Origin of the sequence: Shimia sp. (genome assembly GCF_039969785.1) — a bacterium.
Lineage (GTDB): Bacteria > Pseudomonadota > Alphaproteobacteria > Rhodobacterales > Rhodobacteraceae > Shimia.
In genome coordinates this window covers 1-56,394 of the sequence record NZ_JBDVNC010000036.1, presented here as the reverse complement: position 1 = coordinate 56,394, position 56,394 = coordinate 1, and the positions used below count along the sequence as shown (strand labels likewise).

Below are 56,394 nucleotides of genomic sequence, written 5' to 3'. Positions count from 1 at the left end.
CATCTTCGTCGGCGCGATCTTCGCGACGTTTGTTGCGACGTTCAAACAGCATATCCAGCGCCGTGAGAAACAGCAAAGCACCGCCGGAAATGCGAAAAGCGGGCATGGAAATGCCGATGAAACCCAGCACGGCCTCGCCAAAGAAGGCAAACAGCGCCAAGAGACCAAAAGAGATAAAGCAAGCCCGTATCGCAATTTTGCGCCGCGTGTCTGCCGGAACCCCCTGGGTCAGCGCGACAAACATCGGCATCAACCCAATTGGGTCGATAATCACAAATAACGTGACAAACGCAGTGATGAGGGCGGAGGTTTCCATCTGAATAACCTAGCGGTCAGGCTTGCGCCTTTTCAAGTTTTTCCAGCGCGCGCATCCACAATTCCTCGGCACGATCCTGAGCGTCGCGTACTTCGGCGTATTTGCGTTGCCAGACTTCCATTTCGCCCAGCTTGCCGTCTTCGTAGATATTTGGGTCGGCCAGCTTTTTCGCTAGCTTTTCGTTCATATCGTTCAGTTTTTCAACGCGTTGTTCGCATTTTCGCACGTCGGACTTGAGCGCCAGAATGTCGTCGCGCGTTGCTTTTTTAGGCGCGGCTTTCTGTTTGCCTTTACCCGCAGGCTTGTCGGCACTGAGCAACAGTTTGCGATAGGCAGGCAAGTCGTCTTCATACGGTCTGACGGTGCCGTCCTGCACAAGCCACAGCCGGTCCGCGACAAGGGTCAGCAAGTGCATGTCGTGGCTGACCAGAATGACGGCGCCTGAATAGGCGGTCAGCGCTTCGACCAACGCTTCGCGGCTTTCGATATCAAGGTGGTTTGTTGGCTCATCGAGGATCAGCAGATGCGGGGCATCCAGTGTGGCCAACAGCAGGGACAGGCGTGCTTTTTGCCCGCCCGACAGGCGGCCCACTTCGGTTTCAGCTTGCGCAGCCCCAAGGCCAAAACCCGCCAGACGGGCGCGCAAGCGGGCCTGACCTTCCGCCGGGCGCTCGCGCATCAGGTGTTGGATTGGGGTCTCGTCGACATACAGTTCATTGACCTGATGCTGAGCGAAGAAACCGATGCGCAGTTTGCTGGACTTGGTGAACTTGCCGCTCATCGGATCCAGCCGGCTGGACAACAATTTGGCCAGCGTAGATTTACCCTGACCGTTTTTACCAAGCAGCGCGATCCGGTCGTCCTGGTCAATGCGCAGGTTCAGATTTTTCAGAACAACGGTTTCGCCATATCCGGTTGAGCCACCTTCAATGGCGATGATCGGGGGGGACAGCTCTTCGGGTTTTGGAAAGGTGAACACCACGCGCGCGGCGTCTTCGGGTGCCGTGATCGGGGTCATTTTTTCCAGCATTTTCACGCGGGACTGGGCCTGTTTGGCTTTGCTGGCCTTGGCCTTGAAACGATCCACAAAGGCCTGAAGATGTTCACGCTGCGCCTGTTGTTTCTTGGCGGCGGCGGTTTGAACTGCGCGCTGTTCGGCGCGTTGGCGGGCAAACTGGTCGTATGGGCCGGTGTAATAGGTGAGTTTGCGTTCATCCAGATGCAGGATGGCACCAACAGACCGGTTCAGCAATTCTCGGTCGTGGCTGATGATCAGGACGGTGTGGGGATATTTGACCAGATAGTTTTCCAGCCACAGCGCGCCTTCGAGGTCGAGATAGTTGGTCGGTTCGTCCAACAACAGATAGTCAGGCTGCGAAAACAGCACTGCCGCCAGGGCGACACGCATGCGCCAGCCACCCGAAAAGGCAGAGCAGGGCATTTGCTGTTCGGTGTGATCAAATCCCAGACCTTTGAGGATAGACCCGGCGCGGGCTTCGGCGCTCCAGGCATTGATGTCCGCCAGACGGGTCTGAATATCAGCGATGCGGGTCGCATCTGTAGCGGTTTCGGCCTCGGCCATCAGTTCGGCGCGTTCGGTGTCTGCGGCCAGCACCGTGTTGAGCAACGACACTTCGTTGCCCGGCACCTCTTGGGACACGCCGCCAATGCGGGCGCGCCGGGGCAGGGAGATTGTCCCGCCCTCAAGGGCCAGTTCGCCGCGGATCAGGCGGAACAGCGTGGTCTTACCGGCGCCGTTGCGTCCGATCAGACCGACTTTGTGACCCGGTGGAATGGTGGCGGAGGCGTCCTGAAACAGGGGGCGGCCTTCGACGGAATAGCTGATGTCTGAAATCTTGAGCATGTGGGACCGTTTGACGGAACATGAGAGCCGCGTCAATCACCGCTTTTCAAGGCTGTGATCTCATGGTATCGGAGCGCAAATTTGAACGCGGCGCGGGTATTTCGCCCGTCCCGGATAATGGAGATACTCACATGGCGCTGGAACGCACCTTTTCAATCATCAAACCCGATGCCACCCGCCGCAACCTGACGGGTGCGATCAATGCAAAATTCGAGGAAGCCGGTCTGCGCATTGTTGCTCAGAAGCGCATTCACCTGACCAAAGCGCAAGCTGGTGTTTTCTACGCCGTACACGCCGAGCGTCCTTTTTATGACGAATTGTGCGAATTCATGGCATCTGCCCCGATTGTTTGCCAGGTTCTGGAAGGCGAAGGCGCCATTGCGAAAAACCGTGAAGTCATGGGCGCAACCAACCCGGCAGACGCAGCAGCTGGCACCATCCGCGCTGAATTTGCTGAATCAGTTGGCGAAAACTCGGTTCACGGTTCGGACGCACCGGAAACGGCAGCTGTTGAGATTTCGTATTTCTTCTCAGGTCTGGAACTGGTGGGTTGATCGGATCGGGTCGCTCACGCGGTCCGGATCAATGACACATCAATGACCATTGTCGGAATATTTTCGGCACATCAGAGTTCAGCGGCGTTTTTCGATAACGCCGATTCTATTGAGGGCCGCTTCGAGATCGGAGCGGCCTTTGTCGTGCGATTTAGCTTTGATTGCATCAAAGCGCTTGCGCAGTGCTTCTTTTTCTTTGCCCTTGCAGTCATTCCATGGGCGGCCCTGAAGCCCCATAACCAGCACGTAATAGCCAATGAAATGCGGCTTGGTTCCGGCTTGCAGAAGTTTTGCATAGGTTTCATCCGGGCCAAGATCGCGCAGTTGCTGAGCCGAGGTGATGCCGACGCGCGCGCAGGCTTCCTCGTAAGCGGGGCCAAGGTTTCGAATGGAAGATACCGGTTCGGACATACCGTGAACATACCGGGATGATAAGCGGATTCAACCGACAAAAATCAGATCATGGCCCAATCAGTGAAAATCGGTTTTTTGGGATCGGGTTGTTGCGGTCTGTCTTTTCCGGGGCCGCCCTTGCGTGGAGATTGCTGGGAAGGAATGGATTGTGATGGGCTTACATATGGCACGGCACTGCTCCTTTTGGGGTGCAGGTCGGGTCAACGTATGCTGACAGTCTGCACGGGTTTACAGACAGCAGCGTGGCAGGGCCGTGCGGCGTCGTTATGCCGGGTGAGGGGTGTTTTCTTGCCGAAAACGTGCCGATGGTTGTCTTGCCCGTGCCATTTTTGAGGCGGCAGGTTTGCTCGTTTTTCGTGTTGGCGGACGTCAGTTTGAAGATTGTGGCGGGGTGGACAGAGCAGTACTTGTATCGCCGTTCAAGTCAGTCAAACCTACCTGTGCCATGGCGATACTTAGTTCCTGACTGATGACGTCCCAAAGGCGGTTAAGACCTTCTTCGCCTCCTGCGGCGATGGCAAATTGCAGGATGCGGCCCAGAAACACGAATTGCGCTCCGGTGCCCAGCGCCTTGAGCACGTCTTCGCCAGAGCGTACCCCGCTGTCAAAGAAAAGCGGCATGTCGGGGGATACCGCTTCGCGAATACTGCGCAGGGCATCGATGGGCGCGGGCGCGCCTTCGAGCTGACGGGCGCCGTGGCTTGAGACCTGAATGGCATCCACGCCATAGTTTTGCAGTTGCGTGGCATCCTGAGCATCCAGAACACCCTTGACGACCAGCTTACCCGGCCATTTATCGCGCAGACGTTTTAGCGTATCCCAATTTGCCTTGGCGCGGCTTTCGGTGCGATCAAAGGAAAACCCGTCTGCCAGAAAATTGGCCATTTGCGGGCGCCCGGAAGCAAGTGTCTTCAGCGACCATTGTGGGTGCAGGGCAAAGTCGAGAAACTGGCGCGGACCAATGCGGAACGGCATGGTGAACCCGTGACGCAGTTCTCTTGGACGACGGCCAACTTCGGGTACATCTACCGTCAGAACCAGAGTTTCATAGCCAGCCTGTTGGGCGCGGTCGACCAGCTTGAACGTGCCTGTTCCGTCGCCGCTGAAATAAAGCTGGAACCATGCGTGGCCTTCGGCGGTTTCTATCAGGTGTTCCATCGGGGTCGAGGCAACGGTTGAAACGCCAAGGGGAACTTTGTGGCGGGCTGCAAGCCGGGCCAGCATCAAATCTGCGCCCGGCCCGGAAAGATTGCACATGCCCATGGGTGCGATCCCAAACGGTCTTTGCGCGGGGGCGCCAAAAACTGTGCTAGTTAGCGACCGGTCTGCCACGTCCCGTAAGATGCGGGGACGCAGGCAGAGAGCATCCAGGGCGGCGCGGCCCCGGGATGCGCCGGAACCCGCGCCTGCGGTGCCATCAATATAGTCAAACACCATCCATGGCAGGCGGCGTCGTGCGAGACGCCGCGCATCTTCGCTGGAATGAATATGCGCGGCGCGTGTCATGGATCAGGCCTGAACCGCTTTCATAAACCGATCACGGATGACCACCGGATCCATAGTGATAACGGGCATCTTGGCATTTCCGCTCTCACATTTGCTGACGATGATGGTCATCTTGCCACCCTCTAACGCATCCTGAACTGCGCGCCCGGTGTCTTCGGCTTTGCATTCAACCACGTTTTCACAACCACACGCCGATGCCACGTCGGCAAGCGAGGTCTTCATGCCTGCATAGGTCGGTTGATCACCAGTGGACCCATAAGAGCCATTATCAACGATCAGCAGGATATAGTTGTTGGCAACGTTGTTGGCGATTGTCGGCAGTGTGCCCAAATTGGTCAGAACGGACCCGTCGCCATCAATAACGATCACCGGCTTAGGTTGGCTCAGCGCAAGTCCCAGTCCGATAGATGAGGCAAGACCCATCGTTCCCAACATGTAAAAGTTGTTGGGTTGGTCATCGATGGCGTGCAGTTCCTGACTGGGAATACCGATGTTACAGACCACAAGATTGTCGCGCAGGATCGGGGCTATCTCTTTGAGAATTTCAGAACGGATCATTGGTCGCCGTAGCCTCCCCAGAAACTGGCATCGGTCAGAATGGCGACCGGTTTATTGCACATAAAAGTGTATTTCAGGATCGCGTCGAGTTCTTCGACGTCTGACTGGTTATGGAAGTGGTAGGTTGGGATGTTCAGCTGTGCCAACAGCGCTTTGGTGTGCACCGCCATTTCGACCTGACAGGCAACAGGTTCGCGCAGCTCTCCGCGATAGCTGATCAGCATGGGCAAGGGCATGCGGTAATACTGGATCAGCGTGGCCAGCGTGTTGATTGTCACGCCAATTGCGGTGTTCTGCATGATGATGGCGGGGCGTTTGCCGCCCATCCAGGCACCTGCACACAGGCCCATGCCTTCGTCTTCTTTGTTGGACGGAATGTGAAAAATGTCGTCACGCTGTTCGAGGTCGTCGATCACACCGGCGAGCTGTTTGCACGGGACGGTCGTGACAAAGGAAATGTCATTTGCGACCAGATCATCCGTGATCTTTTTGGAAATATTCATTGGTTCAGGTGGGTCCTTATCGTGTCTTGAGGAATTTGGGTAAGGGATTAGTGTTGAACTCCTGGAACAGGCGCGGGCAACCTGGCCGGCGGTTGATGATGTGTCAGGCCCAGGGATCGAGGATAATTTTTGGGGCTGCGATTTGGCCCGACCGCAGGGCGGCAAAGGCAGCGGCCCCATCTTTCAAAGCACGGGTTTCGATCCAGTCCAGATCGCCAAGGCTGCCGTCAAAAATGGCTTGTGCCGTGTTGCGGAAATCCTGAGCGGTATAAACGTAGGTTCCAATAAAGGTGATCTCCTGAAGCGTCATGCGGCGGATATCGAGTCCACCCATGTCTTCGCCCAGACCTATATGTGCCATGACGCCGCCGGGGCAGGCCAGCTGAGACGCGGTCGTGCGGGTTGCGGCGTAGCCAACCGCATCAATGACAATAGAATATTGGCCGGTTGCCGATTGAGCGGCTTTTTGAAGGCATATGTCGTTCAGAAAGGCGCGGCGCGCATCATTGGGTTCGACGATTGTAATGTCCTCGACTCCCATGGCGCGCAACGCAAGGGCTGCAGCAAGGCCAATTGCACCGCCGCCAAGAACCAAGGCGCTCTGGTCCATTGCCGGATGTAACGCCTCAAGCGCCAGTTTGACCGCGTGCCAACCAACGGCCAGCGGCTCGGCCAGCGCTGCCTTTTTCAGCGCCACATGGTCCGGCACAGTCACCAGATTTTGCGGCGGCATGGCGACATATTGGGCAAACGCGCCTTCGCGGGGCGGCATAGAGATGATCTGACGTGTCGGGCAGAGGTTTTCGCGCCCGTTTTCGCAGGCATAGCATGAACCGCAGGTCACCAACGGATTAATGGTGACACGTTCGCCATCGCGCGCGCCGCCAACGATGACCCCTGCCGCTTCGTGACCCAGTATCAACGGGGCAGGGCGGCGGTCATCATGCCCCAGATAGGCATGCATGTCAGACCCGCAAATTCCAACGGCGCTGATGCGAATAAGCTGTTCATCCGGGCCCGGTGTCGGGTCGGGCACATCGCGAAACGTCAGCGTTTCGACACCTTCATAAACAAGCGCTTTCATTTGGCGGTAAACCCTCCGTCGACCATAAGTGTCTGGCCGGTTACGTATGCTGATGCGTCAGAGCACAGGAAAATCAGTGGCCCGTCGATGTCTTCCAGCTGCCCGTTGCGACCAATGCAGGTTTGTTCCGCGTTAGACGCGGCGCGTTTTGCATCCGAAAAGACCTTGGCCGTCAGAACTGTCGGAAAGAATCCCGGGCCAATGGCATTGGCCGTAATACCGTGAGGCGACCATGCCTCGGCCATGGCGCGGGTCAGCTGGGCAATCCCGGCTTTTGACGCGCCATAGGCGATCCCACCGGGAAAGGCGCGGCTGGATTGCAGGGAAGCAAAGTTGATGATCCGCCCCCAGCCTTTGGATTTCATCGCAGGTACAAGCGCCTGACTGAGAAAGAAAGGCGCCGACAGATTGAGCGCAAGCGTCGTGTCCCAGCCTTCTGACGTTACGTCGTCGGCGGCTTGGCGGGTGTTGATCCCGGCGGCGTGCACGATGATGTCCGGTGCTCCAAACGGTGCAGATATGGCGTTTCTTAGGTCATCAACAAAGGCGCGGTCTGCCACATCGGCAACAACCACAGCGGCGGCGGGTCCGATTTCTGTCTGCCATTGGGTCAGCGCGTCCTGTCGGCGTGCCACACCGACAACATTTGCGCCTGCAGCGGCCAATGCAGTGGCGGCTTGCTGTCCCAGCCCGGAGCTGGCGCCAGTCACGCAAGCGACCCGACCTGAGAGGTCAAACAGGGTACGCGGATCAACCATTTGCGGTCAGATCAAACTGTTCATCGGGGAAGTATTTGGCCAGACGCACATCGGCGGCACGCGCGTGTCCTTCCATACCTTCGAGCCGGGCAATACGCGCCGTGGCCTCGGCAACGGGTTTGGAACCTTCGCGCGTGGCACGCTGCCAAGTGACGATTTTCATGTATTTGTGAACCGAAAGGCCACCGGTATAATTCGCGGCCCCTGAGGTGGGCAGAACATGGTTGGTGCCTGCAGCCTTGTCCCCATATGAGACCGTGGTTTCCTCGCCCAGAAACAACGAGCCATAGCAGGTCAGGCGGTCAAGCCACCATTCAAGGTCTTTGGCCTGCACAGTCAGGTGCTCCGGGGCATAATCGTCAGAGGTCGCCGCCATTTCTTCGCGATCGGCACAGAGAATAACCTCAGCATAATCGCGCCATGCCGCCGCAGCATTTTCGCGGTTAATCTCGGGCAGATCCGCGATAAGATCCGGCACTATGTCGATGACTTCATTGGCGAGTTTTCGATTGTCTGTTACCAGCCAGACAGGTGAGTTGTAGCCATGTTCCGCCTGACTGACGAGGTCGGTTGCCACGATATGCGCATCAGCGGTTTCGTCAGCAAGGATCAGGCTGTCGGTTGGGCCAGCGATCATGTCGATACCGACACGGCCAAACAAAATGCGTTTGGCTTCGGCGACAAACTGATTGCCAGGACCCACCAGAATGTTGGCCTTGGGCAGGCCGAACAATCCAAACGTCATGGCGGCAACGCCCTGAACACCACCCATGGCGATGATCTTGTCTGCGCCGCAAATATGCGCGGCATAGACAATGGCCGGGGCGATGCCGACGCCCGGGCGCGGCGGCGAACAGGCGGCGATGTGTTTGCAACCTGCAACCTTGGCGGTGGTCACGGTCATTATCGCGCTGGCAACATGGCTGTAGCGTCCACCGGGCGCATAACAGCCCGCCGCATCCACGGGGATCGCCTTTTGCCCTGCTATCAGGCCAGGCACGACCTCATATTCTACATCCGCAACAGTCGATTTCTGCATTTCGGCAAAGCGTTTGACGTTGTCATGGGCGAACAGAATATCTTGTTTGAGCTTTTCGGGGACCAGGGCACAAGCCGCTGCGATTTCTTCCGGGGTCAGCACGATATTGCCGTCGTATTGATCGAACTTCGCGGCATATTCCAGCGCGGCTTCATCGCCTCCAGCCTCGATATCCGACAGAATTTTTACCACCGTGTCATGCACATCTGATGCGTCTGATTTTGAGGTCAGGGAGGCCTTTTTTAGGTATTCTCGAGCCATCTTGGATTGGTCCTATTTGTAGATGTCTGGCAACAAAGTTGTGGAAATCGCTGGCACATAGACATTTGATCGGTCTCCCTCGTCAGGAGTGGTTTGCTGGCCATGTAAGCGCTTACATATGGATAATGCAAGCGTTTACATTTTGAGGCAAGTGATTGCATAATCCACTTAAGTTACAAATTTTAGGCTATAGCCCCACTGAGAATAGGTGAAACTATGTCAGCACCGCTTGCTATTCCGACACTGAATGACGTTGCCAAGGCCGCAGGTGTGTCGACAGCGACGGTTTCACGTTGTCTGAATTCGCCGGACCGTGTGATTGATTCGACGCGTGACAGGGTGATGCAAGCCGTTCACGAGCTTGGTTATTCGCCAAATTTCGGCGCGCGGGCAATGGCGTCCAGGCGTACAAACACGATTGGCGCCATCATCCCAACCATGGAAAACGCAATTTTCGCGCGGGGTATTCAGGCATTTCAGGAAGAACTGCGTCAGAGTGGATATACGCTTCTTGTGGCCAGTTCGTCGTATCGCGAGGACATCGAAGAGGAGCAAATTCGCACGCTGGTGTCACGTGGCGCGGATGGGCTTTTGTTGATTGGTCACAGCCGTGATCCAGAGATCTATAAGTTTTTGGCGACGCAAGGCGTTCAGGCGCTGGTCGCGTGGAGCCATAACGAAGGTGCCAAACTGCATTCGATTGGGTTCGATAATCGTGCGGCAATGCGGACGTTGACCGAAAGCGTGCTGGAAAAAGGGCATCGCCGTATTGCCGTGGTGTCCGCGAAAAGGACGGGCAATGATCGCGCGCAGCAGCGGATATTGGGCGTAATGGATGCTGTGGCGGCGGCTGGAATGGATTCTGAGGCCACAACGATTTTTGAAACGTCGTACGGGATTGAAACCGGCGCACTGGCCTTTGATCAACTAATGGCATTGGCAACGCCCCCAACAGCCGTGATTTGCGGCAATGACGTTCTGGCGGTGGGGGCTATGAAGCGCGCGCGCGAGCTTGGTTTGATTGTTCCCAGTGACGTTTCCATTACGGGATTCGACGATATCGAACTGGCCAGAATTGTTGTGCCAGCTCTGACAACTGTACATGTGCCACATCGTGAGATGGGCACAAAGGCGGCCAGAATTCTTATGGACATGGTCGAAGGGAAAAGCGGCGGACAAACGGAAAAGCTGGATGCGGATGTGCGTTTGCGCGGTTCTTTGGGGCCGCCTGCGGATTTGTCATAGTTTCGAAGTTTTACGGCTCGTCTGGCTGCGGCGGGTAACAACGGTCGATATTTGGTAAAGTACCGAGCAATTGGCAGACCATGGTGCGCTGCAACAATTGTCCCGGGCAAAACACATGATTTTCACGCATCCCAAAGCTTGACCTTAGGCAGCTGAGTTGACCACAGTTAGACCCATAAAACAGGGAGAGCGATATGAATTTCAAAACGTTGACAATTGCGGCGATGATGGCCGGGTTGGCCATAGGCGCGCAGGCTGACGTAAAGGTCGGCATGATCACCACTTTGTCGGGTGGCGGTGCCGGTCTGGGCATTGATGTACGTGACGGGTTTATGCTGGCGGTCAAACAGTCCGGGCGCAGCGATCTGGAGGTTGTCATCGAGGATGATCAGCGCAAACCGGATGTGGCCGTGCAATTGGCGGACAAGATGATCCAATCCGAAAAAGTGGATGTTCTGACCGGGATCATCTGGTCAAACCTGGCCATGGCTGTGGTTCCGGCAACGACCGCGCAGGGAAAATTCTATCTGTCTCCGAATGCCGGACCATCGGCGCTGGCGGGCAAGGGTTGTCATCCGAATTATTTCAACGTCGCATGGCAGAATGACAATTTGCACGAGGCTGCAGGCGCGTATTCCAATGATGCCAGTTTCAAAAACAGCTTTATATTGGCCCCGAATTATCCGGCGGGCAAAGACGCGCTGACCGGGTATAAACGCTTTTTCAAAGGTGATCTGGCCGGCGAAGTTTATACCAAACTGGGACAGACCGATTATGCGGCGGAAATTGCACAAATCAGGGCCAGTGGCGCCGATAGCGTATTTTTCTTTCTACCCGGTGGCATGGGGATTTCGTTCCTCAAGCAATATGCAGATAGCGGCGTCGATCTGCCGGTTGTCGGCCCGGCGTTCAGTTTTGATCAGGGCATTCTGCAGGCCGTTGGTGGCGCAGCGATGGGTGTGAAGAACACCAGTCAGTGGAACAAGGATATCGACAACGCGGCCAATAACGCCTTTGTCGAGAGTTTTCAGGCTGAATACGGGCGCTTGCCGTCGCTCTATGCCAGTCAGGGTTTTGACACAGCCAATTTGTTGATGTCAGCCATGGACAAGGCGGATGTTGGCGATGCGGATGCGTTCCGGGCGGCGCTGAAGGCAGCTGAGTTTGAATCAGTTCGCGGTGATTTTGCCTTTGGGTCCAACCATCACCCAATTCAGGATATCTATGTGCGCGAGGTTATTAAAGAGGGCGATGTTTACACAAACAAGATCATTGCTACAGGTCTGAAAGGTCATTCAGATGCCTATGCGGGCGACTGCAAAATGTAATGAATTAAGGGCGTCGGGGCGTGAAGCTCCGATGCCGGTATCAGCCTTTCAATAACACTGGCGCGGTTTTCTTTTGCGCCAATCCCACGACTTTCATGCCTTCAAGCGGTTTCATGAAAGCCCCTTATAAATAGAGTGGTGTGCAGGCCGAAATAAATTCGGCGGGATGTTCTGTGAGATTGCGAATCCAGTGTGGAGCGCGGCCGTTAAAAAAGAAACGCGTCTCCGGCACGTAAAACACGTGTTTCTGGGCCGGCTGTAACTTCAATTTCGCCGAAAACAACAATGCCACTTTCGCTGATGTCGTGGCTAAGCATGGCGTCACCAGTATCAGAGCCTGGTGCAAGGAAATCGCTAATGCTTAACCCCATGCCGCCAAGGATTTTGCGCAAGCTGGTACACGACGGGCTGGAATGGTTGGCTTGATCATGGAAATCTCTGCTCAAAGGGCACAGTTGTAGTGTCGGCCAACTGCCATTGAAACAAATCATGCAAGTTACGCAGTGTTTTTAACCGATTGCCAACGTCAAACTCTTTTGTCACGCGGAATTATCATCCAAGGTTTTGGCAGGGATGACCGATTCCAATCAGATTCGCATATTTTTCCTATTTATGCTCAATAAATTGAGCGATAGACGAAATTAACGTCATCGGGATCCGGTTTCGGGCTCGTTGATACTTGGATGAGAAGAGGAGGTCTTCATGGCCAAAGATCTGGCACCACAATCACGTCCCGAACTGGGGACGTTCAATTGGGAGGACCCGTTCCTGCTGGAAGCCCAGCTGGAAGAAGATGAGCGTATGATCCGTGACGCGGCGCGGGCTTATTGTGAAGAGAAACTTGCACCGCGCGTAGCGACAGCTTTTGAAGACGAGGCAACCGACCCTGCGATTTTTGCCGAAATGGGCGAGATGGGGCTTTTGGGCACAACCATCCCCGAAGCGTATGGCGGCATCGGAGCGGGATACGTTTCCTATGGCCTTGTCGCCAGAGAGGTCGAGCGTATCGACTCGGGTTATCGGTCGATGATGTCGGTGCAAAGCTCGCTCGTGATGTATCCGATTTACGCCTATGGCAGCGAAGAACAGCGTAAAAAATATTTGCCCAAACTGGCGACCGGGGAATTCATTGGGTGTTTTGGGTTGACGGAACCAGATGCCGGGTCTGATCCGGCAGGCATGAAAACAACTGCACGCAAGAGCGATGGCGGCTACGTTCTGAATGGTTCCAAAATGTGGATTTCCAATTCTCCGATTGCGGATGTGTTTGTTGTCTGGGCCAAATCAGACGCGCATGGCGGCAAAATCCGTGGGTTTGTTCTGGACAAGGGCACCAAGGGCCTGAGCGCGCCCAAAATTCAGCACAAGGCCAGTTTGCGCGCGTCGATCACGGGCGAGATTGTGATGGACAATGTCGAGGTTGGAGAAGAGGCGCTTTTGCCGGATGTTGAAGGGTTGAAAGGGCCGTTCGGGTGTTTGAACCGCGCCCGTTTCGGCATCGCATGGGGTGTCATGGGGGCGGCTGAGTTTTGCTGGCATGCGGCCCGGCAATATGGGCTGGACCGCAGGCAATTCAATCGCCCGCTGGCGCAGACCCAGCTGTTTCAGCTGAAACTGGCGAATATGCAGACGGAAATTACACTGGGGCTGCAAGCCGCGTTGCGGGTCGGGCGGTTGATGGATGATGCCAATGCAGCGCCCGAAATGATTTCCATGATCAAACGGAACAATTGCGGTAAAGCGCTGGATATTGCGCGCATGTCGCGGGATATGCACGGCGGTAATGGCATCAGTCTTGAGTTTAACGTGATCCGACACATGGTGAACCTCGAAACCGTCAACACCTATGAGGGCACGCATGACGTACACGCGCTGATCCTTGGGCGGGCCCAAACCGAGCTTCAGGCGTTTTTCTGAGTCGCTTTCCTGCGGGGCCTAACGCTGGCTCCGCAGAGTTTTGGTTGCGGCGTAATCTACAGTTTCGCGGTCTTACGTCCCCACCACGCCAAACTTGTCACTCACGTCTTCAATTGTGAACCAGCCCGGCCGGACATCGGTCAGACCGTCCTGAACACGGCGATCAAAGGGATTGCTATGGCCACCGCCACGCTGCGTGCGCACATGCACCCGGCTGCGATGTTCAAGCGGAATGTCCTGTTTTTTGGAAGATGTCTGGGTGTGCATGGCGCACCGTTCCGGTGAACGACAATCTTGTTCATTGTGCCATCGTCTCCCCTCCATAAAAACGGCGCCCAGCGCAAATTGCGCCATCATTTCCCGTATAGATGCCGTCAGACTGGGCATTTTCTTCAGCGATGACGGGTGAAATGGTAACGCGGGAAAACTGAGGTCTATCTCGCCACGTTCGAATTCGCGGCTCCCAGAAACCAATGCGTGGTCCATGTTGATATGGGTGTCGAGCCATATTTTGCGCAGTAGGTCCGTCCCGCGCCAGTCATGATCTGGATAGCATAGTTGTGCGGAAAATGGAGCGTCACAGGCTCGCGTCCGCTCTCAATCAAGGCTGTGCCGCCAAGGGTACAGATAGTTCATCCAACGGTTTAACGACAGCACCGTTGCAAACCATGTGCTCGTGCATTTCCAACCGCAGATTGTGGGCGGCAGAGGGAGAACTTGCTGGTCATGCCATTTGGATACGGATATGTTCTGTGACCCTGCTCTAGAATATCGCGAAATTTGTGTGCAGTGATCAGCCCGGTGCGTGAAGTCTTGAGCTCAAGAGACGGAATTTGTGGTTGTGGCTGTGCATTGCACAGTCAGGTGGAGCGTGTTTTGTGGGGGATCGATTTGTCTGATCCGACAAACCGGTTTTTTGCAGACTTCGCGATATTTGCGACTAGTTTTCTGGCCAGTTTGCGGTCGGCGCAATCGTCGTTCGGTCGGGCCTCGATCACCATTCCTGAAAACGAAAAGCGTGCGGGTATGTCGGGACTTGGTGTCTCTGGGCGTAAAATTGGCGCAGTTTTTCTGTCGAAAAAATATTTTATAAATTTTTTATATGGTTACGACTTATTGTTCAGGTTTTTTGGCATCGCGTCGGCATGATGCCAGATCAGATCAACTTGCTCAGCAGCGTCAGGAAAATCGTCTGTTCGCCCTTGCTTAGTGGGGCGAGCGTTGCTTTGGTGATCTGATGGGCCTTGGGGATAAGTGTTTCATAAAGTTCCCACGCTGTCGCGGTTGGTCTGAGCAGGATACGGCGTTGATCATTGGGGTCAGCAGCATTGTGGATGTACCCTTTGCGCCGCAAGCGGTCCACCACGCCTTTGATCGTGGCGGCATCCATGGCTGTGGCTCGTCCAAGCGCATTCTGAGACGTTTCCCGCAATTCACAGAGCTTGAACAGTGCGGCGAACTGGGTGGGGGTGATGTCGTCGATATGATCCGAAAACAATGCCTGATGGCGTTGATTGGCCCGGCGCATCAAAAAGCCAACCTGAGTGTCCAGAACATAGTCTTTTTTGGCGGAGTTTGTCATTTCTTCTTCCAGGTCAGTGCGGCTTTTGTTGACAGATTTTGTACGTTGCCGCAAAATCCATTTGCGTACAAACAATATCGAACGTTCTCGAACAAAGTAAGGAGACGGCAGAATGGGTATTTATCATCGCCCCTGCAACCTGAAAGATGCATTGGCGATCTTGTCCACGGGCAAAGTGACGTTGGCCGCCGGGTGCACCGATCTTCTTCCGGCCACCGAACGTCAGGCATTGGCGGGGTCTGTGTTAGATATCATGGCCATTCAGGATTTGCAGGGTGTGACAAAAACTTCCCAAGGCTGGCGTATCGGTGCCGCGGCCACGTGGCGTGATGTTGTACGCGCAGATTTACCCCCGGCGTTTGACATGCTCAAGGCGGCAGCGCGTCAAGTTGGGTCGCTTCAAATTCAAAATGTCGCAACGGTTGCTGGCAATCTTTGCAATGCATCCCCCGCAGCCGACGGTGTGCCACCCTTGCTGGCGCTGGACAGCAAAATTGAACTGGCGTCTTCAGGGAGCACGCGTTTCGTGCCACTTGCAGAATTTGTGACCGGGGTGCGAAAGACAGCGATGCGGCCAGATGAGATGGTTGTTGCGGTGCATATTCCGGCCGGGTCGGGGGAAGGCATAAGCGCGTTTCGCAAGCTTGGCGCGCGGAAATACCTTGTGATCTCCATTGCCATGGTTGCTGCGCGGCTGGTGGTGCGGGACGGCGTTATTCAAAGCGCTGCCATTGCGGTTGGCGCGTGTAGCCCGGTGGCACAACGGATGGGAGCGCTTGAGGCGGCGTTAGTTGGCAGGACGCTTGCGGGTTGTGACGCGGCGGTTCAACCCGCGCATATCACTGGAGTTTTAACGCCCATTTCGGATGTACGGGGCAGCGAAACCTATCGACTTGATGCAGCGCAGGAACAGATCCGGCGTGTATTGCGTGATCTGGCAGGAGGGGTGTCATGAAGGACGGTGCTAATATCGACATTCTGGTGAACGGAGCGCGACGTGAGGTCAACGCAGCGCCCGGTCGTAGATTGTCTGACGTATTGCGGAACGATCTGGGGCTGACGGGCACTAAAGTAGGGTGCGATGCGGGTGACTGTGGCGCGTGTTCGGTGTTGTTGGACGGTGAAGTGGTCTGTGCCTGCCTGACGCCGGTCGCCCATGTGGGCGCGCGTGCTGTTGAGACCGTTGAAGCCTTGGGTGAGCCCGGTCCGGATGCATTGCAACGGGCCTTTTTGCGCCACGGCGCGGCGCAGTGTGGGATATGCACGCCGGGCATGTTGATGGCGGCGACCGCCCTTATCCGGCGCACACAAACATCGTCACGCAGTGAAGTCGAGGAGGCGTTGGCGGGTGTTTTGTGTCGCTGCACCGGATACACCAAGATTGTCGATGCCGTGATGGACGTGGCGGCGGATAAGGCGGGGCCTTCTCCAAAACGTGGCGCGGCAATCGGGGTCAGCGTTGAGCGGCTGGATGGGCTGCCCAAAGTGGATGGCACTGAGCTTTATGGTGCGGATGAAGGACCTAGAGACGCGCTCTGGGTGCGCGCCATTCGATCACCGCATGCGCGGGCGAGTTTCGCTTTTGGTGATCTGGAAAACTGGGCGTCTGATCGGGAAGTGATTGTGTTCAAGGCGTCGGATATTGAGGGGCAAAACAGTTTTAGCGTAATTCGCGCCTATGCCGACCAACCAGCCCTGGCGGAAAAAGAAGTCCGCATGCGGGGAGAGGCGGTTGCCTTGGTCGCGGGCGAACAAGATGTGATGTCTGATCTTGATCTGGCGGATTTTCCGATCAGTTGGGAAGTTTTGAATGCGCTGACCACTGTGGCTGAGGCGTGCAAGGAAGATGCGCCGCGCGTTTTGGAGGATCGGCCCGACAATTTGCTGATCGCAGGGCATGTGAAACGGGGTGATCCATTGGATGCTCTGGCGGGATCTGCGCATGTGGTTGAGCGCACAATGGACACTGGCTATGTCGAGCACGCCTATATCGAACCCGAGGCCGGGCTTGCATGGATGGACGGTGATGTTTTGAATATTCGGGCCTGTACGCAGGCGCCGGTGATGGATCGTGATGAAACAGCCCTGATTTTGGGGTTGGAGGCACAACAAGTGCGTATCCGGCCTGCGGCAACGGGCGGCGGGTTTGGCTCCAAGCTGGACGTGTCCTTGCAACCGTTGATTGGTCTCGTGACATTAAAGACCGGACGCGCGGCGCGCATGGTTTACACGCGACGCGAAAGTATGATGTCGACCACCAAACGCCATCCCTCGCAAATGTCGGCACGAATTGGCACGGACGCCGAGGGGCGACTGACTGGCATGTGGTTTGACGGGGATTTCAACACTGGTGCCTATTCCAGCTGGGGTCCGACTGTGGCGGTACGGGTTCCTGTGCACGCGTCCGGGCCCTATGCGGTGCCTCACTACCGCGCCAAAGCACGCGCGGTGCACACCAATGGGCCGGTGTCGGGCGCTTTTCGTGGCTTTGGTGTGCCGCAGGCCGCGATCCTTCAGGAAACCCTGTTTGACGAGCTGGCTGAGGCGGCCGGTTTGGACCGGCTGGCGTTTCGGCGCAAAAATGCGCTGATGGACGGGCAGGCCTCGGTTTGTGGGCAGGTGTTGCAGGGCGTTGGCATCGGTGAATGTCTGGATGCGTTGAGTCCTGTTTGGGATGCGGGGTTGGAGGCTGTCGCGCAGCACAATGCGACGCATCGGGATGTTAAACGCGGGCTGGGGGTGGCCAGCTGCTGGTATGGCTGCGGGAATACGGCGCTACCTAACCCATCGACGGTTCGGATTGGCGTGACCTCTGACGGCACAATTGTATTGCATCAAGGCGCGATGGACATTGGTCAGGGTGCCAACACGGTCATTGCGCAGATAGCGGCGGATGCGTTTGGTATACCGGTACATCAGTTGACGTTAGTGGATGGTGATACCGATATAACACCCGATTGCGGAAAAACCTCTGCCAGCCGACAAACCGTGGTGACAGGCAAGGCAGCAATGCTGAGCGGTCAGGCTCTGCGAGCGCAGGTGCTGGCAATGACCAATATGGGCAGCGAGGCTGAGCTGACGTTTGAGGGCACGCAGATTGTGGTTAGGGACGGGGATCACTGCGCCAGGATCGCATTGGAGAGTTTGCCCGAGGGCGCACATGGTTATGTGCTTCAGGCCGAAGAAAGCTATGATCCACCCACCAGCGCGTTGGACGAAAACGGGCAGGGCACACCCTATGCGGTCTATGGCTATGGCGCGCAAATGGCCGAAGTCGAGGTTGATATGAAGCTGGGCACGGTGCGGGTGATCCGTATCATCGCTGCACATGATTTGGGTCGTGTGATCAATCCGCTTTTGGCAGAGGGACAGATCGAGGGCGGTATCGCGCAGGGTCTGGGGCTGGCGTTGATGGAAGAGTACATTCCCGGGCGCACCGAGAATTTGCATGATTACCTAATCCCAACGATTGGAGATATGCCGGAAATTAAGTCGATCCTAATCGAAAAACCTGATCCAGAGGGACCTTACGGGGCCAAGGGGCTGGGCGAACATGTTTTGATCCCAACCGCGCCGGCAATATTGAATGCGATCCGTCACGCCAGCGGTGCGCAGATCACAAAACTGCCTGCCCGACCGGATCGTGTGCTTGCCGCAATAAAAGAAGCAGGAAATGATCATGAGCGGTGACACGGACGGCGCGCGCAGAACTCGCGAAGAAAAAATCCGCTGCGATGCCTGTCCGGTGATGTGCTATATCGCTGAGGGCAAAATCGGGGCCTGCGATCGCTATGCCAACCAAGGCGGGCGGATCATTCGATGTGATCCCCTGACTGTGCTGGACAAGACAATTTCCGACGGTAAGGAAATTCGCCCGTTTTTGAAGTCAGAGTGGGATGGACGCCTGGCGGGCGACGATCTGTTTGTGACTGCCGTTGGTTCTGGCACAACTTATCCTGATTACAAACCGGCGCCGTTTTTGGTTAGCCGCGAAGTGGACGGTGCAGAGTTTGTGACCGTCGTGACCGAAGCGATTTTCAGCTATTGCGGGGTCAAAGTTAAGATCGATACCGACCGGCATCTGGGCCACGAGGGCGCGGTCGTGCGCCATCTGGGTGAAGCCGTAGGGGTGATGATCACAAGTGAGTACGGCTCTCAGATGATGTCTTTGGGTGGGGTGGATCACCTGACTGGAGGATCCAAGACCGAGGGGCGCGTAACATGCGACGTGTTGATGCGCTTGTGCAATTGCGAACTGGTCGAGCTGAGTGTTGAAGATGGTGCGACGGTTGGCGTGCAGGCCGGCCAGCCACCGATCGTGGACGGGCAACGTGAAGAACGGATGCGGGTGGGTTGTGGATCGGCGACCATCGGAATGTTCGCCAGTCAATGGAAGGAGTTGGTCGACGAAGTTGTTGTGGTTGATGATCATATCACGGGTGTTGTCAGCGAACATCAGGCTGGAAAAGTGATCGACTGGCCGTCAACCGGCATTCGTATAAAGGGGCGCAGGTCGACGCCGGGGCGTTATTTTCAGGTGGCCCAGCCCGGACTAGGATGGGGCGGCACAGATGTTCAGGATCCATTGACCATTCTGGGGGAGTGGTTGCCCAAAAAGGGTGCCCATGCAGGGTTGAACATGTTGATGGTGTCCACTACCGGCGAGCAATACGGATATTACGTGTTGAATGAGGAGCTTGTGCCAATTGAGCAGCCCTTGCCCGAGACGCTGAAGGGAGCAGTGGATCTGATTGCGGAAAACTGTGAACCGGCATTGTGTACTGTGATGTTCATGGGTGGCGCCGGTGGGTCATTGCGTTCTGGTGTGACACGCAATCCTGTGCGGTTGACTCGGTCTGTACAGGACCGACGCACGAAGGTGACAATTGGAGGCGCAGAGGCCTTTGTCTGGCCCGGTGGCGGCATTACTTTGATGGCTGATGTGACCCAAATGCCGGACAATGCGTTTGGGTACGTGCCAACACCCGCGATCGTTGCGCCGTTGGAATTCACCACGCTGCGGGCAGAATTTCGATCGCTTGGCGGACATGACGCGTCTGTGCGTGAAATACGCGATGTGTTGGAGAATGGTGGTGAGTATGGCAATCAGGTGCGGGCAGTGCCACCGGTCGGGGACGTTTGAGGAAAGCCGCCCAAGGTTCTCTCAGATTTGATCCGCGACGGCTGCGGATGACGTCGCGCAGATTGTTTGCGCGTTCGGCCCTGTTCGGAGCTTGGCTGCGTTAGGATGACGCGGGCGCTGTCAATCCTTGAGCACAGCGGACGCCATACCGTCGCTCGGCCATTGTTGCCTTGGTAAGACAACCCAATTGCCGGGCGCTATGTTGCCGCTCTTGAAGCTGCGATAGACGACCTCAAGCTGCTGGGCCCGGTGTTGACCGACTGGTTGGTGACGCGATGGGCGGCAGCGAGAGGGTTGAAGGTTATGGTAAGGCCAGGCTGATCGGTGAGGCGAACGAGCTGGAGGATATGGCGCAGTGGTATGTTCAGGGCAAACATGCCATGCGCGAAGGCTGGGCGAGACCAAAGCGATTATGCCGTGTTCGATGGTGTGACCGGCGAAGACGGGTTGCGGTGATTTGTCTGACGTATCGCTGGACCTAAATGCGAAGAGCAGGTTATCGTTGTTTAAACGCGATTAGAGGTAGAGATATTTGGCTGGGTATATTCGAGCATCGGTTATTGAGGGGCTCGACAAAATTGCAGAGCGTGAAGGACAAAGCCTGACCGTCATTCTGGCGCGGTATGGGCTGGATAAATCGATTTTTCGCGCGCACGAAACCGAAATTGATTTTGAGGATATGGGCGCGCTTTTGGAGGATTGCGCGCGGGCTTGGAACATACCAGATATCGGAATCCAATTGGCGCGGTTGCATTCGCTAGAAACGTTGGGCGTCGTCAGCCTTGTGACGCGCATGGAGACTAGCGTACGTGGGGCGGCGCAGGCCATGCTGCGCAATCAGTTTCTGCACACCAACGGGGTTGTCACAGCGTTGCGCGAAATTCCACAGGATGGGTTGGCTGAGGTAACCTATTCTCCGCTGAGCATAACCCGACCCCGGCAAGCGCGCGAATTGTCGATGGTGATGGGCATGAATGTATTGGCGGAACTTGCCGGGCGTCGCCCTGACATATTGTCGGCCGAGGTAATGTTTGCAGCACCATTGGGCAAGGATCATCTGTCGGCTGAACTTGGTTGTCCTGTGCGTTATGGCTGTAACAGCTATTCATTCATGTTTCGCAGCGATGTGTTGGATGTGCGTCTCAAGAAACAGGACGTCGCCTTTCACCCGATCATTCGCCGGTATTTGGCAGAGATTACCGCAGAAAAAGGTGTTGCCTTTGCGGAAACAGTAAGCTTGGAAATCTTTCGGCAATTGTCGCTTGGCGTCTGTTCACAGGACAAGGTCGCAGCCGCTTTGCGTATGCAGCCACGATCTTTGCAACGCAAATTAAAGCAGGAAGACACCAGTTTCAGGGAAATTCTTGATGAACAGCGGCGCCGACGGTCGCTGGCGTTGGTTCAGCAAACCGACCTGCCGTTGGGTGAAGTCGCGCTGGCAGTTGGGTACTCTGACCAGACCGCGTTTAATCAGGCATTTCGGCGCTGGTTTGGGCGCACACCGCTGAAAGTGCGGCGGCACGAAGGTTTGGCGGCCTGAATTCAGCCTGTTCTTCCATAATTGGCGAAGCTTTTGTCTGACGTGACGATCCAATCGCGCCACGCATGTTTCCAAGAACCAGAAAATTCGACAGCAGATTGCAACACTTGAGCCCGATCGGCGCTAATAGTGTCTGACCAGAGATAGCTTTCTGGTCCACGCACAAGGCACAAAGATGGCTCGTGTGGCAGCCGTACTGCGGTGGACAAAAGCTCTTGAAATTGAATCAAGTCATCGGATTCTTCGCCAATCACACACATATCTCGGGGGGCTTGTGTCAAAGAAGTGCGTGGCGTGCGCTCATGAACAGACAAGGATGGCGCTAACAGAGTGAAACTCGCGACCTGTGTCGTGCTTTTGTTTTCACGGGCGCAATACGTGAGCCATTTGAACGCAGGAATGGCACCCGAACCAAGGCTGACCAGATGGATTTTACCTGCATCCGGTGTGGCCGAGCCGATCAGAAGATCAAGATCACGCAATATGGGGTTGAAACGCTCTCCGCCGCCGGCCTGCCATTCGCGGGCCCACTGAATAACATAGAGATCACGCTGGATGTCTGACATCAAAGGGGCGAGATGCATAGGCGCGATTAGTCGCCGTGCGCCGGGTGACTGAGCAAGATCGGAGATCACGATCACAGGTGCCTGGGCCATGCGTGACTGTTTGCCAAGGCGCACAAGGCGGCAGGTTCGGGCGCTGCCTGCGAGTTCGCTGTTCAAATAATCCAATGGTGGTATTGGGGGCATCCCTGAGGTTTCCGTTTCATAGCTTTGACGATCCAAAACGACCGCAACTGGTTTTCGTGACGTCTGCACGAACACCTGTTCCGCTGCCCCAAATCGCAACGTCGCCTGACATTATCGATTTGGGGCAGGGGCAACTGCTCGACACAGAATGAGATTCAATTGCACTGACCAAAGAAATTCGAACAGGTGAAGACATTGACGCCGTGAGTGGTCGATCTGGCGAGAAGAAAAGTGATTTTTTTCATGTAGTTAGTTTAAATTCGTCGGTGCGAAGAGTGTTCCTGTTGTTGCTGTTCAACAAGAAATGGGCATGGGGCGCGGCCATATCTTTGGAAAATACGATCCGTTTTTTGCTCCACATGCCGAATTCGATCTGGTGTCGAATTGCGGTCGCGGCTTGACCGGCGCGAGCGGCTGGGGCCTATATGCGGGACACACGGGTTGGGGCGATTATGAAACTATATTGGGTGACATTCTGGGAGGCGTTGAAACGCTTTGGCGACAAGGGTGGATTTGTGCGGGCCAGTCACATGTCGCTTTCGATAATGTTGGCGGTGTTTCCGTTTTGCATTTTTGCATTGTCGCTGGCCGGAATGCTGAGCGCAGAGACTGATGTCGATGACCTGATTAACTTTGTTCTGGGATCCTGGCCTGAAACGATATCCAGCCCGATCGAACAGGAATTACGCGCGGTTCTACAATATGGCGGCGGCACTGTGACGCTGGGCGCGATATTGTCGATTGTGTTCGCATCCAACGGGGTGGATGCCATTCGGCTGGTGATCACCAGCGCCTATCGCGATGATGATCAGCGCCCGTTTTGGAAGACGCGGTTGTTGTCGATCAGTTTTGTACTTGCCGGAACGATGTTGATCATTGCTGCCGGGATGTTGGCGGTGTTTGTGCCCCTGGTGCTGCATTTCTTCGGCGAATGGGTGCCTTGGCTGGAAAACTCAATTTTGAGCAATGACCAGTTTCGGACAGCCGTGACGGCGATCATTTTGCTGTTTGCGGTTTATGCTTGTCACCGATGGTTGCCGGGGGTGCGCCATTCAGATCGCTCACTGGCACCGGGGATCATACTGACAGTGATTTTCTGGGATTTGGCGTCGCGTGGATTTGCCTTTTACATCGGATCTTTTTCGACGTACTCGGCAACATATGCGGGGTTGGCCGGGATTATGTCAGCTTTGGTCTATCTTTATATGATGGCGGCAATTTTCGTGTTCGGGGCTGAATACAACGGGCGTCTGTTCGATATCCAACGCAAAGCTACAGAAGCGGAGCGAAAAGACGGGCAAGAGGTGCGGTGAACCGTATCCAGTAAGGTTGTTCGGTGATCTTCTTTCGCAACATTGTGGCGCGGGCAAAATCGTCTTCCAGCATGATCTCAAAATCTTCGGCCACGGAAGGCTCAAAGAACATTGCCGTCTCCTCGAAATTCAGTCGGCACGAGCGGCTGTCGAGGTTTAATGTGCCCACGGCGGCAATGGAATCGTCTATCAGCACTACTTTTTGGTGCATAAAGCCAGTGTCATAGAGCCAGAACTGAACGCCTGCGTCGCGCAGTTCATCAAAATAGGCAAAGGCCGCAAGCCACGTGAGCCAGTGATCCTTGTTGGCAGGCACCAAAATACGCACATCCAACCCTTTGAGTGCGGCCAGTTTGAGCGCGGTTGTAATGTCTGGATCTGGAACGAAATAGGGCGACGCAATCCAGACGCGATCGCGCGCCGCCGCAATACAGGCGTTAAAAAAGAGGTTGCCGGTTTCCATCTCGTCGGCTGGCCCGGTGCTGAGCAGCAGCGCATCATGGTTGTCTTCGGCGGGAGCGGAGGGCCAGTCGATCTTGTTGTAAAGATATTCTTGTGTGGCCCAATGCCAGTCTTCGCAAAATGCGAGTTGTAGTTGCAAAACAACCGGCCCGTGCAGGCGGCAATGGGTATCACGCCAAGGCCCGACGTTCGCATCGCGCCCCAGATATTCGTCACCAATATTCAGACCACCGGTGAAGCCGGTTTTTCCATCCACAACAACAGTTTTGCGGTGATTGCGAAAGTTCAGCTGGAACCGCTTGGTCGGCCCGCGCAGGGCGTTGGTATCATAGATGCGAATGCCCAGATCGCGCAGGTCTTGGACATAGCTGTTTGGCAGGCGCGAACATCCAACTGAATCGTACAGAAAACAGACGCTTACACCGCGATTTACGGCTGCGATGAGGTGCGTTTTCAGCGCGCGGCCAATCTGGTCGTCCCGCACAATGTAGGATTGGATCAGGACATATGACCGGGCTGCATCAATGGCCTCAAAAATCGCATCAAATGTTTCTTCACCGTCGATCAAAAGATCCATGGAGTTGCCGGACAGGATTGGGCTGGATGCAATTTTTTCAAACGCGATAAAACCGCGATTTTCCACGTCTTCCTTGGGAGGAAATGCCTTTCTCGCAGTTTCTACACCGGTCAGAATTTCCTGATATTCGCGCCGGGCTACGACATAGCCTTTGATCCGGGAATGGCCCAGAAACAGGTAACTGATAATGGCGATATACGGCGCAGACAGCAGGAAAACGACCCACGCGACGGCACCCTGAGGCGTGCGTGACCATGCAACAGCCCGAAGCGCGAGATAGATGGCAAGGGCTTCGGTTGCGATCAGGAAGAGTACAAAGAAGGACGTCACAGATGGGCTCCTGTTTGGTCCACGCTAGCCCATAGCACGAACACTGAAAAGAGCGCGCGATTGCGTATGCGTCAACGTTCGCTAGGATATCGTCAGTCGGGAAGGATTTTGACATGAGCAATTTTATCGGAACGTTTTTTGCACAAAGCGCTGCACGGGCTGGAGACACCGAGTTTTTGGTTGTGCCACAGGACGAAAACCGGAGTTACCATCCGGACGGCTACGTTATCTCATTCGCACAAGCGACTGAAATTGTTGGTGCTTGGGCGCATGCATTTCGTGAGGCGGGGTATGGGCATGGCCATCGTATTGCTGTCTTGCTTGGCAATCGACCAGAGATGCTGTTGCTGAAATTGGCGCTTGCAGAATGCGGGATCAGCTGGGTGCCGGTGAACCCGGACTATCGCCCCACCGAAATAGCGTATTTGTTGCAGGACAGTCAGGCGGTGTTGGCGATTTCTGCGCCTGAATTGGCTGGCTTAATGCGGGCTGGATTAAAGGAGAGTGAAGGCTCGATTGATCTGATCGAAATGCACTCTGACTTGCCGGATTTACCCAAAGCGCGTGCGATGTCACCGCGAACCGACCCGGTTTCCGGCGAAACCGAGGCTAGTTTAATTTATACGTCGGGCACGACCGGGCGTCCCAAGGGGTGCATTCTGAGCCACGATTACGAAGTTCAAATGGGCAAGTGGTATGCATCCTGTGGTGGAGACATTCGGTTTAAGACCGGTGAAACAAGGGTTTACTGCCCATTGCCCGCGTTTCATGTGAACGCTGCGGTTCTGTTGTTGATGTGTGTGATCGACCAGGGCTGCACCCAGATAATCCCGGAACGATTTCGTGCCAGCGCGTGGTGGCGCGAATTGGTTGAGACAGAGGCCACGGCCGCGCATTATCTGGGGGTCATCATTCCGGCATTGATGAACCGAGACATTGAACCATATGAAACAAAACATAAAATTGAATTTGCGGTTGGGGCGGGTGTAGAACCGACGATACATCAGGCGTTTGAGGACAGGTTTGGCTTTCCGTTGATTGAGGTATGGGGCATGACTGAAATGTGCCGGATATTGGCGGATTGCCATGCGCCACGGTCTGTGCATACGCGCGCCATGGGACGTCCACAGGCTGGGCTTGATGTGCGGGTGGTTGACGAAATGGATACCGAGGTGGCGCGCGGCACGCCCGGAGAAATGGTAATTCGGTATGACGCCAACACACCGCGAAAGGGCGCGTTTTCCGGGTATCTCAACCTGCCCGATGCCACAGAAGACGCATGGCGTGGGGGGTGGTTTCACACTGGCGACACCGTGGTCATGGATGACACTGACCTGATCACGTTTGTAGATCGCAAAAAGAATATCATTCGCCGCTCAGGTGAGAATATTGCCGCCGCAGAGATCGAGGCCTGTCTGCAGGAACACGCCGATGTTGAACGGGTGGCTGTGATCGCGGTGCCGGACAAAATGCGCGATGAAGAGGTGATGGCGTGTGTTCAAGCAACCGCAACCACTTCGCCAGAGTTGGCAGAAGCGCTATTTTCGTGGTGTTTCAAGCGTTTGGCCTATTACAAAGCGCCCGGATGGGTGCGGTTTGTACCGGAAGTTCCTGTAACGGGAACACAGAAAATTCAGAAACACGCGCTGTTTGATGTGGACGAAGATCCTACGGCCGCTGCGTTTGATTTCAGGTCACGCAAGAAACGTGGGGCGCTGTAATCGCGCGTTAAATGGTGATGTCTGCGGACAGTGACGCCGCATTGACCAATCTGGCGTTGGGCAAATCGTTGCCTTCCGCTTTTTGGAGAGCTGTTTCTTTTGAAAGACCAAGGGCTTTCCATCGTGCAATCAAGCGGCCTGTTAGGATTTCTTCGGGTACATTCAGGCGGATGCGAATATCCCAAAGTGCATTCAGATCCCGCCACACGGGCGCGTCGTACAATAGGTAATTGCCCTCGACAATCACTGTGTCACATGTTTCCAAAAGCTCGGCCGCCCCTGCAATCGCAATATCACGTTCGCGGTCAAACTCGGGGTAAATTACAGAAGGTTCGTCTTTCATCCGGCTGATAAGGTGAAGAAATCCGAATGCATCAAACGTTTGGGGCGCGCCTTTGCGATTCAATAAATCCCGTTCTTCTAGCAGGCGATTGTCGAGGTGAAAGCCGTCCATTGGCACTACTTGTGCGACGCGATCACGGTCTGTCAGAACTGTGGCCAGCGCGGCAGCCAGTGTCGATTTTCCGCTGGCTGGCGGGCCGGCCAATGCGATCAGCGTGCGACGCCCTGACGTTGGTGCGGCAAGAATTTGATTGGCGAGGTTTCCTGCAATTTCAGTGATTTCGACCATCTTGCGCAATTTCCATTAGCCCGGATTGGCCAAGTGTGTCCTAAGCTGCGAACGGGATCAACGGTGTTATCAAAGAGTTTATAAGAATGAAAAAGGCAGAAACGCCCGGTTGCGTTTCTGGCTTTGTTTCTTGATGAGCGGGGCGCTCTACTAGGCCCGGCGACGGCGGCGGCCTCCACGGCCTCCTCGGCCACCTTCTTCTCCGGGTTTGGCGGGTGGTTTGTTAAACCGGATCCATGCGCCGCCATGCGGATCATTGTCGGTCAGAAAATTGGCTGCGCGGATGGCTTCCATTTCACTGCCAGCACGCGGTTGGGTCGAGCCAATGCCAAACATCAGGCAAAACGCTTCGTCATCCATGTCTTCGGGCAGGATGATGCCAGCGGCGGCAACTTCGGCCTTTTTCTCGGCCAGCTTTTTTGGACCCACGGGCAGGGCAATCGGGTTCATGATGGCCGACGTCATGCCTGCGCCCATTGCCATTGGCAGGAAGGCGTTGTTGATGCCGTGGCGGTTTGGCAGGCCAAACGAGATGTTGGACGCTCCGCATGTGGTGTTCACGCCCAGCTCTTCGCGAAGGCGGCGCACAAGCGCAAATACCTGCAAACCGGCAGTGCCCATGGCGCCCACGGGCATCACCAGCGGGTCAACCACGATGTCATGCGCAGGAATGCCGAAATCGGCGGCGCGCTGAACGATCTTTTTGGCAACTTCGAACCGAACATCAGGGTCTTCGGAAATGCCGGTGTCGTCGTTGGAAATGGCCACAACCGGCACGTTGTATTTCTTGACCAGTGGCAGGATCTGCTCAAGGCGTTCTTCTTCTCCGGTGACAGAGTTGAGAAGCGGGCGACCTTCGGCAATCTTCAGACCCGCCTCGAGCGCGCCGGGCACGGAGCTGTCGATGCACAAAGGCACGTCCACAAGGCCTTGAACAAGATCGACGATCTTGCTCATCAACGGTGGCTCGGTTTCGTTGGGGTTAGGGTTAGAGTTATAAACCACGCCCGCATTGATATCGAGCACGGTGGCACCGGCGGCGACCTGCGCGACGGCGTCTCTTTCGACGGTCGAAAAATCGCCTGCTTCCAGTTGGGCGGCCAAAATCTTGCGCCCGGTGGGATTGATCCGTTCGCCGATGACGCAGAATGGTTCGTCAAACCCGATGACGGCGGTTTTTGTCTTTGATTCAACGATGGTGCGGGTCATGCGTGCACTCCAGTTTCTTTCTTGAGGATCCGGGCCAGGCCAGGATCGTTAAAGTCTTTTGCAGTTTCGTGGGCACCCGCCTTGCGCAGGGGCATTTCGTCCAGCGAAGAGCGGATACCAATAACAAAGGCGCCTGATGCCACAGCGGATGCGATGCCCGGGGGGCTGTCCTCAAACGCGATGCAGTGCTCAGGAGCCGCTCCGAGGCGAGACATCGCCTCGAGGTAGGGATCAGGGTGTGGTTTGCCGCGAACGCATTCCTCGCCGATGATAAGCGTGTCGAAGAGATCGTGCATTTCGATCGCATCAAGCATAGCTTTGGCATTCGCGCGGGGTGCGTTGGTGACGGCGGCGGTTTTCCAACCCTTGCGGCGGGCCAGAGTCATGACATCGCCAAGACCCGGCATGGACGGATAAGGACGCGGCAGGCGGCGGCGAAACTCGGCTTCTTTGATATCAGCGAGCGCCGCCGGGTCAGGGGCATCCGGCGCGAGGTCGCCAAATATATTGGCGTTGGTCCGACCGAGGATGTTTTTCGCATAAAACGCCTCGTCCACGATATGCCCGTGCGGTGCCAGTAGATCGGCAAAAACCTTGATATGGATCGGATCGCTGTTGATCACAGTCCCATCAAGGTCAAATAGCAGCGCACGGATGTCCATCGTTTAGCCGTTCACCGGGGTGCCAGAGGCGCCACCATTATCGATCGCCCAGCTGGCGTTGGTTTTGATGCCACCCAATGGGAAGAAGTGCACCTTGTCGATGTTGAAATCCGGGTTAACCGCTTTGTGGTTGGCCAGTTCGGTCACAATGTCGTTGGGTTCATACGGCAACAACAGCTTGGTGACATCCATGGCGCGTTTTTGCAGCACCTTGAGCGATGGGCCGACGCCGCAGGCAATGGCGAATTTGATCAGGGTCTGCAGTTTGGCCGGTCCCGCGATACCAATGTGGATCGGGATATCGATACCAGCCGCTTTAACCCCGTCGGCCCATGCGATGATGGGTTTGGCGTCAAATGCAAATTGCGTCGCGATGGCCATGTCGGCATCTGTGCGTTGTGAAAAATCCTGTTTCCATTCCAGCGCCGCATTCACATTGGCATATCCACCAGTCGGGTCGATGTCTTTGTTGCCTTCCGGATGACCCGCGACATGCAGACGTTTGAATCCCGCCTTGTCAAACAACCCGGTTTCCAAAAGCTGCATTGAGCTGTCAAAGTCACCATGCGGCGTTTCAACGCCACCGGCCAGCATCAATGCCTGATCGACACCGGCTTCGCCCTGATACATCGCGATCCAGTTTTCCAAAGTCGCGGCATCTTTGATAATACGCGCGGGAAAATGCGGCATGACCGGATAGCCGTCATCGGCAAGGCGTTTCGCGGTCGCAACCATCTCTTCGATGGGGGTGCCTTCGATGTGGGCGATGTAAACGCGGGTGCCGGCGGGCAATAGCGCCCGGAAATCTTCGACCTTGGCCGCCGTGCGCGGCATCACCTCAATCGAATAGCCCTGCAAAAAGGCTTCGACCTCGGGCGAGGTGGTTCTGACCTCGTCAGTTTTGCGCTTGAAATTCAACAAAGCCATTGCGGTATCCAAAAAAGTGGGGCGCTTCATGCCCAGCCATCATTGTTGATCAATTGCTTGATACGCTCCTGATCAAATTCTGCTTCGAGCCGTGCAGCTTCGCTTTCGACGATAGCCTGCGGATCACCTTCGACCGGGTAGGGGGCAGCTTTGCGCCATTCTGAGAGATACGCATCCGTATCCGCAGCCCCAACTTTCATCGCCGCCCGGTCGATCGCCTGTTCAAAGCGTTCGGCCAGTTGTTTCTTGGCGCCGCGACGGCCTTTGCCCACAATAACCTGAGCTGGGATGTCGCGCCAATATACGATGGTGACGTCGGGCATGGTGGCCTCTGATTCCTCCGGTGTCGGTAATACAGTCGTAAGACAGTCCGCCCGATCCGTTTTGCACAATTTCGACAACTGGACAGCATTCCGCGACGCGAAAGCTGTGTCGTGTGCCTTGTAGCCAAAGATAGGCAGGGCTGGCCACAGGCAAGGGCATGAAATTTACACATGATGAAGATGAAGAGGCGCGCGACGGGGATTGCGGGATGCAGGGGGAGCGGCTAGGTTGAAAGCAACACGATAAACGGAGGGCGTGCAATATGACGCCCAAGCGTCCCAAAGGTGCGGGCGCAATCCTGAAACCGGTCGAGAGCCCCGCGCCGAAACCGCCCGATCCCAGCGAGCTTTATGCTGCGCTGGATTTGGGTACGAATAGTTGTCGCATGCTGGTTGCCCAACCCAAGGGAAATCAGTTCCATGTGGTTGATAGTTTTTCCAAATCCGTCCAGCTTGGGTCGGGTTTGGAATCGACCGGGCGTTTGTCACGCGGGTCGATGCGTCGCACGATTCAAGCACTGCGCATCTGTCAGCAGAAACTGAAACGGCACAAGGTGCGCCGGATGCGTCTGGTGGCAACCGAAGCCTGTCGGCGTGCCAAAAACGCACGGGATTTTATTCGGCAGGTCCACCGGGAAACCGGATTGCAGTTAGAGATCATCGAGCCCGAGGAAGAGGCGCGTCTGGCGGTGATTTCCTGTGCGCCACTGGTCAGTACAAAGACGGAACAGCTTTTGGTGGTGGATATAGGCGGCGGGTCTACTGAATTGGTGTGGATCGATCTGACGGCGGTGCCAAAAGTTGAGCGACCCCGCGCGATCATGCGGTTGCGCAGTGGGTTTCACAGTGCCGAAAGCCCGTTTCCGGCTGCCAAAGTTGTGGATTGGATCAGTGTGCCGCTGGGTGTTGCGACCTTGCGGGATCAATTCCGGGATGTTGAAGACGATTCTGCGCGGTTTGCGCTGATGAGCTGGTTTTTTGAGGAAAATCTGGCGGAGTTCGCACCGTACAAGGACATTCCGTCCAGCGAAGGATTTCAGATCATCGGCACCAGCGGTACAGTTACAACCGTGGCCGCGAGCCATCTGGGATTGCGCCGCTATGACCGGACCAAAGTGGACGGGCTGCGCATGACCAGCGATCAGATTGACAAGGTGATCCGTGGCTATCTTGCGCTGGGTCCCAAAGGGCGCCGTCAGGACCCGCGCATCGGGCAGGACCGTCAGGCCCTGATCATGAGCGGATCTGCAATTTTGCAGGCGCTTTTAAGATGCTGGCCGACAAACCGGTTGTCTGTTGCGGATCGCGGCCTGCGCGAAGGGCTTCTTTATGCCCAGATGAGTATGGATGGGGTGCTGGAAGACGGGCCGTTCTAAGGTTTGTTTCCCCGTTTTTCGGGCAATGTCGCGCATGACGTTTGCCTTATCCGTCAGGTCCCGGTAAACGGCCCTCTGCATTGGAGTGCATGACATGGCGAAGAAACCGACAGGCAAGAACACATCAGGGCGCGGACGACGCGATTTGACCGTAAAGGTCAAAACGGCGCGTGGACGCAAGCTGAGTTCAACGCTTTGGTTGCAGCGTCAGTTGAATGATCCCTATGTGGCGCGAGCGCAGGCAGAAGGCTATCGCGGGCGTGCGGCGTTCAAGATCATGGAATTGGATGATAAGTACCGGTTTTTGGTGCCCGGTGCGCGCGTTGTTGATCTGGGCTGTGCGCCCGGTGGCTGGTGTCAGATTGCAGTGCCTCGGGTGAATGCGCTGGGTGAGAAGTCCGGCAAGAAAGTTGGCACCATTCTGGGAGTAGATTTGCAAGAGGTGGAGCCCATTGCCGGGTGCGATCTTTATGTGTTGGATTTCATGGATGAAGGTGCTGATTATCAGGTCAAGGAATGGCTGGGTGGTAAGGCCGATGTCGTGATGAGCGACATGGCGGCATCAAGTTCCGGTCACAAACAGACAGACCATTTGCGGATCATGTCGCTGTGCGAAGCGGCTGCATATTTTGCATTTGATGTTCTGGAAGAGGGCGGCACATTTGTGGCCAAGGTTCTGGCCGGTGGCGCCGAAGGTGAGCTGCAAAAGCTGCTAAAGCAGAAATTTACCAAGGTCGCGAATGTGAAACCCCCTGCCAGCCGATCTGACAGTTCGGAAAAATTCGTTGTAGCGTCTGGTTTTAGGGGGGATATCTAAGGTCTTTTGTGCAGCGACGCTGAGGCGGATTTCAAAAAATCTGTGAGCATGTCTGCAGACGCAGTGTCTGGTTTAGCCCGCGATTGCGGCGATGCGGCAAGATGTTCCTGACGGATCAGTTCGAACAGACGGGCATGACGCCGCTTGGGCGCGAGTGCCGAAGGGGGCACGTGTTTCACTGGAAGTCTCCATTGGCAACGTGACCGGCGAGCAGTGGTCACAGCACCAATATGAGGACCGTTAACGGTATTATTCTTGCGAAATTGCGGTGATTTCTTGGTGTTTTGCCCGGAAAGGCGGATCAGAGGCGATCGTCAGGTGTGGCATTTCCAGCGTTTTTCCAACGGTTATGGGTCCACATCCATTGTTCCGGATGGGCGCGCACCTGAACCTCAAGGCTGTTATTGAGCTGTTGCGTCATGTTCTCGGCCGTGTCTGGTTCGATGGGTGTCTCAACAATTATATCAAAACTGCCGTCGGCCTGACGGATGGCATAGCAGGGCACAATCAAGGCATTGTATTTCAACGCCATTTCAGCCGCCGACAAAGCCGTTCGGGCGGGCTTGCCCATAAATTCAAGGATCGGGGCGTCGTTCATGCGCTGATCCAGGATCAGGCCAACCATTCCGCCAGAGCGCAGATGTTTGACCATTGCTGCCATGCCCCGGCGTCCCCGCTCGAATAAGGGTTCACCAATGGCGGCCATGGCCGCAACGTAATGCTTGTTGAAATAGGGGTTGGACATTTTCTTGTAGAGGCCGCCAATTTGATAGCCGCGCCCGATAAAGGCGGCGTTGACCGCCTCGTAATTGCCGATATGGCCGGTGATCAGCATAACGCCGCGACCCTCTTCCTGGGCCTTTGTAATGGCAGGCATACCAACGCCGTCAAGCTCAAGCCGTTGCACACGCTCGGAAAACTCGTGTGGAGAGTAGAACTCCATCAGCGTGCGGCCCATGTTGTATGGCACGCCCGAGACAATGCGTTTTACCTCGTCTAGTGTGAGGTCGGGCAGCGCAATGGACAGATTTTTGCGAATGCGGCGTCGCGTGCCGGTAAGTGGTGCAATGACTTTGGTGGCCACCAATCCGCCAACATGTAATCGCGTGTCATAGGGCAGCAGGCGCATCAGCCCAAGAAACCCGCGAAACACAAGGTCGGACAACCAGTGAACAAATGTCTGAATGCGTGTTTTCATGGCGGTGCGTGCTGGTCTCTTTGGCGCGTCAAAACCTGACGCCGCCCGATACTTAGTAAGCGCAAGAAAACTGCGCAAGTGGTTTGAGGTTGCAACAATAATATGGTCCACTTAATTGAGTGCAGGCACGAAATGGATCAAAGGACCCGTCAGCGATGAATGCGAAAGCGGAATGGCAACTGGTTCTGGTCCTTTGGGGCACCAAATACGGCGTGAAAGAAGTTGCGCATTTGATCGACACGGTTCGCGCCCATGCCAGTCGGCCTTTTCGCACGGTTCTGATCACTGATCGGGATCGTGAAGGATTGGACGCAGAAATTGTGCAGCGGCGCATTCCTGAGTTTTTTATGCGCCCGGAAATGCGGGGTGGTGGTTGTCAGGCCAAGTTGGTGATGTTTGAAGACAGCATCGTGCCGGATGATCTGCCCGCGATATACATCGATATCGATACGGTTGTGTTTGGTGACATGGCCCGCTTTCTGGATGTCCCCAAAAGCCCTAAAGGGTTGGTGCTGTTTCAGAGTGCGATGCTGCCCATTGGTGCGCTTGGGCGGTTGGCGTGGCGGTTGACTGACAAGCGAAAATACGCACGCGGCAACTCGTCAATTGTGGTCTATCATCCACGCGAATGTGGGTATGTCGCGGCAAAATTCCGGGCGCTTCAGGCGGAGCACGGAGATCACGGTGTGCGCCCGATGATTGCAGATGAACGTTTCATGAGCTGGGCTGCGCAGGCACATTTGCAGGCTATTCCGCGCCGAATGGCTGTGAAATTCCCGACTGAGTTCATGTTGCCCTGGCCTTGGCTGATTTATCTGCGGGCGTCCATGCCATGGGTGCGGGCGCGATGGGCCGGGCTGCTGGCCGTGACGCTGCCGGGGATCGAGGTCAAAGGTCAGGCTCTTTTGGAGATGCCCGAGGGAGGCCGGGTTGTGGACCGAAAGGGGCGCATTTTGATCTGGTCGGAAAAGGCGATTGGCCCGCTTAAGGGACGCCTGATGACGTATTACAAAGCAATTCAGCAAGATGAAGAGGAGCCCGCGCAATGATCTTGGGGCATATCGGAGCCCGAAAAGGGTCAAAGGGCGTACCAGGTAAGAATTTCCGGGACCTGTGTGGCAAGCCGTTGATCGACTGGTCGTTGGATCAGATGTTGGAGCACCCGCAGGTTGATGCGGTGGTGGTGTCGACGGATGATGAGGCGATGTATGCGCATGCGGTCGCTAAGGGAGCGTTGGATATAGGGTTACGGCCCGCGCATCTTGCTACGGATGAGGCCCCGAAATGGGGCGTTTGGCAACATGCGCTTGAGGCCGGGCAGGCCGCATTGGCGCAAAATGTAACGGCGTTTCTGGATCTGGATTGTACAGCACCTTTGCGGTTGCCCGAGGATATTGGTGGGGCGTTGGATCTGTTTGCCGCCCAAAAGCCGGATATGGTGATGAGCGTGTGTGAAGCGCGCAAGAATCCTTATTTCAATCTGGTAGAACCGGACGAAACCGGCGCGTTGCATGTTTCCAAACCCTTGCCCGGGGGGGTCTGGGCACGACAAGCAGCGCCAACCGTTTATGAACACGCCGCCAGCACCTATGTGGTTGATCCGAGCTATCTGCGCCGCGCTGAGACCATCTATGAGGGGCGTGTGATCCCGTTCGAGATGCCACCGGAACGCTGTGTGGATATTGACGCGCCGCTGGATTTCAAGCTGGTGGAATTTCTGATGAATGACCGCCTGAACAGCAATTGAGGATGCCATGACCAATCAACTGAGCGACCGCACCATTTTCATCACCGGCTCTGGCGGGGTATTGGGTTCAACCTATGTGCGCCGGATGCTGGACGCCGGGGCCAAGGTTGTGGCGACCGATCTGGAAGGCGCGCGTGCGGACGGATTGGTTGAGGCGCATGGCGACAACCCCAATTTCGGTTTCTACCACATGGATGTGGGTGACGAAGAACAGGTTACATCAATCTTTCAGCGGGTGATGGCTGATGGCTGGAAACCCAATGTTGTGTTGAACAATGCCGCCATCACTGGTGAGATGTTGATGGGGGCGGGCAAGCCATTCCCGGATTTTGCCGACACCACGGTGCATGATTTTGAACGCACCATGCGTACCAATCTAACCGGGGCCTTCATGGTGGCACGTCAGATGGACCGGGACATTATCGGCAAATGGCCTGCGGCGCTGGTCAATGTGGCGTCGATGTACGCTCTGAATGGTGCGCATCACCCGATATATGACGGCATGCCGTTCAAAAATTTCTCGGCCTATGGCGTCAGCAAGGCGGGGATACATGGGTTGACGGTCTGGCTTGCCGGGTATTGGGCCAAACGGGATGCAACGGTGAACACGATATCGCCGGGTGCGGTGTTCAATGGACATTCGGAAGAGTTTCAGCGCCGTGTGGGCGAGTTGATCATGCAAAACCGCATGGCACAGCCGGATGAAATTGCCGATGTCATGCTGTTTTTATGCAGCAATCAGGCCGGGCATATGACCGGGCAGATGGTCAATGTTGATGGTGGTTTTTCGGCGTGGTGATTGCGGTCATCGGTGCCGGATCTATCGGGCGTCGTCACGCGGCCAATCTGGAGAGCCTTGGCGAGCGGACCGACTTGATCGGGTGGCGTGGGTTCGACGAGATCGCGTTTGAAAAACGCGGCGATATCGAGGCGGTGGTGATTGCCACGTCTACACCAATTCGACTTGAGCTGATCGAGATGTGCGCCGCGCAAGGATGGCCGTTTTATGCGGAAAAGCCGTTAGCATGGCGTGTGGCTCAGGCCGAAGCGATACATGCAGCCGGGGCTGCAGTGGCTGATCGATCCATGGTTGGATTCATGATGCGATATCACCCGGCCATGCGTGATTTGGTTGAACGGGACCTGTCCGGGATTTACGGGTTTTCCTTTGAGATTGGTCATGATGTGCGCCAGTGGCGCGAGAACTGGTCGTTTGCGGGAAGCTATGCCGCAGAGCCCGAAGGCGGTGGCGTGTTGCTTGACTTGTGTCATGAGATCGACATGGCGATGGCCTTGTTCCCTGATCTGAACCTAAAATCTTGTGATGCTGTCGGGCATGCGGCATTCCCGGGCGTGGATTTTTCGTCTCGGCTGTCGCTGGCATCGGGGAGCGGCACAATTGGGTCAGTCGCGGTAGATTATGTTGCACCTGTCTCAGTGCGCCGCGCGGCGCTTAGGGGCACAGACGCGATCATCGATCTGGATTTCCTGGGCCCCGAGATGCGTATCGCAGACGGGACGGGCGAAACACACATGCCTTACACGTTTGAGCGCAACGATATGTTTATGGACGCCATGCGGGACTTTCTGGCGTCGGTGCGTGGGCAAAATGGCTCGGGCAATCCGTTGCTGCCGCGATTTGATAGGATGCGCGCCAGCAGTCTGATGATCGCCAACGCGTGGGAAACGCGGGTATTTAGCGGTGTTGTCGATATGGATATGACTTAATCGGGGTCGTGGAATGCTTTTTGCAAGGCTTGAGTCCAAAAGGTGTCATCCTCCAGCGCAGTGACAAATCGATCAGCCGCGCGGCCTTCGCCAAACCCGGTATGGGGTGCGTGACGTTGACCCCATTGTGTGGTCAGGAAATCGGCAATTGCGGCCTGGTCAGTGGCAGGACAGGAAAACACCGAGTCCGACTGTGCCCGATTGGTTTGGCGGGTGCCTATGTCCAATGAAGGCAATCCCAGAAAAGGAGCTTCGCGTACGCCTGCGCTGGAGTTGCCCAACATGCAGGCGGCGTTCTTCATCAGTTCGGAAAAGTGATTGAACCGCATTGAGGGATATTGACGAAACCGCTCAGGTGGCAAGGCGTCCAGAACGGCAAATATATCCTCGGATCCGGGGTCATTATTTGGTGCGATAACGATGAAATTGCGCCCGGATGCGTCCAGTTCGCCAAACAGAGCGTGGGCTTGTGCACCCATTGTGGCTTGTTCGGACGTGACAGGGTGAAACACCACAATACCAAATTCTTCAAACGGGATATCGTAGTGGTCTTTCACCTCATCCAGCGTCACGCCCGAGCTATCGGCGTGAAAATCAAGCTCCGGCGACCCGATAACATGCACAGAACCGGAGGGTTCTCCCATGGCCATCACGCGACGTTTGGCATCCTGAGAGGAGACGAAATGATGACTGGCAAGTTTGGTGTTGCAGTGGCGGTAGATCTCGTCGATCGTGCCGGAAACCTCGCCACCTTCGATATGGGCGCACGGAATATAGTTGGTTGCTGCGACAAGCGCGCCTGCGAGCGCTTCGATCCGGTCGCCATGCACCACCACAAGATCGGGGCGAGTTTCAGTGATATAGTCGGAAAACCCCACGACAGTTTTCGCCAAAACGATGTCCTGAGGATCGCCCGGGCGTTGGTTCAGGTATTCATGTTTGGTCACACCGGGCAGGCGGTGCACTTCGATCTTGGTGCGCCCGTAGCGGTCCAGCATGTGCATGCCCGTCACGAAAAATGAAATGCCGAAACCCGCGTCGCGCAAAGCGATGGCCAGCGGTTTGAGCTTGCCAAAATCGGCGCGTGTGCCGGTTAGAAAAAGAATGTTACGGCTCATGGGGTTCCGGGTATATTTGACGGGACAGTGGCGGGCACCCTAGCCGAGCGTCAGAACAAGCTCAAGCGGATCAACGGCTGGACAAGACCGAGCCCGTCGCATAGTCAGAACCTTCATTGTTGAGGGAAAGCCGGTGTCTCAGAGTGATCGTACGGTTCTGTGCATGAAGTGGGGAACGTTGTTTCCGCCGGACTATGTGAATGTTCTCTACAATGCCTGCCATACGGCAATTACCGGGCCGTTTCGGTTTGTTTGCCTCACTGATGATGGGGCAGGGTTGGATGATGGGATCGATGTATTGCCGATCCCGGATATCGGTCTGACTGAAGCCGAATGGTTTACACCCGGTGTGTGGCCCAAACTGAGCCTTTATGTTCCGCAATTGCATGATATTCGCGGCCGGTGCTTGTTCATTGACCTTGATATGGTCGTGTTGGGCGGGCTGGACGAGATGTTTGATCATTCTGCACCCTTTATCGGTATTGGCGTAGGACCGGGGTGGCATCCGGGTGCAAAAGAAACCCATCCGCGGCATCTGGGCACGGGGATTTTTGCATTTGAAGCAGGGGCGCATGTAAATGTGCTTGAGGCGTTTCAGCACGACAAGAGCGCGGCGCGCGCATCTTTTGCCAATGAACAGGATTTTGTGTTGGGTCATGTTGAGGATGTGCAATATTGGGAGCCGGGATGGGTGCTGAGTTTCAAGAGATACCTGCGACGCCCCATGTTGGTCGATTTGGTGTTGCCGCCAAAGTCGCCACCTGCGACCGCAAAAGTCGTCGCCTTTCATGGTGATCCGCGCCCGATTGATTTGATTTCTGATCGCGCCGGGTTCTGGGATAAGTTTCCGCACATGGGACATGGTCCTGTGGGCTGGGTGTGTGATTATTGGGTCAAAAACGGCGGGCGTATTCCGCCGTTTGAGTGAACAAGGAAGTCTGGGGTATGGGCATGATTGGATCGCTGAAAGAGCGCTTTCGCCAGTGGAAGCTGAACCGACGCAGCCCGGCTGACGTGTTCACCCGGTATTATACGTCAAACAAATGGGGCGATTCTGACAGTCGATCTGGCAAAGGATCCAATCTGGCCACAACCGAAATCGTGCGGGCCGCCTTGCCAAAGCTGGTCAATGAGCTGCAGGCGGAGAGCTTTTTGGATTTGCCGTGTGGCGACTATTTCTGGATGCGCAACGTTGATTTGGGTGTCAAATCATACACAGGAGGTGACATTGTCGCGCCGATGATTGCCGCCAATCAACAGGAGTTTGGGCGGGACACCGTAAAGTTCGAGGTGATCGATCTTATTCAGGGACCAGTTCCAGCGCATGACATTGTTTTTGTGCGAGACTGTCTTGTGCATTTGTCCAACGCTCATATTGCGGCAGCGGTTCGCAATATCAAAGCGTCGGGTTCACAATGGCTGGTCACAACGACAAATCCGGACACCGCAGAAAATGTTGACATTGCCACTGGTCAGTGGAGGGCGCTGAACCTGCGGGCGGCACCATTTTCGTTTCCGGAACCCAAACGGATGATCGACGAAAGCCAGCCGGGCCTAAAAGGCAGTCGACATGACAAGTTTCTCGGCGTCTGGCGGATCGCAGACCTGCCTGATTTGTCCGCTTTAGAAAACGTGCCAGAGTAGCGGATCACAACCCGTCGATGACTGGATCGTATCCGAGCAATGCGAAGTCGCGTGCATAAAGAGTGTCTGCTAACTCTTTTGATTCACTATCAAAATATATTTTCCATGGACGCTTGTCGGTGCGGCTTTTAGTTTCATTGACGCGTCGCAACGTAACGTCGCCCATGCCCAGGTCATGCGCCATCGCGTCGAAATCGTCGGCCAGGCTTTCGAATTTCATCAACCTGTGCACCAAAAGAGCACCGTTTTCGTCGATCAGAAAGTGCGCCTGATCCGGCAGGCGCGCGAAAAACGTGTCATTCCAGAACGGCTTTTTCATGCGATAGCGCAGATAGTCGGCAAAGGACATGTTGGCGATCTTTTCCGCGATTTTGGGTATGCGGAACTGTTTCATGAATTCGTAATGCGACACGGCGTGATCATAAGGATTGCGCACCACGGCAAAGCGATGAAACCGCTCAAACACATCGGGGCCCAGTTTGCGGCGTACCCCGGCGGCAGATTCATGTTTGCGCAGATAGACCGTATCCGGGGATTCCACGATGGGGAGTCGCCGTACAAACGACCTCCAGACCGTACGCGGCGGATAAACCCCAAACGGCTCAAGTGCCGATGTCATAGCTGTTCCAGCCGTTTTAGGTACATGCACAAAGATGAAGTTATGTGATTGGGACAGGATCATAAGTCAGCCAAAATCCGACCAGCGCAGTTGCGTGTTGCGTGTCACGGCGTGGTTCAGCGTCTTTCCTACGACCTTGTCGAACTCAAATCCGGGAATTTCGCCGGAGCCAGGGCGACGGGCCCAGATGTCGGATTCGGTGATGACATGCCCGGCAGGCAGATCGGCATCGGCGACAACCGAAGCACGTGCAAAGGCATATACTGGCTCTTCGGCTTGCGTGCGCTGTTTGGGATTGTTCGCGGCGATCCAGATTTCGCGTGAACGTTCGATGAGCAGACGCAATTCGGACGGATCCATAGAATTGATAATATCCGGCCCCTGACGATAGCGCGTATCGGTGTAATGGCGTTCGAGGATACAAGCACCCAGAGCGACTGAGGCCAACGCCATTTCCGGTCCGATTGAATGGTCAGAAAAACCGACAATAGCATTTGGAAATGCGGCCTTTAGCTCTGTAACACCCTGAAGGGATACGATTTCCGGTGGAGATGGATAAAGGTTTGTGCATTCCAGAAGCGCATAATCAACCCCGGCTTCGTCCAGAATGGCGACCGAGCGACGCATGGTCTCAACGGTTTGCATTCCGGTCGACATGATGATCGGTTTGCCCATGCGGGCAATGTGGCGGATCAGCGGCAGATTGTCAGCTTCGCCCGACCCGATCTTGAAGGCAGGCACATCCGCATCATTCAGGAAATCCGCGGCGCGGCGCGAAAATGGCGTTGAAATGAAGATCATACCGAGGTCTTCGGTGTAACGTTTCAGTTCCAGTTCATCCTCACCCGACAGCGCACATTGGGCCATGACGTCCCAAATTGACACATCCGCGTTGGGCGGGAAAATCTCTTTGGCTTCATCGGTCATTTCGTCATCTACGAAGTGGGTTTGGTGTTTGACCATTTCGCAGCCCGACAACGCCGCAAGACGTACCATTTCCTTGGCCACTGCCAGATCACCGCCGTGATTGATACCAATCTCTGCAATCACCAAGGGGGGGTGATCGGGGCCGATTTCACGGTTGCCAATTTTGATGGAGCGGTTGGACATGCGCGTGTCTCCTGTGAGGTTTCCCGAGTGCTAGCGTCTTGGCGGGATGGTGTAAAGTTTCGCGCCTTTGTGGTGTGACGTCAGGGCGACCTGGAGATGACACGATCTATAGCTTCCAAGGTCCGCGTGCTGGCACCGCGATGGCTGGCCACAAAGGCGGCAATCGCTTGTTTTGAAGCGGCTTTTTCATCGCTAAGCGCCTGTATCATGGCCATGGGAGTGTCATAACTCTTGGCAACCCCGGCGGCTTTGGCTTCGACAAAGGGGAATTCTATGGTCCACACGTAGGGACCAACCAAGACTGGTTTTCCGGTGGCCAGCGGTTCGATAATATTATGCGCGCCGCGTTCGTTGAACCCTCCGCCAACGATCACCTGATCAGCCAGCGCGAGAAAAAAATACATCTCGCCCAGACTATCGCCCAGAAAAACATCCGCTTCTGGCATATGGTCTGGAGTTTTGGTCAGGCCAACCGGGCCGGACGGAAAAATTTCGCTGCGCTGGCAAACAGAGAGACCAGCCGTTTGGATTTTCTCGGCCAATGGCGTAAAGCGTTCCGGTGCGCGTGGAACATAGACGAAATAAGGCACTGGCAGGCTTTTTGCGCGGGCCGTTTTTTGCACGTCTTCAATCAGGGCGATATACAGGTCTTCTTCGGCCTCGACCCCGCTGGCGATGGTGATAAAGGGGCGATCCTGCGCGCACAAGGACGCACGGGCCGCTGGGGCTGCGGAAAGCAGGCCCTCGGGTATCGGTTGATCAAAGCGCAATTCGCCGGTCACGGTGATGTTTGTCAGGCCAATAGCTGCAAACCGATCCGCCTGAAGTTGGGATTTTACTAACGCGCCGTCACAGTTTGCGATGATGCGTTGGCGCATACGCAAGCCTTTGCTGTCACGCGCCAATGGGCGGCTGGCATATTGGCTGTTGCACAGGTAAATCGGTACGCCACATTTATGGGCTGTGGCGATCATATCTGGCCAGATCTCTACCTCGAGCGGCAGACCGATGCGCGGGGTGCAGGCGGAAAAAAAGCGCCGGTAACAAAACGGCATATCCAGCGGTGCCCATACCACGGCCAGTTTCCCGGATTTGATTGCAACACCAAATTGCTTTTCAGCCTCGCGACGACCCGCTGGGGTTACGTTGGTGATCACCACGTGTTCACCGCGTTCCAACATCAGATGGATCAATGCCAGCGCTGAACGGGTTTCCCCAAGGCTGACACCATGCACCCACAAAGCGCCTCGTGGTAAGGGGCGGTCATACCGCCCAAAACGTTCGCCAAGGTGTTGAAAGTAAAGCGGGTCTTTGCGGCTGCGCCGGTGCAAATATAACAATATCACTGGCAGCAGGATCAGCCATGCCAGCCGATAGAAGAACATGAAAACACGCAGGATCATGATGGGGTCTTTATCAGCGAAACAAGTTTTGCAGCAAGGGGCGAAAGCCCGTCGTGGGCTTGAGCGACAAGTGCTTTGGCTTTGGTCTGCACGGTAGAGTCGTGCAGTCGAGCGACGGTCTGAGCCAGCTGATCAGCCGGGTTTGATTTATCGATGATCCGGGTCAGCAAACCTGCGCTGTCGACCTGATCATAATCATCCTCAAAGTTTTGTGTGTCGGGTCCGCAAATCACCGGAACGCCCAGGCATATGGCTTCCCACGGATTGTGCCCGCCTCGCCCCTGAAATGAATTTCCGATCAGGGCGTGATCCGCTAATCGATACCAGAGCCCCAATTCTCCAAATGTATCAGCAAGATAGACGGCGGTGGATGCATCCATGCGATCATTTTTACTGCGCTGCGCAAAAGAGATATTCAGCCGGTTCAATTCGGCGGCGATTTCGCTGGCCCGCGCCGGAATACGCGGGGCAAGGATAAGCAGTCGGGCAGGGTCCTCAGCAAAGATGTGGGATTGTGCTGCCAGTGCAACAGCCTCGTCACCTTCGTGGGTCGACGCGGCAACCCAGACTTTGCGCCCGCTCAACCCTGTTTGGAGGTTTCGCAGCGAATCCGGATCATGGACCAAGGCCGGTGCAGCCGGTTTAAGCGAGGGGAATAGTTGAACGTCATTTGCTCCGAGTTGCGCCAGAAAGTGCACCGTTTCCTGGTTCTGTGATCCAACCAAAAGAAACCTGGACAGGATGTCCGAATTCAAACGGCCCAGACGGGCGCGGCGGCGAAAGCCTTCAGCTGTAATGCGGGCATTTATATAGGCTTGTGGGATTTCGCGATTTGCGATGTCCATTACGGCGCCGGGCCAGACGTCCTGTTCGGACCAGACCGCCAGATCGGGCCGCCAGTGATCGAGGAAAGCGTTTACAAAGTTGGGTCCATCCAGTGGCAAAAACTGATGCAAGGTGTTGGGCGGCAGGTTCGCGCCTGCGACCTTTGCAGAAGACCGGGCCGTAGATGTGATCAGAAAGCTCAAGTCGGGCCGTTGTTCGCTCATTGCAAGGATCAGAGGGCGTAGCGCCAAAACTTCGCCCAGACCAACGGCATGCAGCCAGACCAGTGTGCCGCCTGGACGGGCCAGCGTTGCGTGGCCCAGTTTTTCGCCTGCGCGTGCCTGGGTGTCTTTGCCTTGCGCAACGCGACGGCGCAAAATCACGCGCATGAGCGGTTGCAGGGCTGGGCGCAATGCCAAGTAGGCGCGCAACATCAATCCGGGAGCGGCGGGCGAGGTCACGCGCGATCCTGTCGTGGGCGGGCTGCCAATAACCACGGATCATCAACGGCGTCTCGGGCTTTTGGCAGGTCGTTTGTATCAAGGCGCGGAATGCGCAAAGGGTCTTGGCCTGTTGAGGGTGTTAGGTGTGGTTCGACCGTAAAGCCAATTTGGAAACCTGCGGACCGCACTGCGTCACACACCAGATCGTTGTGACTCCCGAAGGGGTAGCAATAGAAGCCTCCTTTAACAGGAGCGCCGATTTTGGTCAGTGCCTGAACACTGCCCGCGACCTCTTGTGCAAGGCTGGCGGCGTCAGTTTGGGCGTGCCAGAGGTGGTCGTGCCCATGGCCGCCGAATTCCATGCCCGCATCGCGCATCTCTTTTGCCTGATCGACATTCAGATACAATTCGGCGGCGAATTGAGTCTGATCACGGCTTACGTGTTTGGAAAAGAGATAATCGGTTGCCGTTTGTCTGACATCGCAGGGCAAGGCGTGTTGCAACAGGCGTTTGAAATACGAAACCGATGCGCTGTCATACCGATTGGCGTGCAGGTGTTCACGGCGTAATCTGGTCACGTCAAGTGTGGTCTCTCGGTGCAGGAAATCATCAAGTTCCGCGGCCAGGTCGACGTCTTCTGCCGCGTTGGACAGCACAAATTGAACCTTGTTGACGTCCAGCATGCGCTGTTCGACAAGTGATTGATAAGGTGTAAAAAACAGACCCGACAACCCACGTGAGCAAAGCGCGGGCAACACGTATTGATAATGATCGCTGTAGCCGTCATCAAACGTCAGCAAACAAGCGTTGGGCGGTAATGCAAGGCGGCCTTGAATGGCCAGGCGCAGCTGGTCGGGCGAAATCATTGCGTAATGCTCGGACAAATAGTCGGTCTGGGCCAAAAAATGGTCGAGCTCGAGTGCCTTGAGGCGTGGAAACGCAGAGGACGCAACCGGGCGTACATAATGATACATCACCACGGTAAGCGACGAACCGTCCGACGTGAGGTACCCGGTCACAGGTCTTTGCTTTCGTAATACGCCAGTGTTGGGCGATCCAGATCCATGTCTCCTTTGGTGATGTGCAATTGGGAAAACGCATAGAGATCGTCACGCGCATTGCGGCTCCAAAAGGCAACCGAAGTCGTTGGGGGACGCCGTAACTCGACGGGATAGAACAGCGAGGGTAAGTCAATCAGAGGATCATCTACAGCTGAATTCCAATAGCGCGCGCGCGCCTGCCCAACCAGAGGGGCGTATGTAAAGCTGGCATCGACAAACGCGGCTCCACGACGATGGGCTTCGGCCTCGACAAAGTTGAACGCGGCGGCAAAGTCGTGAGGATCGCCGAACAGATCAAGCAAATGAAGGATTGGCGTGTCCAGCACATGGTCCTGACGCAGGATAACTCCAGCCCCTTTGCCCGGGGTTGAAACAGAGTGAACACGATACGCATCATGCGCAAACACCGGATGGTTGTCATACCGCCAGCTCAAATGGCGGTCCTTGCGAGCATTCATGCCCATACAGTTCATCGGGTGGGCATGTTTGCCGAGATCGCCAAGATCAAACGCATTGCAGCGAACTGCCTCATGGGCAACTTCCGGGCAATAGGATTGGCGTTTTTTGACGAGCGATAAAGCTGAGGGGATCGCATCAGTAAACAATTTTACTTTGTCGAAGTCCGTTACGTGGAAAAAACGTGGGATGTGGGCCAGAAATGTGAACCCGCCGCCGAGGTAAAGTGGTTGAGCTGCAGACGTAATCCCGGCCCCCATCAACACGTCGTAATGGTTTTTCAGGTAGGTCAAAATCCGCGTTCCGACCCCACGGCCTCGCGCAGTTTCATTTACGATCCAAGTTGTCAGTTCGGCACCGCGAGTTTCCCCCGTCGGTAAGATAAATGTCCGGGGGTTAGCGCCCATAACGGCAACAATTTTGTTGTTTTGCAGCGCAACTACGCTGTGGTTATTCCCGCTCGCGTCTGGTGCCTCGCAAAACTGCCAGCGAGTGAAATCAGCGCGCCCCAATGCAATGGGGCGCTGCCAATTGAGCGCATAGAAATCTGCAACGTCTTTGTCTTTCAATCCAGCCTTAAAGGCCGTTGTGATCTGTAAAGTGTCTTCATTGAGAGACGTATGATGCTGTGCGCGGTGTCGGTGCATGATTGTGAGTTCAGATTGTTTGTGGTCCGAGTGTGCAAGGTGTCACAGCTTTGCTTGATAGGAAAGCTGTTTGGCATAGCAAAATCGACACCCCATTGATGTTCCAATGGCCGCAGTGAAGCTTGCTGCTAGGCCTAAAGTAGACGAATTCAGTGGGCCTTCGCATTTCACGTGCCACGCTGCATATCTGCGAACAATCCGAAAGAAATTCAGCTTCCAGTCTGTCTTCGGAGAATTCGACGTCGAAAAGCAGCTAATGACCCAACCCAAGGATTCGCAACACTTGGCCGAATAGCGGCAAGTCCTTTTAGACCTGAACAACGAGTCGGGACGGGGCAAGTTCTTCGCGTGTAGAACTACGCTGACAACAACGACGAAATTCCCGATTTCCAGGCACTAAGCTAGAGCATCCTAGTTGAAGGTACGCTCGAAATCTTTAACAAAGGCATGACCGAAGGCGTGATTGCGGACGGGTCCTTGCAGCGTTGACGTTTGATCGAATACGCAAGGTCGCGCCCGTAATCCCCCGTTTCGGGTGGATTGGAAAGGCAATGAACAAGTTGTTCCAAAAGAACAAAAAAACGCTAGGTATCAACGGGCGTTTTGGTGCAGTCACGTCTGACATCGTCGATGGGTCCTGTTGTTTCTCCGGCACATGTTCTCAATAATGCATCCCGGCCCCGATAGTCCCGACACCCTGGGCCACGGGTCCACGAACGCTGAGGTGTTCAACGCCTCGCCTCACTTTTCTGGCAGCACAGGTGACGGAGGTGCTATGAAACGTGGATCCAGCACTTTCAATTCAACGGATCAATGTCGCCTAAATCATCGCTCTCTAAAAGCGCTGTTGAGCCCGAAAGGTCAATCAGTTCCGCAACTGATCCAATCGACATTTTTTCCAGAATCCGCGCACGATGATGGTCTACTGTTCTTGGGCTAATATCCAATTCGCGACCCACCTCTTTGCTAGACGTAGTCGACGGATGCGTTATCATAAATAAAGCGATTTCTTTTTCGCGCGCAGTCAAGCGATCAAATTTGGTCCTTGCTATCTTTGTATTCTCATCAGCACTTCTCGTTTCCAGATCACGTGCGAAGGCCGTCTCGATACAGGCAACTAGGTCTCTTTGACGAAACGGCTTCTCAAGAAAATCTATCGCGCCGGCCTTCATTGCTTGTACAGATTCAGGCACCCCGCCTTGTCCGGATATAAACACAATTGGGATCGAGATTTTTACCTGTGCAAGGTACTTCTGGAGATCCAGCCCGTTCAACTCGGGCATGCCGTAATCCAAGATCAGGCAGCCCGGCCGGTTCGGATCGAATGCCTCCAGGAAGGCTTCGGCCGACGAAAAGCTCTCCACTGAATACCCGCGTTTGTCCAAAGCACGTGAAAGGCTGGTTCGAATACGGTCGTCGTCGTCGACAAGAAACACAGTTGAGTACCCGTCACGACACATTGTCATTTTTGAGCCAATCTCACTTCTGAAGTGTCACCAAAAGCCTTGATCCCAAAAAGTGGAGCGTTTTTCAAGACGGAACGGTCAGACAAAACCTTGCTCCCTCGTGGTAATCCGCATCAAACCAAAGACGTCCGCCGTTTGTTTCAGCAATGGTTCGGCAGATTGAAAGGCCAAGGCCCATGCCTTCCATTTTACTTGTCTCAAACTGCTTGAACAGAGTGACGCCAGGAGCAATGCCCGGTCCCGTGTCTTGCACCCAAATCTCTACGTGATTTGACTTCTGCCATGCAATGATTGCAACTTCCCTTCGCGGGCTGTTGGCCTCCGCCATCGCTTCAATCGCGTTGCGGACCAAGTTCATAATCACCTGCGCAATCTGGATTCGGTTTCCGACAACAAGAGGCATATTTTTTACATTAAAGCGCAGAGAAACCCCTTGCGACAAAGCCTCGTGATGCAGAAGGTTCTCAGTTTGCTTGGCTAACTCATTAACATCGAACGGGACTATCTTACCCTGGTCTTTTCGGACAAAGCCGCGCAACGCATGCAATATGTCGCCGCCCAGATGCGCCTGCTCATCAAGCTCATTCAGGATATTCAGCAAATCGGGATCTGCGCCTTTTTCTTGTTTTGCAATTGTTATCGCGGCGTCGACGTTTTGTGATATCGCGGTCAATGGCTGACTGAGTTCATGCGCCAATCCGGTTGCCATTTGGCCCATTAAATTAACGCGTGCAAAGTGAGACATATCTCGATTGAGTTCGAGAATACGCGCGTCGGCTTCGCGACGTTGCGCAATCTCGTAGATCAACGTTTCGTTGGCCTGTTCGAGTTCTTTGTACGTCTCTGGCAATGGGGACGCCGCAGACACTTCACCTTGCGAAACAAGTGCTGTGCGAACCGCAAATGCCCGGACGGGTCTGAGAATAAGGTCTGCCAACGCCAGGCCTGCAAGACCAACCGCAAACGAAATAGCTGCTGCAAGCCAAATATTGCGCATGCGGTTGTCTATAATGCTCTGAGTGAAGTCCCTTTCAGGGGCGAAAACGGCGATGGTCCACGGCAAGTTAATCCCAGCCAAAGGCTTCAGGTAAGAAACATATTCATCTTTGCCGTATTTGAATTCAGATTGGTATTCCTGTTCAATCTTGATCATACCAGTTGCGTTAAACTGCTTGAAGGCAGCTTGAGCCACCGGATCATCGATGTCTTCGATACCAATAAGGTTCAGAGCATCATTCCCGTCACCCTCGATTATCTGGCCTATGTCTGGATGAGCGATGACCCTGCCATTTTCATCCAAAATGAGAGCAGAACCACGATTGCTCAGCGCCAAATTCGCTAAGAAATTTGATATCGTCGATATTTCAATATCTACCCCAATTACGCCCTTGAAGGCCCCTTTTTCGTAGACCGGAACAGCAACGGTTATTCCAAGCTGACGTGATGAAAAAAAGACGTATGGTTCTGTCCAAACGGTGGCCCCTTCATGTTTCGCGGATTTGTACCAAGGCCGTGTTCGAGGATCGAAAGTGTCCGCTGGATCGGCTTCGGTCGCGACAACAGAAAAATCTTTCTCGCGCCAAGTAAACCTAGCGGCAGGGGCGGCATCAAGTGGGCGAATGATTTTCGTTCGAAACGGGCCGGGCCCGTTGGAGCGCATAACATATGCAAAGTTGCCGGTTTCATCGCCGAAATAAATGCCAGCAATTTGAGACACTGTTTGCAGGTGCTGATAGAGAAATTTTTCCAGCTCATCGAAGTCATCAACATCGATAACACCGCTTTCTAAAACCCGACTGGAAAGCATTGCGGCGTCGCGCGCGGACGTTAGAAACCCCTTGGAATTCTCGCTCGCATTTGTGCCTGCTTCCGCCAGTCTGTCACGGGCATGTTGAAGCATCGCTTTTTCAGATGTGATATAAGATGTTGAAACAACGATCAGGATGGCCAGGAATTGCAGCCCGGCCAAGCTAAGTGCAAGAACCATGCCGAGTGATAGCTTCATGACACTTTCACCCTAAAAAGCTGTCTGCATTGTTACTGCAGGTCAACATTTCGCAACGCCTTTTCAAAGGCTGTTCCTAATTTATCGACTAATTCATCCAAGTGTTCAGGTTCACATATATATGGCGGCGCAAGCAACACGTGATCGCCGTGTTTCCCATCAATAGTTCCACCCATTGGATAGCAAATCAAGCCTTCGTCAAGGGCAATCTTTTTTGAGATGAGCATGGAATTTTAGTGACGGATCAAGGCAGGCTTTGCTTTCACGATCTTGCACAAATTCAACACCCATAAAAAGGCCACGACCGCGAATGTCACCAACATTCGGATGCTGACCGAGGCGTTCGTTCAGACTATGGCGCAAGTACGCGCCCTTGACTTATGCAGTTTGGACCAGACCTGACACCATTTTGAACAACTGCAAGACCGGCGGCACAGGCTGTAGGATGGCCTAGGTAGGTATGGCCGTTCTGAAAATAGCCTGACCCGTCTGCTATTACTTCATAGATTGCTTTGCTGCACATCATCGCGCCGATAGGCTGATACCCACCTCCCAAACATTTAGCTGTCGTGCAGATGTCAGGGGAAATCCGCCTCTGATCAAAAGCAAAAAAGCGCCCCGGTGCGACCCATTCCACGCACTAACTTCATCGAGAATGAATAGAACGCCGTATCGATCACAGATTTCGCGAATGCGCGCAGAATAGCCGTCGACAGCGGGAACAGCGCCTAATGTCGCGCCCACAACCGGTTCCGCGACGAAACACATAACTTGATCAGGTCCAAGCCTCAGAATTTCTGCTTCAAGCTCATTTGGCATGCACAAGCCGTAGTCGAGACTAGTTTCGTCGGCGTTTTGACTGCGGTAGGCGCAACAAGGACGCAATGTGGCTTACATCCACCAGAAACGGCGCAAACTGCGCGCGGCGCCATTCGTTCCCACCCACTGCAAGCGCACCCAGCGTATTGCCGTGATAGCTTTGTCGGCGGGCGATGATTTTGTGTCGATCCGGTTGCCCAATTTCAAGGTAATACTGCCGCGCCAGTTTCAAGGAAGCTTCGATTGCTTCTGATCCGCCAGAAACGAAATAAACACGATCAAGCCCGCCGGAAGCGTGCTCCACAAGCAAGTCTGCCAACTGCTCCGCTGGCTTGGACGTCAAGAAGCTGTTGTGCGCATAAGCCATCGAATCAAGCTGAGATTTGATAGCTTCAATGACATCTTTGTCGCCATGCCTCAAACAAGAAACAGCTGCACGGCCCGATCCATCAAGGTATTTTTTGCCTCCTGAATTAAGCAAATACTCCCCGGAGCCGTGCGCTCACTCAGGCGGCAAGCCACTGGAGTTTCTAGGGAAAACCCGCGATATCGTTCAATTTCCACAATGAGGTCGTCTCAACATCCCATGCCTAGGCGATTCTTGCCATAGGCAGTTACGCGCATAGACTCGGCCTCGACTTGCTGAGACCTTGCTATCCGTCTTGGGTTGAAAATCCGAGAGAGCCTCGCGCCAGTGCGTTTGCACGTAAGCTTTGCTGTTTGTCAAAATAGTGCGTCAGGACGAATAAAAAAGGACTGGGAGAAAAACATGTCAAAAAATAAATTCACATTTTCCGCATTGGCGGCGATTTCGCTGTCGATGGCAGCGCCTGCTGCAATAGCCGAAGAATTCATCACGATCGGTACTGGCGGCGTGACAGGTGTTTACTATCCGACCGGCGGCGCGATTTGCCGTTTGGTCAACAAAGGCCGAAAAGAGCACGGCATCCGTTGCTCTGTGGAATCAACGGGCGGCTCGGTATACAACATTAACACAATCCGCGAAGGCGAGTTGGAATTTGGTGTTGCTCAATCTGATTGGCAGTACCACGCTTATAACGGCACATCGAAATTCGCCGATGCTGGCAAGTTCGAAGGCCTGCGCGCTGTTTTCTCGGTGCACCCAGAGCCCTTTACAGTTGTTGCACGCGCGGACGCCGGCGTGACATCCTTTGATGATCTCAAAGGAAAGCGCGTGAACATTGGCAACCCGGGTTCCGGTCAACGCGGAACAATGGAAGTTCTGCTGGAGGCAAAAGGCTGGACCAAGGACGATTTCGCTCTGGCAACAGAGCTGAAAGCAGCTGAACAATCTGCTGCGCTGTGCGACAATCAGATTGATGCGATGGTTTATACCGTGGGTCACCCTTCTGGTTCGATTCAGGAAGCAACGACAGCATGTGACTCCGTTCTGGTCACTGTGGATGGTGACGCCGTTGCAGGTCTGGTTTCAGACAATTCCTTCTATCGTACAGCAACCATCCCCGGTGGCATGTACCGTGGCAATGATGCCGACACAGCAACTTTTGGTGTAGGTGCAACTTTCGTCACATCGGCAGACGTGTCTGACGACGCTGTATATGCAGTTGTGTCTTCAGTGATGGAAAACATCGAAGACTTTAAAAAGCTGCACCCAGCATTCGCCAATCTTGACCCCAAAGAGATGGCAACGGCTGGTTTGTCCGCACCCCTGCATCCAGGCGCTGCTAAATATTACAAAGAAAAAGGTCTGATCGAGTAATTGGACGGATTCTTCGGAGGGGCGTTTTGCGGCCCTCCGTTTCAAGACAATGAAAAAAAGTGGCTTAAGCCGCGACTCAGGGGGAATTGAAACATGGCTGATAAATCATCAGAGAACCGCGCTTTAAGCGAAGAGGAGCTGCAGGATCTGGTTGCATCCTCCGACGCTGGCGCGCGCGCCCCTGCGGGCAATGTTGGAACGCTATTGGCGATTGTCGCTGTTGTTTGGTCTTTGTTTCAGGTTCTTTTGGCATCCCCTCTGGCAAACTACGTTCTGCCCGGGGATATCATCAACAACTCCCGTCAGGTACACCTCGCGTTTGCGATCTTTCTCGCGTTTATGGCGTATCCTGCTTTGAAGTCCAGTCCACGCCATTACATCCCCTTACAGGACTGGTTCCTTGGGTTATTCGGCGTTTTTACCGCGCTGTACGGGTACATTTTTTATCAGAAGATCGTCAATGCAGGTGGCCTAGCAGATGACATGGATAAATGGTTCGCACTTGCAGGCCTGTTGATCCTGTTTGAAGGCGCGCGCCGCGCACTTGGCCCAGCGATGGCGATCATTGCGACAATCTTTTTGGGTTATGTTTTCTTTGGTTCATCTGAATGGGTCCCCGACGTCATCCGCTGGAAAGGTGCGTCGCTGAAGAAAGCGATGAGCCACATGTGGATCACTTCTGAGGGGGTCTTTGGGATCGCATTGGGAGTCTCAACCAAATTTGTGTTCCTGTTCGTTTTGTTCGGTGCTCTGCTCGATAAGGCTGGCGCCGGGAACTACTTTATCAAGATGGCATTTGGCGCTCTGGGGCATCTCAAGGGCGGCCCTGCGAAAGCAGCCGTTGTTGGATCGGCCGCGACTGGTCTGATCTCTGGTTCCTCAATCGCCAACGTGGTGACAACTGGTACCTTCACCATTCCCCTGATGAAGCGTGTTGGGTTCTCCTCTGAGAAAGCTGGCGCAGTTGAGGTTGCTTCCTCGGTAAATGGCCAGATCATGCCGCCCGTGATGGGTGCCGCAGCATTTCTGATGGTTGAATATGTGGGTATTTCGTATGTCGAGGTGATCACTCACGCCTTCTTGCCCGCGACAATCTCTTACATCGCTTTGGTCTATATCGTTCATCTGGAAGCGGTGAAAAACAACATGCCAACGCTGGGTAACCGGGTTGTGTCAATGGGCAAGACGATTGGCGGAATGGCAGCGTTCTTCGTGGGATTTGCTGGCCTTTGTTATGGCGTTCAGTATCCTGTTTCATGGATTGCTGCCGCCGCCGGCGATAGCTCGGCGCTGGTGATGTCGGTCCTGATCTTCGTGTCCTATGGTGTGCTTTTGTGGCTTGCGGCCTCTGTTCCTGATTTGGAGCCCGATGACCCCAATGCCAAAGAAGTGGAACTGCCTGTTGTGGGTGAGATCTACAAATCCGGCCTCTATTATCTGCTGCCGATCATTGTGCTGGTTTACTTCCTCATGATCGAGCAGAAGTCTCCCGGCCTGTCTGCATTCTGGGCGACAATGCTGCTCTTTGCGATTCTGCTAACACAGCGTCCGCTCAAGGCGATCTTCCGCGGTCAAAGCGACATGGCTGAAGCGATCACTCAAGGGGTCGCTGACCTGATCCAAGGTCTGATCGACGGGGCTCGCAACATGATCGGTATTGGCCTGGCAACGGCCACAGCGGGTGTCATCGTTGGCACCGTAACGCTGACTGGCGTGGGGCAGGTTATGGCTGATCTTGTCGAGTTCCTTTCTGGGGGCAACTTGATTTTGATGCTGGTAATGGTAGGGCTTTTGTCCCTTGTCCTTGGCATGGGTCTTCCGACAACGGCCAACTATATCGTTGTGTCCTCGCTTATGGCGGGTGTCGTAGTGGAGTTGGGCGCACAATCGGGCTTGATTGTGCCGCTGATCGCCGTGCATCTTTTTGTGTTCTATTTCGGTATCATGGCGGATGTTACACCGCCTGTGGGTCTTGCAAGCTTTGCAGCTGCGGCCGTTTCCGGTGGCGATGCCATCAAAACAGGTTTTGTGGCCTTCTTTTACAGCCTACGCACCGTGGCGTTGCCATTTGTGTTTATCTTCAACACGGACTTGCTTTTGATTGATGTCACCTGGATTCAGGGTATATTGGTTTTCGTGACTGCCTCAATTGCGATCCTTGTGTTCACGGCAGGGACGATGGGCTGGTTCATGACTAAAAGCCGTATGTACGAAAGCGTCGCTTTGATCCTGATCGCGTTCACCTTGTTCCGACCAGACTTTGTCATGGACCGAATTCAGCCTCCGTTTGAGCAGATCGATCCAGCTGGTTTTGCAACTGCTCTTGGAAATGCTAGTGAAGGCGCCGAATTACGGCTGATTGTATCCGGGCCTGACTTTGATACAGGTGTGACGAAGGAAACCACGCTGGTTCTGCCTGTAAGCGCGGGGTCAGGCGATGAAAGGCTGACCGCCTCGGGTCTGCTTTTGTTAGAGGAAGATGGCGTGGTCAAAATGGACGAGCCGGCGTTCGGGTCGCCCTTTGCGGACACACTAAGCAGTTTCGATTTTTATGCCGATGATCCTGTGCAACTCGCTTCGGTAAGTGCACCTGCTCAACAAATGCCCAAAGAGCTGATCTTCATTCCAGCGTTGATTTTTCTGGCATTGATCGCCTTTCTGCAACGTGCCCGTATGTCGAAAGAAGGAGTACCAGCATGAGTAACTCTGTTTTATGCGCCGTAGACGTCAGCAATGGCGATGAAGATAACAACACTATTCAGGCCGCCGCACGTCTGGCGAAACTGGATGACGCACAGCTCGATGTGATTGCAGTTTTGCCGGATTATGGCATCAGCCAGGTCGGCAGTTTCTTTAGTAAAGACCATCACGACCAGATGGTTGAAGATGCGAAAATTGCTTTGAACGCTCTTGTTACCAAAGTGCTCGATGCAGAACAGAACAAAAAGGTTCGCCATGTTGTTGCGACAGGCCGGGTCTATGAGGAAGTGCTTAAGCTTGCAGAGGCCACAAATGCGGGCCTTATCGTTGTGGGTGCGCACGATTCCGACTTAGCCGACTATTTATTAGGACCAAATGCAGCGCGAGTCGTAAGGCACGCGAAATGCTCGGTCTTTGTTGTTCGCTAGACAACCGCGGCTATTTTCAGTTGTAGAACCGTTTTATCGTTTGGGCAAAACGTTACGCGTTTTCGCCCGTTCTTTCTGATGGCCTGCCCCCCAAGAACAGCAGCCCTGTTTTTTCGGACCAGTTTGCAGCCTGCTTATGTTGGACCATGAGTTTTGCTCATGTTGTGTCAACGGCGGAGTAAAAACCTACCACCGTGGCGGAGCAAAAGTCGGCCAGTTTGGTGTGTGCGCCCTGGAGCGTGCGGCTCTCATATAGCAAGCGCGTTCCGAGGCGCATTGGCCGTCAGGCCAATTCTGTGGGGGTCATTTTCAGGTGACAGCGAGGCGAGCGCGGCTTTGGTTGAGGCGGTAGCTTTCACCGTTCATCTCAAGGATGTTGACGTGATTGGACCTGTCCCGCTTTTGTTCCGCCCCAAGTGCTCGTTTAAGCCAGCTTTCGTTCGAAAGCGACCGGGCTTTTCCAGCCGAGGGCTGAGTGCCTTCTGCGTGGATTGTAGAAGCCGTTGATGTATTCAAAGATTGCCATT

At 54.9% G+C, this 56,394-nt stretch carries 53 protein-coding genes and 2 pseudogenes (1 of these 55 only partly in view); 23 read left to right on the top strand and 32 right to left on the bottom strand.

Going from position 1 to position 56,394, the window contains the following annotated elements; genetic code table 11:
• On the bottom strand, positions 1-316 hold the 5' portion of the coding sequence (locus tag ABJI08_RS16655) for a MarC family protein (RefSeq protein ID WP_348402973.1). It extends 302 nt beyond the left edge of the window; the window shows 316 of its 618 coding nt (coding positions 1-316); its start codon is at positions 314-316; the stop codon falls past the left edge of the window.
• A gap of 16 nt (positions 317-332) precedes the next feature.
• Entirely contained in the window at positions 333-2,180 is a 1,848-nt protein-coding gene (locus ABJI08_RS16650; RefSeq protein ID WP_348402972.1) for an ABC-F family ATP-binding cassette domain-containing protein, read from the bottom strand.
• A 131-nt stretch (positions 2,181-2,311) separates the two neighbouring features.
• Between ABJI08_RS16650 and ndk the strand changes: the two genes are divergently transcribed.
• Positions 2,312-2,734 carry a nucleoside-diphosphate kinase gene (ndk, locus tag ABJI08_RS16645; RefSeq protein ID WP_348403027.1) on the top strand — a complete coding sequence of 141 codons (423 nt, stop codon included), beginning with the start codon at positions 2,312-2,314 and terminating at the stop codon, positions 2,732-2,734.
• Between the two features lie 78 nt (positions 2,735-2,812).
• Here ndk and ABJI08_RS16640 read toward each other — a convergent pair whose 3' ends face one another.
• The 7 genes from ABJI08_RS16640 to hisD all read right to left on the bottom strand — a co-directional run bounded on the left by ABJI08_RS16640 (position 2,813) and on the right by hisD (position 8,857).
• The gene (locus ABJI08_RS16640; protein ID WP_348402971.1) at positions 2,813-3,145 is read right to left on the bottom strand and encodes a TfoX/Sxy family DNA transformation protein; all 333 of its coding nucleotides are present in this window, start codon (positions 3,143-3,145) and stop codon (positions 2,813-2,815) included.
• A 372-nt stretch (positions 3,146-3,517) separates the two neighbouring features.
• Positions 3,518-4,654 carry an alpha-hydroxy acid oxidase gene (locus tag ABJI08_RS16635; protein WP_348402970.1) on the bottom strand — a complete coding sequence of 379 codons (1,137 nt, stop codon included), beginning with the start codon at positions 4,652-4,654 and terminating at the stop codon, positions 3,518-3,520.
• 3 nt (positions 4,655-4,657) lie between these two features.
• A complete protein-coding gene (comE, locus tag ABJI08_RS16630; protein WP_348402969.1) occupies positions 4,658-5,212 on the bottom strand; it encodes a sulfopyruvate decarboxylase subunit beta in 555 nt (184 codons plus the stop codon).
• Positions 5,209-5,715, bottom strand: coding sequence for a sulfopyruvate decarboxylase subunit alpha (comD, locus tag ABJI08_RS16625; RefSeq protein ID WP_348402968.1), 507 nt, complete (start codon positions 5,713-5,715; stop codon positions 5,209-5,211). Before comD ends, comE begins: the two co-directional genes overlap by 4 nt.
• 103 nt (positions 5,716-5,818) lie before the next feature.
• Positions 5,819-6,799, bottom strand: coding sequence for an alcohol dehydrogenase catalytic domain-containing protein (locus tag ABJI08_RS16620; RefSeq protein WP_348402967.1), 981 nt, complete (start codon positions 6,797-6,799; stop codon positions 5,819-5,821).
• The gene (locus tag ABJI08_RS16615; protein ID WP_348402966.1) at positions 6,796-7,557 is read right to left on the bottom strand and encodes an SDR family oxidoreductase; all 762 of its coding nucleotides are present in this window, start codon (positions 7,555-7,557) and stop codon (positions 6,796-6,798) included. Before ABJI08_RS16615 ends, ABJI08_RS16620 begins: the two co-directional genes overlap by 4 nt.
• A complete protein-coding gene (gene hisD / locus ABJI08_RS16610; RefSeq protein WP_348402965.1) occupies positions 7,550-8,857 on the bottom strand; it encodes a histidinol dehydrogenase in 1,308 nt (435 codons plus the stop codon). Before hisD ends, ABJI08_RS16615 begins: the two co-directional genes overlap by 8 nt.
• A 216-nt stretch (positions 8,858-9,073) precedes the next feature.
• Here hisD and ABJI08_RS16605 point away from each other — a divergent pair, with 216 nt between their 5' ends.
• Positions 9,074-10,102, top strand: a complete 1,029-nt coding sequence (locus tag ABJI08_RS16605) for a LacI family DNA-binding transcriptional regulator (RefSeq protein WP_348402964.1) — start codon at positions 9,074-9,076, stop codon at positions 10,100-10,102.
• A 194-nt stretch (positions 10,103-10,296) separates the two neighbouring features.
• Entirely contained in the window at positions 10,297-11,430 is a 1,134-nt protein-coding gene (locus tag ABJI08_RS16600; RefSeq protein WP_348402963.1) for an ABC transporter substrate-binding protein, read from the top strand.
• A 206-nt stretch (positions 11,431-11,636) separates the two neighbouring features.
• Here the strand turns inward: ABJI08_RS16600 and ABJI08_RS16595 are convergent, their stop codons facing one another.
• Positions 11,637-11,876 (bottom strand): cupin domain-containing protein, encoded by a 240-nt coding sequence (locus ABJI08_RS16595; protein ID WP_348402962.1) that lies wholly within the window; start codon positions 11,874-11,876, stop codon positions 11,637-11,639.
• Positions 11,877-12,132: 256 nt separating this feature from the next.
• On the opposite strand from ABJI08_RS16595, the gene ABJI08_RS16590 reads away from it, so the two are divergent.
• Entirely contained in the window at positions 12,133-13,347 is a 1,215-nt protein-coding gene (locus tag ABJI08_RS16590) for an acyl-CoA dehydrogenase (protein WP_348402961.1), read from the top strand.
• A gap of 72 nt (positions 13,348-13,419) precedes the next feature.
• Here ABJI08_RS16590 and ABJI08_RS16585 read toward each other — a convergent pair whose 3' ends face one another.
• Positions 13,420-13,833, bottom strand: a complete 414-nt coding sequence (locus tag ABJI08_RS16585; RefSeq protein WP_348402960.1) for a hypothetical protein — start codon at positions 13,831-13,833, stop codon at positions 13,420-13,422.
• A gap of 378 nt (positions 13,834-14,211) precedes the next feature.
• On the opposite strand from ABJI08_RS16585, the gene ABJI08_RS16580 reads away from it, so the two are divergent.
• The gene (locus ABJI08_RS16580) at positions 14,212-14,496 is read left to right on the top strand and encodes a hypothetical protein (protein WP_348402959.1); all 285 of its coding nucleotides are present in this window, start codon (positions 14,212-14,214) and stop codon (positions 14,494-14,496) included.
• 7 nt (positions 14,497-14,503) lie between these two features.
• Here ABJI08_RS16580 and ABJI08_RS16575 read toward each other — a convergent pair whose 3' ends face one another.
• Entirely contained in the window at positions 14,504-14,929 is a 426-nt protein-coding gene (locus tag ABJI08_RS16575; protein WP_348402958.1) for a MarR family transcriptional regulator, read from the bottom strand.
• A gap of 112 nt (positions 14,930-15,041) precedes the next feature.
• On the opposite strand from ABJI08_RS16575, the gene ABJI08_RS16570 reads away from it, so the two are divergent.
• The 5 genes from ABJI08_RS16570 (at position 15,042) to ABJI08_RS16550 (ending at position 21,612) form a co-directional block, all read left to right on the top strand.
• Positions 15,042-15,884 (top strand): FAD binding domain-containing protein, encoded by an 843-nt coding sequence (locus ABJI08_RS16570; protein ID WP_348402957.1) that lies wholly within the window; start codon positions 15,042-15,044, stop codon positions 15,882-15,884.
• Positions 15,881-18,619, top strand: a complete 2,739-nt coding sequence (locus ABJI08_RS16565; protein ID WP_348402956.1) for a molybdopterin cofactor-binding domain-containing protein — start codon at positions 15,881-15,883, stop codon at positions 18,617-18,619. Before ABJI08_RS16570 ends, ABJI08_RS16565 begins: the two co-directional genes overlap by 4 nt.
• Entirely contained in the window at positions 18,609-20,072 is a 1,464-nt protein-coding gene (locus ABJI08_RS16560) for a 6-hydroxynicotinate reductase (protein WP_348402955.1), read from the top strand. Before ABJI08_RS16565 ends, ABJI08_RS16560 begins: the two co-directional genes overlap by 11 nt.
• A 275-nt stretch (positions 20,073-20,347) precedes the next feature.
• A complete protein-coding gene (locus ABJI08_RS16555; protein ID WP_348402954.1) occupies positions 20,348-20,554 on the top strand; it encodes a hypothetical protein in 207 nt (68 codons plus the stop codon).
• 50 nt (positions 20,555-20,604) lie between these two features.
• Positions 20,605-21,612, top strand: a complete 1,008-nt coding sequence (locus ABJI08_RS16550) for an AraC family transcriptional regulator ligand-binding domain-containing protein (protein ID WP_348402953.1) — start codon at positions 20,605-20,607, stop codon at positions 21,610-21,612.
• 2 nt (positions 21,613-21,614) lie between these two features.
• On the opposite strand, the gene ABJI08_RS16545 is transcribed toward ABJI08_RS16550, so the two are convergent.
• Positions 21,615-22,268: a hypothetical protein gene (locus tag ABJI08_RS16545; protein ID WP_348402952.1), complete on the bottom strand. Its 654-nt coding sequence runs from the start codon at positions 22,266-22,268 to the stop codon at positions 21,615-21,617.
• Between the two features lie 545 nt (positions 22,269-22,813).
• Here ABJI08_RS16545 and ABJI08_RS16540 point away from each other — a divergent pair.
• On the top strand, positions 22,814-23,674 hold the full coding sequence (locus ABJI08_RS16540) for a YihY/virulence factor BrkB family protein (protein ID WP_348402951.1): 861 nt from the start codon (positions 22,814-22,816) through the stop codon (positions 23,672-23,674).
• On the opposite strand, the gene cls is transcribed toward ABJI08_RS16540, so the two are convergent.
• Entirely contained in the window at positions 23,634-25,043 is a 1,410-nt protein-coding gene (gene cls / locus ABJI08_RS16535) for a cardiolipin synthase (protein ID WP_348402950.1), read from the bottom strand. The genes ABJI08_RS16540 and cls overlap by 41 nt on opposite strands.
• Before the next feature lie 113 nt (positions 25,044-25,156).
• On the opposite strand from cls, the gene ABJI08_RS16530 reads away from it, so the two are divergent.
• Positions 25,157-26,764, top strand: coding sequence for an AMP-binding protein (locus tag ABJI08_RS16530; protein ID WP_348402949.1), 1,608 nt, complete (start codon positions 25,157-25,159; stop codon positions 26,762-26,764).
• Positions 26,765-26,771: 7 nt separating this feature from the next.
• Here ABJI08_RS16530 and ABJI08_RS16525 read toward each other — a convergent pair whose 3' ends face one another.
• The 5 genes from ABJI08_RS16525 to ABJI08_RS16505 all read right to left on the bottom strand — a co-directional run bounded on the left by ABJI08_RS16525 (position 26,772) and on the right by ABJI08_RS16505 (position 30,516).
• Positions 26,772-27,395 carry a nucleoside/nucleotide kinase family protein gene (locus tag ABJI08_RS16525; protein ID WP_348402948.1) on the bottom strand — a complete coding sequence of 208 codons (624 nt, stop codon included), beginning with the start codon at positions 27,393-27,395 and terminating at the stop codon, positions 26,772-26,774.
• Between the two features lie 150 nt (positions 27,396-27,545).
• Positions 27,546-28,604, bottom strand: coding sequence for a methyltetrahydrofolate cobalamin methyltransferase (locus tag ABJI08_RS16520; RefSeq protein WP_348402947.1), 1,059 nt, complete (start codon positions 28,602-28,604; stop codon positions 27,546-27,548).
• A complete protein-coding gene (locus ABJI08_RS16515; RefSeq protein ID WP_348402946.1) occupies positions 28,601-29,266 on the bottom strand; it encodes an HAD family phosphatase in 666 nt (221 codons plus the stop codon). The genes ABJI08_RS16520 and ABJI08_RS16515 overlap by 4 nt, the downstream gene beginning before the upstream one ends.
• A gap of 3 nt (positions 29,267-29,269) precedes the next feature.
• Positions 29,270-30,193 carry a methylenetetrahydrofolate reductase gene (locus ABJI08_RS16510; protein ID WP_348403026.1) on the bottom strand — a complete coding sequence of 308 codons (924 nt, stop codon included), beginning with the start codon at positions 30,191-30,193 and terminating at the stop codon, positions 29,270-29,272.
• A 26-nt stretch (positions 30,194-30,219) separates the two neighbouring features.
• Positions 30,220-30,516: a virulence factor gene (locus ABJI08_RS16505; RefSeq protein ID WP_348402945.1), complete on the bottom strand. Its 297-nt coding sequence runs from the start codon at positions 30,514-30,516 to the stop codon at positions 30,220-30,222.
• A gap of 263 nt (positions 30,517-30,779) precedes the next feature.
• Between ABJI08_RS16505 and ABJI08_RS16500 the strand changes: the two genes are divergently transcribed.
• Together ABJI08_RS16500 and ABJI08_RS16495 are read left to right on the top strand one after the other, a co-directional pair.
• Positions 30,780-31,892 carry a Ppx/GppA phosphatase family protein gene (locus ABJI08_RS16500; RefSeq protein ID WP_348402944.1) on the top strand — a complete coding sequence of 371 codons (1,113 nt, stop codon included), beginning with the start codon at positions 30,780-30,782 and terminating at the stop codon, positions 31,890-31,892.
• A 94-nt stretch (positions 31,893-31,986) separates the two neighbouring features.
• Positions 31,987-32,709 carry an RlmE family RNA methyltransferase gene (locus ABJI08_RS16495; protein ID WP_348402943.1) on the top strand — a complete coding sequence of 241 codons (723 nt, stop codon included), beginning with the start codon at positions 31,987-31,989 and terminating at the stop codon, positions 32,707-32,709.
• Positions 32,710-33,010: 301 nt separating this feature from the next.
• Here ABJI08_RS16495 and ABJI08_RS16490 read toward each other — a convergent pair whose 3' ends face one another.
• Positions 33,011-33,907, bottom strand: a complete 897-nt coding sequence (locus ABJI08_RS16490; RefSeq protein ID WP_348402942.1) for a lysophospholipid acyltransferase family protein — start codon at positions 33,905-33,907, stop codon at positions 33,011-33,013.
• A 155-nt stretch (positions 33,908-34,062) separates the two neighbouring features.
• Between ABJI08_RS16490 and ABJI08_RS16485 the strand changes: the two genes are divergently transcribed.
• Genes ABJI08_RS16485 through ABJI08_RS16470 form a run of 4 tightly spaced genes read left to right on the top strand, consistent with a single transcriptional unit; the run spans position 34,063 to position 37,382 of the window.
• A complete protein-coding gene (locus ABJI08_RS16485; RefSeq protein WP_348402941.1) occupies positions 34,063-34,956 on the top strand; it encodes a hypothetical protein in 894 nt (297 codons plus the stop codon).
• On the top strand, positions 34,953-35,654 hold the full coding sequence (locus ABJI08_RS16480; protein ID WP_348402940.1) for an acylneuraminate cytidylyltransferase family protein: 702 nt from the start codon (positions 34,953-34,955) through the stop codon (positions 35,652-35,654). The genes ABJI08_RS16485 and ABJI08_RS16480 overlap by 4 nt, the downstream gene beginning before the upstream one ends.
• A gap of 7 nt (positions 35,655-35,661) precedes the next feature.
• Positions 35,662-36,453: an SDR family oxidoreductase gene (locus ABJI08_RS16475; protein ID WP_348402939.1), complete on the top strand. Its 792-nt coding sequence runs from the start codon at positions 35,662-35,664 to the stop codon at positions 36,451-36,453.
• A complete protein-coding gene (locus ABJI08_RS16470) occupies positions 36,447-37,382 on the top strand; it encodes a hypothetical protein (RefSeq protein ID WP_348402938.1) in 936 nt (311 codons plus the stop codon). The genes ABJI08_RS16475 and ABJI08_RS16470 overlap by 7 nt, the downstream gene beginning before the upstream one ends.
• Here the strand turns inward: ABJI08_RS16470 and neuC are convergent.
• Positions 37,379-38,500 (bottom strand): UDP-N-acetylglucosamine 2-epimerase, encoded by a 1,122-nt coding sequence (gene neuC / locus ABJI08_RS16465; protein WP_348402937.1) that lies wholly within the window; start codon positions 38,498-38,500, stop codon positions 37,379-37,381. The two genes, ABJI08_RS16470 and neuC, sit on opposite strands and share 4 nt — an antisense overlap.
• A gap of 133 nt (positions 38,501-38,633) precedes the next feature.
• On the opposite strand from neuC, the gene ABJI08_RS16460 reads away from it, so the two are divergent.
• Both ABJI08_RS16460 and ABJI08_RS16455 read left to right on the top strand, forming a co-directional pair.
• Positions 38,634-39,428, top strand: a complete 795-nt coding sequence (locus tag ABJI08_RS16460; RefSeq protein WP_348402936.1) for a hypothetical protein — start codon at positions 38,634-38,636, stop codon at positions 39,426-39,428.
• Positions 39,425-40,144 (top strand): class I SAM-dependent methyltransferase, encoded by a 720-nt coding sequence (locus ABJI08_RS16455; RefSeq protein ID WP_348402935.1) that lies wholly within the window; start codon positions 39,425-39,427, stop codon positions 40,142-40,144. The genes ABJI08_RS16460 and ABJI08_RS16455 overlap by 4 nt, the downstream gene beginning before the upstream one ends.
• Positions 40,145-40,148: 4 nt before the next feature.
• Here ABJI08_RS16455 and ABJI08_RS16450 read toward each other — a convergent pair whose 3' ends face one another.
• From ABJI08_RS16450 to ABJI08_RS16410, 9 genes and pseudogenes are all read right to left on the bottom strand, one after another.
• Entirely contained in the window at positions 40,149-40,826 is a 678-nt protein-coding gene (locus tag ABJI08_RS16450) for a sulfotransferase family 2 domain-containing protein (RefSeq protein WP_348402934.1), read from the bottom strand.
• Positions 40,827-40,829: 3 nt separating this feature from the next.
• On the bottom strand, positions 40,830-41,873 hold the full coding sequence (locus ABJI08_RS16445) for an N-acetylneuraminate synthase family protein (RefSeq protein WP_348402933.1): 1,044 nt from the start codon (positions 41,871-41,873) through the stop codon (positions 40,830-40,832).
• An 80-nt stretch (positions 41,874-41,953) separates the two neighbouring features.
• A complete protein-coding gene (locus tag ABJI08_RS16440) occupies positions 41,954-43,276 on the bottom strand; it encodes a glycosyltransferase N-terminal domain-containing protein (RefSeq protein ID WP_348402932.1) in 1,323 nt (440 codons plus the stop codon).
• The gene (locus tag ABJI08_RS16435) at positions 43,273-44,562 is read right to left on the bottom strand and encodes a glycosyltransferase N-terminal domain-containing protein (protein WP_348402931.1); all 1,290 of its coding nucleotides are present in this window, start codon (positions 44,560-44,562) and stop codon (positions 43,273-43,275) included. Before ABJI08_RS16435 ends, ABJI08_RS16440 begins: the two co-directional genes overlap by 4 nt.
• A complete protein-coding gene (locus ABJI08_RS16430) occupies positions 44,559-45,563 on the bottom strand; it encodes a polysaccharide deacetylase family protein (RefSeq protein WP_348402930.1) in 1,005 nt (334 codons plus the stop codon). The genes ABJI08_RS16435 and ABJI08_RS16430 overlap by 4 nt, the downstream gene beginning before the upstream one ends.
• Positions 45,560-46,708, bottom strand: coding sequence for a GNAT family N-acetyltransferase (locus ABJI08_RS16425; RefSeq protein ID WP_348402929.1), 1,149 nt, complete (start codon positions 46,706-46,708; stop codon positions 45,560-45,562). Before ABJI08_RS16425 ends, ABJI08_RS16430 begins: the two co-directional genes overlap by 4 nt.
• Positions 46,709-47,505: 797 nt before the next feature.
• The gene (locus ABJI08_RS16420) at positions 47,506-48,144 is read right to left on the bottom strand and encodes a response regulator (RefSeq protein ID WP_348402928.1); all 639 of its coding nucleotides are present in this window, start codon (positions 48,142-48,144) and stop codon (positions 47,506-47,508) included.
• Between the two features lie 94 nt (positions 48,145-48,238).
• Entirely contained in the window at positions 48,239-50,179 is a 1,941-nt protein-coding gene (locus tag ABJI08_RS16415; protein WP_348402927.1) for a cache domain-containing protein, read from the bottom strand.
• Positions 50,180-50,211: 32 nt separating this feature from the next.
• Positions 50,212-51,479 (bottom strand): annotated as a pseudogene (locus ABJI08_RS16410) (aspartate aminotransferase family protein).
• Positions 51,480-51,767: 288 nt separating this feature from the next.
• On the opposite strand from ABJI08_RS16410, the gene ABJI08_RS16405 reads away from it, so the two are divergent.
• The 3 genes from ABJI08_RS16405 to ABJI08_RS16395 all read left to right on the top strand — a co-directional run bounded on the left by ABJI08_RS16405 (position 51,768) and on the right by ABJI08_RS16395 (position 55,867).
• Positions 51,768-52,739, top strand: coding sequence for a TAXI family TRAP transporter solute-binding subunit (locus tag ABJI08_RS16405; protein ID WP_348402926.1), 972 nt, complete (start codon positions 51,768-51,770; stop codon positions 52,737-52,739).
• Positions 52,740-52,832: 93 nt separating this feature from the next.
• Positions 52,833-55,439 (top strand): TRAP transporter permease, encoded by a 2,607-nt coding sequence (locus ABJI08_RS16400; protein WP_348402925.1) that lies wholly within the window; start codon positions 52,833-52,835, stop codon positions 55,437-55,439.
• The gene (locus ABJI08_RS16395; protein WP_348402924.1) at positions 55,436-55,867 is read left to right on the top strand and encodes a universal stress protein; all 432 of its coding nucleotides are present in this window, start codon (positions 55,436-55,438) and stop codon (positions 55,865-55,867) included. The genes ABJI08_RS16400 and ABJI08_RS16395 overlap by 4 nt, the downstream gene beginning before the upstream one ends.
• Before the next feature lie 309 nt (positions 55,868-56,176).
• On the opposite strand, the pseudogene ABJI08_RS16390 reads toward ABJI08_RS16395, so the two are convergent.
• Both ABJI08_RS16390 and ABJI08_RS16385 read right to left on the bottom strand, forming a co-directional pair.
• Positions 56,177-56,263: pseudogene (locus ABJI08_RS16390) on the bottom strand (ATP-binding protein); the annotation flags it as partial.
• 28 nt (positions 56,264-56,291) lie between these two features.
• Positions 56,292-56,394 (bottom strand): IS3 family transposase (locus tag ABJI08_RS16385; RefSeq protein WP_348402763.1); only part of this gene is annotated, 103 nt, incomplete at its 5' end.

Excerpts from the sequence above, each read along its gene's own strand:
- ABJI08_RS16650 (WP_348402972.1), bottom strand. The coding sequence starts at position 2,180 with ATGCTCAAGATTTCAGACATCAGCTATTCCGTCGAAGGCCGCCCCCTG.
- ndk (WP_348403027.1), top strand. The coding sequence starts at position 2,312 with ATGGCGCTGGAACGCACCTTTTCAATCATCAAACCCGATGCCACCCGC.
- ABJI08_RS16640 (WP_348402971.1), bottom strand. The coding sequence starts at position 3,145 with ATGTCCGAACCGGTATCTTCCATTCGAAACCTTGGCCCCGCTTACGAG.
- ABJI08_RS16635 (WP_348402970.1), bottom strand. The coding sequence starts at position 4,654 with ATGACACGCGCCGCGCATATTCATTCCAGCGAAGATGCGCGGCGTCTC.
- comE (WP_348402969.1), bottom strand. The coding sequence starts at position 5,212 with ATGATCCGTTCTGAAATTCTCAAAGAGATAGCCCCGATCCTGCGCGAC.
- comD (WP_348402968.1), bottom strand. The coding sequence starts at position 5,715 with ATGAATATTTCCAAAAAGATCACGGATGATCTGGTCGCAAATGACATT.
- ABJI08_RS16620 (WP_348402967.1), bottom strand. The coding sequence starts at position 6,799 with ATGAAAGCGCTTGTTTATGAAGGTGTCGAAACGCTGACGTTTCGCGAT.
- ABJI08_RS16615 (WP_348402966.1), bottom strand. The coding sequence starts at position 7,557 with ATGGTTGATCCGCGTACCCTGTTTGACCTCTCAGGTCGGGTCGCTTGC.
- hisD (WP_348402965.1), bottom strand. The coding sequence starts at position 8,857 with ATGGCTCGAGAATACCTAAAAAAGGCCTCCCTGACCTCAAAATCAGAC.
- ABJI08_RS16605 (WP_348402964.1), top strand. The coding sequence starts at position 9,074 with ATGTCAGCACCGCTTGCTATTCCGACACTGAATGACGTTGCCAAGGCC.
- ABJI08_RS16600 (WP_348402963.1), top strand. The coding sequence starts at position 10,297 with ATGAATTTCAAAACGTTGACAATTGCGGCGATGATGGCCGGGTTGGCC.
- ABJI08_RS16590 (WP_348402961.1), top strand. The coding sequence starts at position 12,133 with ATGGCCAAAGATCTGGCACCACAATCACGTCCCGAACTGGGGACGTTC.
- ABJI08_RS16585 (WP_348402960.1), bottom strand. The coding sequence starts at position 13,833 with ATGGACCACGCATTGGTTTCTGGGAGCCGCGAATTCGAACGTGGCGAG.
- ABJI08_RS16575 (WP_348402958.1), bottom strand. The coding sequence starts at position 14,929 with ATGACAAACTCCGCCAAAAAAGACTATGTTCTGGACACTCAGGTTGGC.
- ABJI08_RS16570 (WP_348402957.1), top strand. The coding sequence starts at position 15,042 with ATGGGTATTTATCATCGCCCCTGCAACCTGAAAGATGCATTGGCGATC.
- ABJI08_RS16565 (WP_348402956.1), top strand. The coding sequence starts at position 15,881 with ATGAAGGACGGTGCTAATATCGACATTCTGGTGAACGGAGCGCGACGT.
- ABJI08_RS16560 (WP_348402955.1), top strand. The coding sequence starts at position 18,609 with ATGAGCGGTGACACGGACGGCGCGCGCAGAACTCGCGAAGAAAAAATC.
- ABJI08_RS16555 (WP_348402954.1), top strand. The coding sequence starts at position 20,348 with ATGGGCGGCAGCGAGAGGGTTGAAGGTTATGGTAAGGCCAGGCTGATC.
- ABJI08_RS16545 (WP_348402952.1), bottom strand. The coding sequence starts at position 22,268 with ATGGCCCAGGCACCTGTGATCGTGATCTCCGATCTTGCTCAGTCACCC.
- ABJI08_RS16540 (WP_348402951.1), top strand. The coding sequence starts at position 22,814 with ATGAAACTATATTGGGTGACATTCTGGGAGGCGTTGAAACGCTTTGGC.
- ABJI08_RS16530 (WP_348402949.1), top strand. The coding sequence starts at position 25,157 with ATGAGCAATTTTATCGGAACGTTTTTTGCACAAAGCGCTGCACGGGCT.
- ABJI08_RS16525 (WP_348402948.1), bottom strand. The coding sequence starts at position 27,395 with ATGGTCGAAATCACTGAAATTGCAGGAAACCTCGCCAATCAAATTCTT.
- ABJI08_RS16520 (WP_348402947.1), bottom strand. The coding sequence starts at position 28,604 with ATGACCCGCACCATCGTTGAATCAAAGACAAAAACCGCCGTCATCGGG.
- ABJI08_RS16515 (WP_348402946.1), bottom strand. The coding sequence starts at position 29,266 with ATGGACATCCGTGCGCTGCTATTTGACCTTGATGGGACTGTGATCAAC.
- ABJI08_RS16510 (WP_348403026.1), bottom strand. The coding sequence starts at position 30,193 with ATGGCTTTGTTGAATTTCAAGCGCAAAACTGACGAGGTCAGAACCACC.
- ABJI08_RS16505 (WP_348402945.1), bottom strand. The coding sequence starts at position 30,516 with ATGCCCGACGTCACCATCGTATATTGGCGCGACATCCCAGCTCAGGTT.
- ABJI08_RS16500 (WP_348402944.1), top strand. The coding sequence starts at position 30,780 with ATGACGCCCAAGCGTCCCAAAGGTGCGGGCGCAATCCTGAAACCGGTC.
- ABJI08_RS16495 (WP_348402943.1), top strand. The coding sequence starts at position 31,987 with ATGGCGAAGAAACCGACAGGCAAGAACACATCAGGGCGCGGACGACGC.
- ABJI08_RS16490 (WP_348402942.1), bottom strand. The coding sequence starts at position 33,907 with ATGAAAACACGCATTCAGACATTTGTTCACTGGTTGTCCGACCTTGTG.
- ABJI08_RS16485 (WP_348402941.1), top strand. The coding sequence starts at position 34,063 with ATGAATGCGAAAGCGGAATGGCAACTGGTTCTGGTCCTTTGGGGCACC.
- ABJI08_RS16480 (WP_348402940.1), top strand. The coding sequence starts at position 34,953 with ATGATCTTGGGGCATATCGGAGCCCGAAAAGGGTCAAAGGGCGTACCA.
- ABJI08_RS16475 (WP_348402939.1), top strand. The coding sequence starts at position 35,662 with ATGACCAATCAACTGAGCGACCGCACCATTTTCATCACCGGCTCTGGC.
- neuC (WP_348402937.1), bottom strand. The coding sequence starts at position 38,500 with ATGAGCCGTAACATTCTTTTTCTAACCGGCACACGCGCCGATTTTGGC.
- ABJI08_RS16450 (WP_348402934.1), bottom strand. The coding sequence starts at position 40,826 with ATGATCCTGTCCCAATCACATAACTTCATCTTTGTGCATGTACCTAAA.
- ABJI08_RS16445 (WP_348402933.1), bottom strand. The coding sequence starts at position 41,873 with ATGTCCAACCGCTCCATCAAAATTGGCAACCGTGAAATCGGCCCCGAT.
- ABJI08_RS16440 (WP_348402932.1), bottom strand. The coding sequence starts at position 43,276 with ATGATCCTGCGTGTTTTCATGTTCTTCTATCGGCTGGCATGGCTGATC.
- ABJI08_RS16425 (WP_348402929.1), bottom strand. The coding sequence starts at position 46,708 with ATGCACCGACACCGCGCACAGCATCATACGTCTCTCAATGAAGACACT.
- ABJI08_RS16415 (WP_348402927.1), bottom strand. The coding sequence starts at position 50,179 with ATGAAGCTATCACTCGGCATGGTTCTTGCACTTAGCTTGGCCGGGCTG.
- ABJI08_RS16405 (WP_348402926.1), top strand. The coding sequence starts at position 51,768 with ATGTCAAAAAATAAATTCACATTTTCCGCATTGGCGGCGATTTCGCTG.
- ABJI08_RS16400 (WP_348402925.1), top strand. The coding sequence starts at position 52,833 with ATGGCTGATAAATCATCAGAGAACCGCGCTTTAAGCGAAGAGGAGCTG.
- ABJI08_RS16395 (WP_348402924.1), top strand. The coding sequence starts at position 55,436 with ATGAGTAACTCTGTTTTATGCGCCGTAGACGTCAGCAATGGCGATGAA.